The following is a 57,671-nucleotide window of genomic DNA, read 5'->3' on the forward strand; positions in this document are numbered from 1 at the left end:
TTTTTTAGGTTATTAAGCCGCTTTAACTCTGCTATAGAAAGGTTATATTTCTTGGCTATTTTTTCTAAGGTTTCGCCTTTTTTCACGATGTGGTAAACATACTCTTTAGAGGCCTTAGGAGTAGAAGAAGACCTGGTAGCCCCCTTTACTTGAGAAAATCCTCCTACCAAAAAAAGAAAAAAAGACCAGAAAAAAATTAACGTAATCCAGTTTTTTGGAGTTAACCTGAACTTTTTCATTTTAACTCTTTTTTAATCTCCCACAAAAAGTTTAAGGCTTCGATCGGGGTTATCTCTTCTATGTTTAAATTTCTTATCTTTTGAAGCACAGGATGTTCTCGGTCAAAAATAGACAACTGAGTAACCCTCTTTGAAGCTATCTTTGTTTCACTTGGTTCCTTAAGATTTTTTCTCTCTAATTTATAAAGTATTTCTTTAGCTCTGTCAACCACCTCTTGAGGAATTCCAGCCAACTTTGCCACCTCTATACCATGAGACTTGTTAGCTGCCCCTGGTAAAACCTTATACATAAAAATAATATCATCTTGCCATTCCTTAACAGCTACATGATAGTTTTTGATTCCTGTATAGATTTTACCAAGCTCGGTTAACTCAAAGTAATGGGTTGCAAGCAAGGTAAAAACCTTTTTTTCGTACAAATTTTCTGCTATAGCCCATGCAAGGGACATGCCATCATAGGTGCTGGTTCCTCTTCCCACTTCATCAAGAAGCACCAGGCTTTTGCTGGTTGCGTTTTTCAGGATATAGGCACATTCACTCATCTCTACCATAAAGGTACTTTTACCTCGAGCAAGTTCATCCCCAGCCCCTATCCTGGTAAAAACCTTATCAAAAACCCCAAGCCTTGCATACTTTGCAGGGACAAAGCTTCCCATCTGAGCCATGATGACGATAAGGGCTGTTTGCCTAAGATAAGTAGACTTTCCTCCCATGTTAGGACCGGTAATCACCAAAAGAACAGCCTCATCCTTTTTTAATTCTACAGAGTTAGGGATAAACCTTTCTTTCCCCTGGATCTTTTCTATAACCGGATGTCTTCCTTCTTCTATGTAAAGCCCTTCTTCTTCGGTAATCTCAGGGCAAACATAGTCATTTTCTACTGCCACTTTGGCTAAAGAAACAAGCACATCAAGGGTAGCAAGCCCCAGACTGGTTCTTTTTAAATCCTCTTTATACTGAGCTACCTCTTCCCTCAACCCTAAAAACAACTCATACTCTAAATTTTTAATTTTTTCCTCGGCGGTGATGATCTTTTGTTCCAGCTCTTTTAGCTCTGGGGTTACAAACCTTTCTACGTTGGTTAAAGTCTGTTTTCTCTCAAAATAAGGGGGAACAAGCCTAACATTCCCTTTAGATACCTCAAAATAATAACCAAAAACCCGGTTATACCCTATCCTTAAGTTAGGAATCCCTGTTTTTTCTCTCTCTTTTCTTTCTATGGCTGAAAGGTAGTCTACGGCATGATCTTTTAGGTCCCTCAGTTCATCTAAGGTGGGGTCTATCCCTCTTTTTATGATCCCACCGTCTTTTAAAGTATAAGGAGGGTTTTCTACCAAAACCTCACAAAGTCTTTGATATAACCCAGTAAACTCTCCTAACTGAGAGAGGATGTCTCTTAAAAGTCTTGGAAGTTGATCTATTTCAGAAAAGATCTCTTTTATCTCCGGAAGATACTTTAAACTATCCCTTAAAAGAGCCATCTCTTTAGGATTGATTAGCCTTAGACTACATTTGGTAGAAAGCCTTTCTAAATCAGGTAATTTTTTCAGAACCTCTCTAAGGGCATCTCTTAAGTCTGGTTTTTCTACCAAAAAACTTACAGCTTCTTGTCTAAGTTTGATCTGATTAATGTCTCTCAACGGATAAATTATCCATTCTTTGAGAAGTCTTGCCCCCATCGGGGTGACCGTAGCATCTAACACCCAAAAGAGAGAATATTTTTCAGACCCATCCCAGAGGTTTTTTACCAGTTCTAAGTTTCTTTTGGTGGCTTCATCCAAAAATAAAAACTCCTCTGGATAGTAAAAAACCGGGGCTTCTATCTTATCTAAAAGATGGGGCTGATAGTTCTGTAGATAAACTAAGATAGCGTTAGCTGCTTTTAGCCCTTCCTGGTAACGCTCGTAATAGGGAAGTTTAAGAAGGTCTTCTACCTGGGTTAAACCAAAAGCTCTTTTGTCTAAAAAACTTAGATGTACCTTAGGAAGACTACCTTTGATAAGAGAGATCCATTCAGACTCAGCAAACTCCTCTAAACAAAGGATTTCTCTTGGTTCACGTTTTAACAGTTCAGACAAAAAGGTTTCTCTGTTTACCTCGGTAAAGATAAACTCGCCGCAGGAAAGCTCTAAAAAGGCAAGTCCTGCTTTTTTATCTAAGTAGAGGCTTGCAAGATAGGTTTTACTTTTTTCTGGAAGTTCTAAGTCTACCATTAAACCAGGAGTATAGATCTTAACTACCTCTCTTTTGACAAGCCCTTTAGAGGTTGCAGGGTCTTCAACCTGTTCGCAGATAGCAACCTTAAAACCAAGGTCAACCAGCTTCTGGATGTAAAAAAGGGCTTTTTCTACAGGAACACCACACATCGGGGCAGTAAGCCCCTTTCCTGCCTCTCTTTTGGTTAAAACCAACCCTAAGAGAGGGGCCACTGTCTCTGCATCTTCAAAAAACATCTCATAAAAATCCCCAAGCCTGAAAAAAAGTACCGCATCAGGATACTGATGCTTTACCTCAAAATACTGTTTAAACATCGGGGTTATCTCAGCCTTAACAGAACCTCTCATCAAAAACCTCTTATCGATAAAGTTGATGCTCTAAAATATAGGTTAAAACCTCTTCAGGCACAAGGTACCTTACCGAACGACCATGTTTAACCAAAAAACGAACCATCGAACTTGAGATGTCTAACGGAGTAACCTCTAAAAGAAATACCCTTTCTTTAGAAAAGTCATCTTCCCAGAGTTGATTTAACTTTTGTAAAAAAGCCTCTTTTAAAGCCTCAGACCCTTTTAAACCCCTTGAAACCACCACCAGGTTAGTGTATTGCAAAAATTCCTGGTAATTCCACCAGGTTTCAAACTGATAAAAACTGTCCCAGCCTATTATCAGAAAAAATTCTACCTCAGGGTAAGAGGCATTTAATCTCTTTAGGGTTTTTAAGGTATAAGAAGGTTTAACGTGTTTTTCTATGTCTAAGGCCTTAAAAAAAGGATTGTCTTTTATCGCTAAGCTTACCATTTTAAACCTGTGGTCAAACGAAGAAAGGGTCTCTACTTTTTTATGAGGAGGATATCCTGCGGGGATAAACCATACTTCCTGTAAACCAAAGGCTTCTCTTACCTCTTCTGCAACCCTTAAATGGGCTAAATGAGGGGGGTCAAAGGTCCCCCCTAAAATACCGATTTTTTTAGGTTCTGATTTGACCATTACCAAAGGCTATAAACTTGGTGGTGGTTAGCTCTTCAAGCCCCATAGGACCATAGGCATGAATCTTGGTCGTAGAAATACCTATCTCTGCACCTAAACCAAGCTCTCCTCCGTCGTTAAACCTGGTAGAGGCATTCACCAAAACCAGGCTTGCATCCACCTCTTTGATAAACTTCATAGCCTTAGAATAGTTTTCTGTGACGATGGCTTCGGTATGATTACTTCCGTATTTAGAGATGTGTTCTATCGCCTCATCTATATCTTTTACCACTTTTATAGCCAAGATAAGGTCAAGGTACTCGGCATACCAATCTTCTTCAGTGGCTGGTTTAGCCCAGGGAATAAGTTTTAAGGTTTCAGGGCAACCTCTCAGCTCCACCCCGTATTTTTTGTATTCTTCTGCAAGGTCTGGTAAAAATTTAGAGGCTATCTTTTCGTGGACTAACAAAGTTTCCATCGCGTTACATACCCCTGGTCTCTGGCACTTAGCGTTGATGGCAATCGTTTTAGCCATTTCAAGGTTGGCCTCCTCGTCTACATACACATGACAAACCCCTTTATAGTGTTTGATAACAGGCATTCTGGCTTTTTCGGTGACAAACCGGATAAGCCCTTCTCCACCTCTGGGTATGACTAAATCTATATATTCCTCAAGCTCTAACATATACTCCATGGCAGTTCTGTCAGGGGTTGGAATAACCTGCACCGCATCCTCAGGAAGGTTAAACTCTTTTAAAGTTTGTCTAAAAAGGTCAGCCAGTGCCAAGTTAGAGTTTAGAGCCTCCTTTCCTCCCCTTAAGATTACGGCATTACCACTTTTGAAACAAAGCCCAGCTGCATCTATGGTAACGTTTGGTCTGCTTTCATAGATGATAGCTATCACCCCTAAAGGAATGCGCATCCTTCCTACCATAAGGCCATTAGGTCTTTTCCACATCTTTACCACTTCACCTACAGGGTCAGGAAGTTGGGCAACCTCTTCTAACCCCTTAGCCATGGCCTCTATTACCTTATCAGAAAGGGTTAACCTGTCTATAAAAGCCTTGGTATGCCCTTGCAAAAGGGCCTGGTTTACGTCTTTTTCGTTAACCTTTTTTAATTCTTCCCTGTTTTCTCTTATTTTCTGAGCTACTCGTTTTAGCACCTCGTTTTTCACCCCAGAAGAAAGAGAGGTAAGAGCTTTAGAGGCGGACTTCGCCTTCTTAGCTATTTCTAACACTACCTCTTTCAAATCTTTTTGTCCTTCCATCTTAAAACCTCCTTTATCCTCTTTTTTTTTGACGATCTTTTGGTAGTATACATTAGATATCATTTTATATTAAAAGCGCAAAAATGGGAGAGCTTGACAGACTATTAAAACTTACTAAAAAACCCTTTCCCCCTCTTCCCTCCATAGTCAAAGAAACCCTTGAAACCTTTTTATTAAAAGAAGAAAGGGAATTCTTAAATTTCCTCGAGGAAAGACAAGAACTTAAAAAGTTTATCATAGAGACCACCAACCTTCCTCAGTTTAGGAAAGACAACCCTCCTGTCTCAGATTTAAGGAAGGCAATCCTGATCTTAGGAGAGGACCTGGTTAAACTTTTGGTACTTTCTTTTTTATCTCACAAACTGAAAAAAACTACCTTTAACGAATTTAGTTTTGACCTTTTTTGGGCAAGGGCAATAGCTAACCTTGGCTTATCTAACCTTTTAACCTCTCATATAGAAAACTACCCAACCCATCTACACGTAGCCTCTTTTTTGATGGACTACGGAGTACTGGTTTTATATCAGGTCTATCCTGAAGGATACTTACAGGTCTTAAAACTTAAAAAATTAGGGAAAACTACCCTGGATGCCGAAAGAGAAGTTTTTGGGGTTGACCATGCAACCATAGGTGCAGAATACTTTGAAAACTATAATTTCCCAAGAAGGTTTGTGCTTGACCTCTATCATCATCACCGTATCACCGGCCTTCCCGAAGAAATTCCTCAGGATGTGCTTTATGACATAAAAATTTTAAACTTGATAGACTCAGGTATAGGGGCCTATTTTAGCACCAAAAAAGAACATAAATACCAAAAGTTTCAAGAGGTTTGCCAAGAAGTTTTAAACCTTTCTCAAACAGAGGCGACGGTTTTACTTGATTCCCTTCCTGGATTTATCAACCAGTTTTATGAAATCTTAGGGTATGAGACCTACAAACTTATCCCCTATACTGAATGGATTAAAAAAAAGGAAAAAAAAATCAAAGAACAACTTCAGAAGATCGAAGAACAAGAGAAGGAAGAAAAGAAACTGCTTGAGATTTATAAACAAGAATTAGCCAGAGTTTTACGAGAAAAGGAACTTTTACTCAAACAACTTGAAAAGACAGAAGAAGCCTTAAAAAAACAAACCTTTTTTGACCCTATAACCAAACTTTATAATGAAGAATACTTTCTTTTACGACTTAAAGAAGAGTTTTTAAGGGCCAAAAGATATCGACGAATTTTTAGCGTCCTTTTCTTTGAAATAGAAAAAGGCGAAGAAATTGCAGAGACTCAAAGTCTAAAAGAAGAAGAAAAGTTTATTAAATTAGTGGCTGAAAACTTAGCCAGCAGGTTAAGAAGGGTTGACGTGATAGCTAAACTTAAAAATCCATATCGTTTTGGGATTATCCTTCCTGAAACCCCACTCTCCGGTGCGATGGTGGTAGCAAGAAAACTCTTACAAACTCTGGAAAACCTCTCTTATAAAGCCTTTAACCTTAAAAAATCTGCTTTCATCGTAGCCATCACCTACGATCCTAAGCAAATAAACCCTAAAACCGATCCTAATGTAGAACTTATTCTTAGGGCTTTAGAAAAAGGGCTTGAGATACTCAAAGAAAAACAACAAAGAAGAATCCTTTCGATGGTGATCGATAAAGAAATTGAAACAGCATAAACTCAGAGCAGACAAACTCTTGGTAGAAAAAGGGCTTGCTGAGACCAGAGAAAAGGCTCAGGCCCTGATCATGGCAGGTAAAGTCTGGTGGTCAAAGGACGAAAAAAACTGGATCAGGGTAGAAAAACCAGGGCAAACCCTTTCATGTGAAGTATTTTTAAGAGTTGACGAACCTATACCTTATGTTTCTCGAGGAGGGCTAAAGCTTGAAGGAGCCCTTGAAGCCTTTCAGATAGATGTCACAGGGTTTGTATGCTTAGACATAGGTGCCTCAACTGGTGGGTTTACCCACTGCCTTTTACTAAAAGGAGCTAAAAAAGTATATACTGTAGACGTAGGTAAAGGCCAACTCCATCCTCTTTTAAGAAACGACCCAAGGGTTATACCTAAGGAAGAAATAAACGCCAGATATCTTACCCCGGAGATGTTTCCTGAAAAAATGGACCTGATTACCATAGACGTATCCTTTATTTCTCTAAAAAAAATCCTTCCGGTTACACCGCCCCTTCTTAAACCAGAAGGAAAGGTCTTAGCCCTGATTAAACCTCAATTTGAGGTAGGGCCTAAACTTCTTAAAAAAGGGGTGGTTAAAGACCCCTGGGTCCATAAAAAAGTGGTAGATGAAATCTGGGACTTTTCTATCTCTTTAGGATTTTTACCTTTAGGAGTAGCTCAAAGCCCTATCCTTGGACCTAAAGGAAACAAAGAGTTTTTTATTTTACTTGGTCTGCATACCTAAAACCTGTTTTTCTACTGTTGCACATCTTGGCTAAAAAGTATATAATGTTTGAGATATGAACCTCAGTTTTAAGACAAAGCTGCTATTTTTCGTTCTATTTTTAGGATTATTCGCAGGTGGGATTTTCTGGTACGTTAACAGGCAAAAGACCCCTCCAGGGGTTCTTATCTTACACGGAAGGGTTGAAGGAAAAGAGATCAACCTTGGCACAAAAATTCAAGGAAGGGTGATAAAGCTTTACAAAAGAGAAAGCGACCCGGTAAAAAAAGGAGAGCTTCTTGCAGAGCTTCGCCCTGATGAATACTTTGCCCAGCTTCAAGCAGCTCAAAACGAGGTTCGTTCAGCAGAAGAAACCATCCTTATGGCAGAAAACTATCTTGTTAAATCCCAATCCCGAGTTGAACAAGCCAAAAGAGACCTTGAACGATATAAAAAACTATACCAGGAAGGTTTGGTTTCTAAAAGAGACCTTGAGGTTGCAGAACTGGAGTACAAAACAGCCCTGTCAGAACTTAAGGTAAATCAACGTTACATCAACCAGGCCAAGGCTAAGTATCTGTCAGCCCTACAAAAAGTTAAGGAAATAGAAGTTGCTTACAAGGAAACCAAAATCTATGCCCCTTCAGACGGGGTTATCCTTTCAAGGGTAGCTGAAGAAGGAGAAGTCGTAAACCCAGGGCAAGTTATCTATACGATGGTAAACCTTCAAAACCTTTATATCAAGGTTTATATCCCTGAACCAGAGGTTGGGAAGGTAAAACTGGGCCAACCTGCAAGGGTGTATGTAGACGCCTATCCTAACCGCTATTTCAACGGAACTTTAACCAGGGTCTATGAAAAAGCCGAATTTACCCCTAAAAACGTAGAAACCAAGGAAGAAAGGGTAAAACTTGTTTTTGGAGCTGAGGTCTCGGTAGAAAACCCAGAAGGGCTTTTAAAACCTGGGATGCCGGCAGACGTGGTAATAAAAACAGACCCAAAGGCAGAATGGGTAAAACCTTAGACGAGCCTGTTCTTAAGGTTGAAAACCTCTCCAAGTTTTATAAGAAAGTTTTAGCCGTAGACAATGTTTCCTTTGAGGTAAAAAAAGGAGAAGTCTTTGGTCTGATAGGACCTGACGGAGCAGGAAAAACCACCATCGTCCAAATCCTTGCAGGAGTCTTAACTCCTTCCTCTGGTAAAGCCTACGTAAACGGTATAGACGTTACCAGAGACCCTGAAAAGGTAAAAAAATTTATCGGATATATGCCTCAGGGGCTTGGATTAAACCTTTATGACAACCTCACCATAGAAGAAAACATAAATTTTTTCCGCAACCTAAGGGAAATCCCAGAAGAGGTATTTCAAAAAAACAAAGAAATCCTTTTAGAGATTACCAGGCTTAAACCTTTTTTATCAAGACCGGCTAAAGCCCTTTCAGGGGGTATGCGACAAAAACTTGCGTTAGTCTGCACTTTACTACACCTGCCAGACATCATCTACCTTGACGAACCTACAACAGGAGTTGACCCACTTTCAAGACAGGACTTCTGGAAAATTCTGCAAACGTTGGTTCAGGAAAGAAACATTACCGTTCTTTTAACCACCTCTTACATGGATGAGGCAGAACGGTGCCAACGAATAGCCCTAATCCATCAGGGTAAAATCTTACTTCAAGGTAAACCCGAAGAGTTTTCAGATTTAGAGCAAACTTTCGTCTCTGTGATTTCAAAAGAACCTCCCAAGCCTTTACAAAAACCTTCTTTAAGCTTTACCTCAGAAGAGACCTTGCTTGTCTGTGATAAGGTGACCAAGGCTTTTGGAAAGTTTAAAGCGGTGGATAAGGTAAGCTTGGAGGTCAAAAAAGGTGAAATTTTAGGGCTTCTTGGTCCTAACGGTGCAGGGAAAACTACGTTAATCAAGATGATGTGCGGACTTTTAGAACCTACCGAAGGGGATATCTTTATCGCAGAGTATAATGTAAAAAGAGAAAGAGCTAAGGTGTGGCAGCTAATAGGATACATGTCTCAAAAATTCTCCCTTTACAGAGACCTGACGGTGATGGAAAATGTCAATCTTTATGCCGGGCTCTACGGAATAAAAGGACAAAATTTTACCGAGCTTTTAAATAAGCTTGGGCTTTCTTCCTGGGAAGAAAGACTTGTTAAAGATGTCCCTTTTGGGATAAGACAAAGGGTTGCCCTTATGTGTGCCATCTTGCATAACCCTGTGATCGTGTTTTTAGATGAACCAACCTCTGGAGTAGACCCTGTAGCAAGAAGATCCTTCTGGGAGATCATTTACTATCTTTCAAGAGAAAAAGGCATAACTGTTATCGTTTCTACCCATTATATGGATGAAGCAGAAAATTGCGACAGGATCGGGCTTATGAACCGAGGAAGGCTTATTGCAGTTGGCACTCCCGAAGAACTAAAAATCACCTCTGAAACCCTCGCAGGTAAACTCCTTAAAATAAAAACCCCAAGGTTTAAAGAAGCCTATACCCTGTTAAAAGACAAATTTCCTAATCTTTATTTTTACGGAAACAAACTTTTTTTAAGAACCTTTACCCCTGAAAAAGACCAACCAAGAATTTCCGAGGTTTTAAAAGCAGGAGGTATTGAGGAATATTCAGTTGAAATAAGTCTCCCTCCTTTACAAGAGGCTTTTGTAGACTTTATCTTAAAAGACCTGAAGGAAAACCCATAGAAGCGATGTTAAAAAGACTGATAGGAATAACCAAAAAGGAATTTACCGAGCTTATAAAAGACAAACTATACCTTACCTTTGTGTTTGTAGTCCCTGTGATAGTGATGTTTTTATTAGGATATGGGTTAAACCTGGATGTAAAAGGACTCCCTGTGGCCTTTCTTGATTATGATCGCAGTAAACTAAGCAGAGACTACATAGATAGTTTTGTGAACTCTGAGTACTTCAAGCTTTATACCCTGGCAGACAACTATCAAGAAGCTGAAGACCTGTTGAACTCTGCTAAGGTAAGAGCGGTAGTGATCATACCACCTGATTTCTCACAAAAACTTTATAAAAAAGAAAAAAACGAGGTACAGGTGCTTATCGACGGCACCTATCCAAGTAGAGCAGAGGTAGTAAAAGGTTATATGAGTACCATAAACACACTTTTTAACCAAAAACTCCTTGAAGACCGAAACTCCTTAAAATTTCCCATAGAGTTAGAAATAAGAGCCTGGTATAACCCTGCCCTTGAGAGCAAAAACTTTATCATGCCAGGGATGTTGGTAACCACCCTTTGTTTTTATCCGGTGCTCCTCAGTTGCTTGGTAGTAGTAAGAGAGAAAGAATTCGGAAGTATTTTTAACTATTACACCTCTCCTGCTAAAAGATGGGAAATCATATTTGGTAAAGCTATCCCCTATGTTTCCGTCTGTTTTCTTACCTACTTGATACTTTTTGCCATTACGGTTTTTATCTTCCAAACCAAATTTATCGGAAATTTTATCGTCCTTTCCTTAGCAAGTATCCTCTATCTTTTTTGCACCGTTGGTCTTGGACTTTTTATCTCTACCATTACCAAAACCCAAATTACCGCTATGCTTCTTGCCTTTATCACCACCGTAATTCCTACCTATCTTTATTCAGGATTTCTTTATCCTGTGAGTAGTATGGAGTTTAGCGGAAAACTTGTTAGCAGGGTGATTCCTGCAACCTATTTTTTAGACATCGTAAGAGGAATCTATCTAAAGGGACTGCCTTTTCATTATTTTATATCCAACATCCTGAGCCTTTTTTTGTATGCTTCTGTGGTCTATCTGGCTACCATCTTAAACTTTAAGAAAAAACTTTAGGATAACCTTTATGAGGCTTATAACGTTAATCAAAAAAGAATTTCTTCAGCTTTTCAGAGACAGGATTTTGTTAATCGTTTTAGTCTATGCCTTTACTGGGGTGGTTTATACAGGGGGTAAAGGGATAACGCTTGAGGTAAGAAACTTTGCAACCATCGTATTAGACCAAAGCAAAAGTCCTGAAAGTAGAGAATTCTTATCTAAGATAAGACCTCCCCATTTCAGGATAGTAGCGTATGTTAACTCTGACAAAGAGGTAGTAGAATGGCTGGATAAAGGTAAAGCCTCTATGGCTATAGTCATACCTCCTGAGTTTGAGACTGATGTCAAGCAAAAAAAGGGAAAAATCCAGGTTATCATTGATGGCACCATGTCGATGACCTCTACCATGGCTATTTCTTATGTATCAACCATAGCTCATGAATATTCTTTAGAGATCTTAGACTTTTCGGTTTATCAGAAAACCTTAAGGATACCTCAGGTAGAAGCAAAACTTCGCAGCTTTTTTAACCCTAACCATCTTAGTACCTGGTTTATGAGTCTCCTTGAACTTTTTAACATGACAACGATGGTTTCCCTTCTTATCAGTGCCTCAGCTTTGATAAGAGAAAAAGAATATGGTACCATCGAACAACTTTTGATAACCCCTGTAAAAACCTGGGAGGTTTTTTTAGCCAAGATTATTCCTACGGTAGCTGTAATCGGTGTTTTATCCTTGCTTAGTTTATTTATCATGGTAAAAGGCGTTTTTAAGGTCCCGATAAAAGGAAACATCGTTTTATTTTTTTCGGTCACCTGTCTTTATGTGTTTGCCATGTCTTCCCTTGGTATAGCCATTGCAACGCTGGTTAATAACCTCTCTCAAGCGATGATGGTAATTGTCGTGATTCTAGTTCCGATGCTGATGATTTCAGGAGCCTGGACTCCACCAGAGGCCATGCACCCTGCCATAAAAACTTTAAGTCTCCTTTCTCCGATGAGGTATTATTTAGAGTTTGGATACGGGGTTTTGCTTAAAGGGGTGGTGATAGAGTATCTCTGGAAAGACATCTTAGGGATCTCAGCCGTAGGAGGGGTAATCTTTCTTTTATCAGGCTTAAGATTTAGGAAAAGTTTTGCTAAATAAAGTTTTTAAATTTGATTAAAATAGTTTTTCGTGCTAAAATAATAAAAATCCTATCCTAAAGAGGAGGTAATTATGAAAATAGTGGTAGCTTACGACGGTTCAGCCGACGCTAAAGAAGGATTAAGGATGGCTCTTACTTTTCTAAAAGAGACCTTAGATGAAATTATTCTTTTAAACGTGGTAAGAAAAAGAGAAGAAATGTCTAAGGAAGAAGAGGCTAAAGCCGTAGAAAAGGCTAAAGCCTTGTTAGAAGAGGTAGCTAAAGAGGTAAAAAACGGCTATAAAGTGAGACAGGAAGTATTGGTTGATTTTTCCGTAGCTGAGGCTATCTTAAACTTTGTAGAACAAGAAGAACCTGACCTTTTGATAATGGGAGCAAGAGGGGTAAGACCTGACATCATCAGATATACCCTTGGTTCTACCGCTGCTAAGGTGGTTAACTTTGCTCCCTGTTCTATCTATATCGCTAAAAAAAAGTAATGCCGTTTAATGGGTGACCTACTTTTTGACCTGTATTTTTTGGTTTACTTTATTTCCTGGATAGGTTTTTATTTTTATTTTAAAACCCTTAAGAAAGAGGCGTTAAAATACGCCCAAATCGTCTTGGGGTTAGGGTTTTTTTTACACACCGTATTTTGGGGGATAAAGGCTTACGAGATAGCGGTTTTAAAGATCTTAACCTTCAAAGAAGTTTTAAACTTCTTAGCCTGGGGCCTTGTTTTAGTTTATTTTGGCTTTTCTTTTTTAAGCCAGGTAAAACTTTACACCGTAGGTTTTTTTATCCTCCCCTGGGTGATAGGATGTCTTCTTTTAAGCCTTTTTTTCTCTTCTGGCAAGGTTTCTCCCTTTTCCCCTTATTTTTATAACCTTTGGTTTCCTATACATGGATTCTCAGGACTAATCTCTCATGCCTTTTTACTTTTTGGTCTTACCACTTCGATCATGTATATTTTGCAAGAACGAGAGATCAAAAAAAAATCTTTAGGTCTTTTTTACAAAAAACTTCCTCCTTTAGAGTATTTAGACCGGGCGAGTGAAATCTCCCTTTATCTTGGGTTTCTTTTTCTTTCTATCTCGATAATCACCGGGGCTGTATGGAGCAACTTTGTTTTTGGGGACTACTGGAGATGGTCTTCAAAGGAGGTTTTTTCTCTGGTGTTGTGGTTGCTTTATGCGGTGCTTATCCATCAAAGGGTAGTCATAGGCTGGAGAGGAAAAAGGTCTGCTAAGATGTTTATTTTAGGGTTCGGGATTTGGTTTTTAAGCTTCTTTGTGATAAATTTGTTTACCAAGGGGTTTCACACCTATGGGTCTTGACCTTAAGATGACCATCCTTCTGGTAGGACTAAACCATAAAACCGCACCGGTAGAAATAAGGGAAAAACTTTCTTTTAAAGATAGCTCAGTCTTTCCCCTTGAAAAGCTAAAAAACGAGGGATTAAGCTTTAAAGAAGCCTATTTTCTTTCTACCTGTAACAGGGTTGAATTTTGTTTTGTGTTAGAAAACACACAAAAAGATCTGTTTTTATCTGAACTATTTTCTTTTTTTGAAAAAGAGGTAGGAGTCAAACAAGAGGAGATTAAAAAACACTTTTATCAGTTAGAAAACGACGAGGCAGTAAAGCATCTTTTTGAGGTAGCCTGTGGGCTTGATTCCCTTGTATTAGGAGAACCTCAAATTTTAGGACAGGTAAAAGAGGCGTATCAAAAAGCACTTTTCCATAAAACCTCAGGAATTGTGCTCAATCGTCTTTTGCACAGATGTTTTTTTGTTGCCAAAAGGGTTAGGACTGAAACTGGCATAGGAGGAGGAGCTGTCTCTATAAGCTATGCTGCCTGTGAGCTTGCTAAAAAAATCCTTGGGAGTCTCAAACAAAAGGTGGTTTTACTGGTAGGTGCAGGAGAGATGGCAGAACTTGCCTGTATGCATTTTATCTCAGCCGGGATAAAAAAGGTATTGATCGCCAACCGAACCATTTCTAAGGCTGTTGAGCTTGCTGACCGGTTTAAAGGAGAAGCTTATAGTTTGGAAGAACTGCCTTATGTACTTACCAAGGCAGACGTGGTTATTTCCTCTACAGGTGCCCCCTCTTTTGTAATTACCAAAAGGATGGTTGCTTCTATCTTAAAACCAAGAAAATTTCGACCCCTTTTTATCATAGATATAGCTGTTCCAAGAGATGTGGAACCTGAGGTTAATCAGTTGGAAAACGTCTATGTTTACAACATAGACGACCTAAAAGAGGTAGTAGAGGAAAACTTTCAAGAACGTAAAAAAGAAGCCTTAAGGGCAAAAGTTATCATCGAAGAAGAGGTTTTCAAGTTTAAAAAATGGCTCAAGCAAATGGAGTTGCATCCTACTATCAAAACCCTCAGTGAAAAGATGGAACAACTAAGACAAAACGAACTAGCAAAAACCCTAAAAAAACTTAAAAACCTCTCTGAGGAAGAAAAACAACATTTAGAAGTTTTAACCCAGTCTCTGGTCCAAAAAATCATTTACTACCCTATCAAGTATATCAAAAAAGACCATCACGAAAAAGGAAGCAAGGCTATAGGCATAATAAGACAGATGTTTGAACTCGACAACTTAGAGAATGAAATTGAAACTCAGTTTAAGCAACCAGAAAACTTAGAAATTTTAGACCAAACCAAAGAAGAATTATCCAAAAAGGAAGAAAAACAACAGATAGACCCTTCTCGTAAAAAAGTATTGTTTCAATAAATAAGACTAAAAGGGAATATCCTCTTCGTCGATCAAAGGTTCTTCTAAAGCATCGAGTTCTAAATCGGTAGCTTTTTTAGAGACTTTGGGAGAGGTTTCAACAGGATAGGATTTAGTAGCATCATCAGGGCTTTGGGACTTTTTATCTAAAATCTGCATGTTTTGAGCCACAATTTCTGTAACATATCTTTGCATACCCTGTTTATCTTCAAACTTGCGGGTTCTAAGTTTACCTTCTATGTAGACCTGAGACCCTTTGCTTAGATATTCTCCGCAGATCTCTGCCAGCCGACCAAAAGCAACCACTCTGTGCCATTCAGTAAGGACCTCTTTTTCTCCGTTCCTTACGATTACCTCGTTGGTAGCCAACCTAAAGCTGACCACAGGTTTACCATCAACCGTATACCTAATCTCAGGGTCAGCCCCTAACCTTCCTATTAAAATAACCTTATTTATACTCATAATTAAATATTAACCCCCTTTTCTCATTTTGCAACCTTATATATAATTTTTAATTATGAAAAATCAACAAAGCCAAGGAGCAAACCATGACAAAAGGTCCGTTTTATAAAATTCATCCTATCGTGGTTGGGACCAAGGTTTTCGATAAAGGAATGATGACCTATCAACATGATTATGGAAGGGAATATGTTATCCCGATCTATTGTTGGTTGATCGAAGGTTCAGACAAAGTTATCCTTATAGATACAGGTCTTCTTGAGGTAATACAATCTGATTTTAGAGAACAGGCTATCGGTGGAAAGATCTATAAATTTGAAGAAGGGCTTGCTAAATGGGGACTTTCTCCTAAAGATATAGACATGGTCATTCATACCCATCTTCATAACGATCATTGTGAAAACGATTTCAAATGTGTCAATGCAACCTTTTATGCCCATGAGTTAGAGTTTCAATCTGCCTACAATCCTCATCCTTTAGACTTTAGATACATGGCTGAGTTTATAGAAGAGATAGACCAGGCAGGCCAGATGGTCCATATAAAAGAAGAGGTGTTTGAGGTAGCCCCTGGAATTACCATGGTGCACACCCCTGCTCATACCAAAGGTGGTATGAGTGTTATCATCAACACAGAAAAAGGGCTTGTAGGAATAACCGGATTTTGTGTGATTCAGGAAAATTTTGAACCTCCAAGTAAAATAAAAGCCATGGGAATGGAGGTTATCCCTCCTGGCACCAACATAGACCCTTATTTAGCCTATGATCAGATGGTAAAATTTAAAAATACGGTAGATATTTTAATCCCGCTACATGAACCAAGGTTTTCCTCTTTAGAAACCATTCCTTAAAGGCTAAAGTAAAAATTTTAAATGTTTAAGCCTTAAATTTGGTACTGATCCCTTTATATCGCCTTTTTATAAGCTTTTCTATTTCTACAGCTATAAACACTATAGATGAGGCTCCAAAGGTAATGATTAACTCTCTTAAGGATAGGGGTTGGGTGTGGAAAAGTTTATTAAAAAGGGGACAGTAGATTATACCCAGTTGTAAAAAAACGCTAAAAACTATGGTATAAAAAAGCGGCTTATTAGAAAACAACCCTATCTTAAAAAGAGACTCCTTTTCAGACCTTATCGCAAGAGCATGTCCCAACTGGCTTAAGCACAAGACAGAAAACACCATGGTTTGCCAGTGTAAGTTGTATTTTATGGCTAACCCCTGAATAAAAAGACAAACTACTCCCATCAACCATCCCACCCAGACTATATGAATTCCAAGTCCATGGGCAAAAAGACTTTCTTTAGGATGTCTGGGAGGTCTTTGCATTACGTCTTTTTCCTCTCTTTCTCCTGATAAAGCAATCCCTGGAAGGCCATCTGTAATCAAATTTATCCAAAGTATATGAACCGGTAAAAGAGGTAAAGGAAGCCCTAAAAAGGGAGCTAATCCTACCGTCCAGATTTCTCCGGAGTTGCTGGTCATGGTGTATTTTACAAACTTTCTTATGTTATCATAGATTCTTCTTCCCTCTTTTACCGCTTGGGTAATGGTAGCAAAGTTATCATCAAGAAGTATCAAATCACTTGCCTCTTTAGCTACTTCTGTGCCACTTCCCATGGCAACCCCTATGTCTGCCTTTTTCAAAGCAGGAGCATCGTTTACTCCATCACCTGTCATGGCCACAAACTGCCCTTTGTCCTGCAATGCCTTTACAATCTTTAACTTTTGTTCAGGAGAAGTCCTTGCATAAACCTTTATCTTCTCTACCCTTTTTTCAAAATCTTCTAAAGACATCTCCTCTAATTCTTTCCCTGTAATCAGCGCACTATCTAAAGGATCATCTTTTTCAACGATGGTAAGTTCTTCAGCGATAGCCCAGGCAGTTACAGGATGGTCTCCTGTGATCATCACCACCTTTATTCCTGCAGACTTACAGAGAGCTATAGCCTCCTTTACCTCTTTTCTCGGTGGGTCGATCATTCCACAAAACCCAAGAAAAATAAGCTTGCTTTCCAGAGTTTCGGTTTCAAAAAGCTCAGGGATTTCCTTATATGAAAAGGCTAACACTCTCATACCTTTTTTAGCAAACTCTAAAGCCTTGCCAGAGATCTCTTTTTTTATTTCTTCTGTAAGAGGAACTACCTTGTCCTCAAACAGAATAAAAGCTGACTTTTCAAGGATAGTTTCTAAACTGCCTTTGGTGAAAACAAGATACCCGTTTTCTTTTTTATGAACCGTGGTCATAGCCTTTCTTTTTGGGTCAAAGGGAATTTCAAACACCCGAGGCAACTTTTTCTGAAGTTGGGCTTTTTCAAAATGATTCTCTTTCGCATATTCATAAAGGGCAATTTCTGTAGGGTCTCCGGTAGGCTTACCTTCCTCTGTAAGCCTGATATCGTTATTTAAAGCCATACATAAAAAAAGATAGTTGGTCTGTTTTTCAAACGAAAAAACCTCTCTTACTGTCATTTTATTTTGGGTTAAAGTGCCGGTTTTATCTGTACAGATAAAGGTTACCGAACCTAAGGTTTCTACTGCAGGCAAATTTCTTACAAGAGCATTTAGAGCAACCATTTTTTTGGCACCAAGGGCAAGGGTGATGGTAACTACCGCTGGCAAGGCCTCAGGAACAGCAGCCACAGCTAAAGCAACCGAGGTAAGAATCATCCTTAAGGGTTCTTCACCTCTTAAAACCCCAAGAATAAAAATAAGCAAACAAATAAAAAGGATGGCTACACCAAGTTTTTTTCCAAAATCAGCAAGCCTTTTCTGAAGCGGGGTCTTAGGGTCTTCCTGTTGAACCATCTTTGCAATTTTTCCAAGCTCAGTATTCATTCCCGTGGCAACCACCACTCCCTTTCCCCTTCCGCTGGTGACAAAAGTCCCTTTAAAAACCATGTTTTTCTGTTCAGATACAGGCAATTTTTCTCCTATAATTGGGTCAACCTGTTTTGAAACAGGGACAGATTCACCGGTAAGTAAAGATTCGTCAACCCTAAGTTGATAGACCTCTAAAAGCCTTAAGTCTGCTGGGATAACCTCTCCTGCCTCGATTAAAACTATATCCCCTGGGACAAGTTCCTCGGCAGGGATTTTTTTAATCTTTCCGTCTCTTATCACCACGGCATAAAGAGAAAGCATCTTTGAAAGGGCTTCCATTGCCTTTTCTGCTCTATAGGTCTGGATAAAGCCGATAAGACCGTTTATTAAAAGAATAACAATTATGGTAACCGTATCTATCAGCTCTCCTAAAAAACCAGAAATAAAGGCAGCTACCACAAGGATAAAAACAAGAAAATCTTTAAACTGACTCAAAAATAAATTTAAAGGAGATCTTTTCTTTTTCTTTTCCAAAACGTTTTTTCCATAAATCGCAAGCCTTTGGGTAGCTTCCCTTTCTGAAAGACCTGTTGGACCAGTGTTTAAAACTTCTAAAATCTCTTCTGCGGTTTTTTGATAAAACTCCATGAGAAAGATTGTAAAATTAAAGTTTAAAAATTTGAAGATTTTGAAGCTAAATTTTATACCTTTTTTAAAAAAAATTTTTATGGTATGATAAAAAAAAGCAAATAACTGGGGAGGGTATTTTATGGATGTTTCAGAAAAGAAAAAAGCGGTAGAGGCTGCTATTTCTCAAATAGAGAAGATGTTTGGTAAAGGTTCTATCATGAAACTCGGAGAAGGGACTCAAAAAATAGAAGTTTCTGCAATTCCTACCGGGTCCCTCAGTCTTGATATTGCTACAGGTATAGGAGGCATCCCCAGAGGAAGGATAACAGAAATCTACGGGGCTGAGGCTTCAGGTAAAACTACCTTAGCCCTTCACATGGTAGCTGAGGCTCAAAAACAGGGGGGAGTAGCTGCTTTTATCGACGCTGAGCATGCCTTAGACCTAAACTACGCCCAAAAGTTAGGGGTTAACATCGAAGACCTCCTTGTGTCTCAACCAGACACAGGAGAGCAAGCCTTAGAGATAGCAGAGGTATTAGCCAGAAGTGGGGCGGTAGATATCATAGTGATAGACTCAGTTGCAGCCCTTGTACCTAAGGCTGAGATAGAAGGCGAAATGGAGGACCAACAAGTGGGGCTGCAGGCTCGTCTTATGTCTAAAGCCATGCGAAAACTTACCTCTGCCATCTCTAAAAGTAATACCGCTGTAGTTTTTATTAACCAAACCAGAATGAAGATTGGGACTTTCAGCTACGGAGGTCCACCAGAAACCACCCCCGGGGGTATGGCCCTTAAGTTTTTTGCTTCGTTAAGACTTGAGATAAAGAAAATCGCCTCCATAAAAGAAGGACAAGAACCATTAGGACACAGGGTAAGAGTAAAAGTGGTAAAAAACAAATTGGCCCCTCCTTTTAAAGAGGTGGAATTTGACATCTATTTTGGAGAAGGAATCTCTAAGGAGGCTGAGCTGGTTGACCTTGGGGTCGCGATGGAAGTAATCGAAAAAAGCGGTTCCTGGTTCTCTTATCAGGGAGAAAGACTTGGGCAAGGCAAAGAAAACGTAAGAAAATTACTAAAAGAAAACAAACAACTTGCCTTAGAGATAGAAAATAGAATACGAGAAACAGCAGGATTGCCTTTGATTAAAACCCCCTCTGAAAAACCTGTCGAAAAGGCTCCAGAAAAATCTCAAAAGGGAAAATAAAGATAAAGTTTATTATTTAAACCATGAGAAAAGAAGAAACCTTTAACAGAAAGTTTATAAAAACCTTAGAAGAAAGGCTTGAGAAAGTTAAGGTTATCGTGGTAGGAGACTTGATTTTGGACTGTTACTTTTTAGGTGAAGTAAACCGTATTTCTCCAGAAGCTCCAGTGCCTGTTTTTGACCTGAGTTCTACTTATTATACCTTAGGAGGTGCAGCTAACGTTGCTGCTAACTTAAGAGGACTTAAAGTTCAGGTAGAGCTGATGGGGGTAGTAGGAAAGGACGATAAGGGAGAAACCTTAAGAAAGTTGGCCGTAAAACAAGGGATAGGAATTCAAGGGATAGTTGAAGACCCTAAAAGACCTACTACTGTTAAAACGAGAATTATAGCTCAATCCCAGCACCTTTTAAGGGTAGATTTTGAAAAAAGAGAACCCTTAGACCAGGAAACCATGAAAGTTTTAAAAGCCACCTATCAGAAGGTTTTACCAGAGGCAGATGCGGTGATCCTCTCTGATTATGCCAAAGGAGTTTTAAAGGTAGAAGATTTTTGTAAAGACCTGATAGAGGAAGCCAGAAAGGCAGGTAAAGCGGTCTTGGTTGACCCAAAGAGTATCAGCTGGGAGAAATACCAAAAGGCCACAGCCATCACCCCTAACCTTAAGGAATTTAAAGAAACAGCCCTTAAAGAAAATCTTTCTATAAAAGACTTGGAACAATCTGGGAGGGCCTTAATACAAAAGTTTGGGTTAGACTTTTTGGTGATCACCTTAGGTAAAGATGGGGTATTTCTGGTACAGCCAGAAAAGGGTGGGCTCCATCTTCCTGCCCAGGCTAAAGAAGTTTATGATGTGTCTGGGGCAGGAGATACGATGATTTCCTCTTTAACCGCTTTTTATGCCGCAGGAGTCCCGTTAGAAAAAGCCTTAGAACTGGCTAACATAACCGCAGGCATCGTAGTAGGTAAAGTAGGGACAAAACCTGTTTACTGGGAAGAAATTAAAGCTTTCTTGGACAAAAAACATTAGGAGGGCCTTCATGGGTAAAATAGCAACCATAAGAGCAAGAGAAATTCTTGATTCCAGAGGTAATCCTACCTTAGAGGTAGAAGTATGGTTAGACAGTGGTTTTTATGGAAGGGCTGCCGTTCCCTCTGGGGCTTCTACCGGAAAGTATGAAGCTCTTGAGCTTAGAGATGGAGAGAAAGAAAGATTTTTTGGGAAAGGTGTGCAAAAAGCGGTTTTCAACGTAAACGAAATCATCGCCCCTCAGTTAGAAGGATTAGACTCAGGAAGGCAAACAGAAATAGACAAACTGCTTTGTGAACTTGATGGAACAGAAAACAAATCTAACTTAGGGGCTAACGCTATCTTAGGGGTTTCTTTAGCCTGTGCCAGGGCTACTGCAGAGGAATTAGGAATGCCTCTTTTTACTTATATCGGAGGGATAAGAGCCCGCACCTTACCTGTACCTTTTATGAACGTCATAAACGGAGGGGTTCATGCAGACAACCCGTTAGATTTTCAAGAGTTCATGATAGCTCCTTGGGGGGCAAAATCCTTTGCCGAAGCTTTAAGGATGGGCGCTGAGGTTTACCATGCCTTAAAAAGTATCCTTAAACAGGAAGGTTTAAGCACCTCCATCGGAGATGAAGGAGGTTTTGCCCCTCAAATAAGACTTCCTGAAGAAGCTTTGGAGTATCTCATAAAAGCTATAGAAAAAGCCGGGTATACCCCAGGAGAAGATGTAGCCTTAGCGATGGATGTGGCTGCCTCTGAACTTTATCAGGACGGGGTTTACTTCCTAAAAGGTATCGACAAAAAACTATCTACAGAAGAAATGGTAGAATATTACGAAAGATTGGTAAAAAACTATCCTATCATATCGATAGAAGATCCTTTATCTGAAGAAGACCCTGAAGGATTTAAATTAATCACCCAAAAGATAGGGAATAAAGTTCAAATAGTGGGAGACGATATCTTTGTGACCAACCCTAAAAAGATAAAATTGGGTATAGAAAACAGGATGGCTAACGCGGTTCTTATAAAGCTTAATCAGATAGGAACCCTTACAGAAACCATAGAGGCAGTTGAACTTGCCTACAAACATAAATGGAATTGTATGATATCTCACAGGTCAGGAGAAACAGAAGATACCTTTATCGCAGACCTTGCGGTAGCTCTTAACACCGGTCTTATTAAGACTGGTGCTCCTGCCAGAGGAGAAAGAGTGGCAAAGTTTAACCAGCTTTTAAGGATCGAAGAATACTTAGGGGATGCTTCAATCTTTGCAGGAAAACAAATTTTATCTAATCTGTAAGAAGACCATGGATATAGAAGCCCTTATAAAATTTGTTGATAAGGATCCCGGTCTTGAATTCTGGATAGAAAAAGAAGAAGGTAGATCCTTAGAAAAAAAAGAGGGGAAAATTTTCTTAGCAGAGGAATACCACGACGAAAGCCTTACAGTTAGATATTTAAACCCAAACGGAAGAGCTGGGCTTTCTTATACCACCTCTTTAGATGAAACTAACGTTGAACTTGCGGTAAATAAAGCCAAAGTCCTTTCAGACAAAGGAATGCCTGCTTCTTTTCCAGAAGAGGTTCCTTCTAAGGTATCTTCCCCTAAAGTTTCGATCCCAGATGAGGACTTTAAAGCCTTTTTAGCTGAGCTTGAAGAAGCGGCCTTAAACTTTGACCACATCAAAAAAGTTGAAAAAATCAAACTTTCTTGGGGGAAGCATAAAATTGCCCTTTTAAGAAAGGGGGTTTTACTGGTCTGGGAAGAGCCTTTTTATACCTTTTTAATTTCAGTGATAGCAGGGGATAGAGAAAAAGAAGCCTCTTCTTATGAATGGTATGAAGGAAGAAGGTTAGACAAGGAAGAATTAAAACAAAGGGTAAAAGAGGCCTGTGTTCGAGGTTCACTCTTAAGTCAAAGTCAAAAGGGAGTTAATCTTAAAATTCCGGTGCTTTTTCCCTCTTTTATGGCTGTAGACCTGTTAGAGATTTTGGAGTTCTCATTTTTAGGAGAAGAAGTTATAAAAGGAAGATCCTTTCTAAAAGACAAGTTAGGAGAGAAGTTCTTTTCTGAAAACCTTACCCTGATAGATGACGGGTTAACCGAAGGGCTTATCGAAAGCCGACCTTTTGACGACGAAGGTGCCCCACAAACCACAAAAACCCTTTTAGAAAAGGGAGTAATAAAAGGTTATCTTTTTGATACCTACTGGAATAAACAGGCTGAAAATCTGGGATTGGGGCACTTTACCTCAGGAAATGCACGAAGGGATGATTTTAAAAGTAGTCCTAAAGTAAGTTCAACCAACCTTTACTTGAAAGAAGGACCTTATACTAAAGAAGAGCTACTTAGATTTTCTAATGAAGTTTTTGAGGTGTTAGAACTTTTAGGAAGTCACACGGCAGACCCTATCTCTGGTGAGTTTTCGGTAGGGGTTTCTGGGGTTTATTATAAAAACGGAGAGCCGGTAAAGGTTTTAAGTGAGATGGCTCTTTCAGGAAACATTTTTGAGATGTTTAAAAACATGGTGGCTGTGGGACAAGACCTTCGTTTTTATGGAAGTGTGGGTAGTCCAAGCCTTCTGATAGATAAGATGGATTTAGGAGGATAAAATGACCCTTAAAGAAGGGATTATAAAACTTAAACAAAATCAACATCTTACACAAGAAGAGGCATATCATATTTTTAAATCGTTAGCTACAGAAGACTTGTCTCCTGAAGAGGTAGAACTTTTTTTAGAACTCTTAAGACAAAAAGGAGAAACCTGGCAAGAGATTACCGGAGCGGCTTTAGCTTATAGAGAAGTGATGACTAAACTTCCGTTTAATACTCCTAAAGGAGCTATTTTGGTAGACACCTGTGGGACAGGAGGAGATGCTAAAAATAGTTTTAACTTTTCTACGGCTGTAGCCATCGCCCTTTCCTCAGTAGAGGGAGTGTATGTAGCCAAGCATGGGAACCGCTCTGTTTCCAGTCAATCAGGAAGTGCTGACCTTCTTGAGGCCTCAGGGATTCCCCTTGACCTATCCCCTGAAGCCTCAGCCCAGGCTTTAACAGACCTGAAATTTACTTTTCTGTTTGCTCCCTTATACCATCCAGCCTTTAAAAAAGTCATCCCCATCCGCCAAAAACTTGGTAGAACCATCTTTAACCTTTTAGGACCGCTTTTGAACCCTGCCTCTCCTACCCATCAGCTTATGGGGGTTTACAGCTATGTGATGACCGAAAAAATAGCTTATGTACTTGACGCTTTAAAGGTAAAACGAGCGCTTGTGGTCTTTGGAGAAGAAGGGTTTGACGAGGTTACCATCACTGGTTCAACTAAGATTTCAGAACTAAGAGACGAAAGGATTACCACCTACTTTTTAGACCCCGAAGACTTTGGTTTTGAAAGATGTGAAAACTTAGAAGAGCTACAGGTTAAAAGTCCACAACATAGCCTTGAAATATTAGAAAAACTTTTTAAAAATCAGCTTGAAGGTCCTGTAAAAGACATGTTTATTTTGAATTTAGGAGCAGCACTTTATCTTAGTGAAAAAGCAATAGACATAAGAGCCGGTGTAGAAAAAGCCAAAGAACTTGTAAGGTCTGGGCAAATCTGGGATAAGTGGCAGGAGATAAAAAACTATTATAGAAATCTGAAGAACTAAAAAGTTAAAAGCCGGCGGAGGGACTTGAACCCTCAACCCTGGGATTACAAATCCCATGCTCTGCCGATTGAGCTACGCCGGCAGAGAATTTATGTTGACTTATTTCCTCCTCAAAAACGGAGGAGGCGGGATTCGAACCCGCGGTACGGGTTTTAGCCCGTACACTCGCTTAGCAGGCGAGCGCCTTCGACCTCTCGGCCACTCCTCCAAAAAAATTTAAAAGTTCCGGGGCGTGGATTCGAACCACGATTCTGGGAGCCAAAGTCCCATGTCCTGCCAGTTAGACGACCCCGGAATTATTCCATATACCTTTTGTATAAAATATAACATATTTTCTGTTTTTGTAAAGTTAACCTGTTTTCTTGTTTACTTTAAAAGAAAAATATTTAATTTATAATTTACATTTATTCAAAAAAAGTCTTGCAAAATTATTTTTATAATTTATTCTAAGTAGTAAAATCAAACCTATACAGGAGAAAAAACTATGAACAACTTTGAAGGATGTTGGGTATGTTCTACTTCAAATTGTGGTTATATCTACAACCCCTCTAAAGGGGACCGAAAGGGTAAAATCCCTCCAGGTACACCTTTTGAGAAACTGCCTGAAGACTGGAAATGCCCAATCTGTGGAGCAAGCAAAAAAGCTTTTAGACCGATGGAACAATTAGAAGAAAAACCTTAAAAAAATTTGACAAGATTAAACTCTTATTTTATAATATTTATAATGTTAATCAACAATATACTTTAGCTTCTATGCTAAAGGAGGGGAGCCAACTATGAAAAACATCGTTTTAGTAAAATGTAAGATGATCTCTGAACAAAACTTGTGTCCAGGGGATGCCAAATGTTTTGTAGCTTTAAGTAGAAAAGAAGGAGAGTTCGCAAGATATCAAGAGGAGGGTGCTCAGATCGTAGGTATCGTAGACTGTGGAGGGTGTGAAGGAAACAAAAACAGGGTAATTTGCAGTTTACTTCTTTTAAAACTACAATTAAACGCCCTCAAGGAAAAGGTAGATGCTGTACATGTAGGCACCTGTATCATGAAGTTCTGCAAAAGAAAGGATGACCTAATTGCTGCCATCAAAGAAAAAGCCGGAGTAGAGGTGGTAGAAGGCACCCATCCTTATGCACCGCCAAGCATCTTTGGGGGTTAAACCTTTAACCAAACATCTTTAAAAATAGCCTGTAGAACACCAGTTCTGGGTTAAGGTAGCGGTCTAAGGCTTGTAAGGTTTCTTGGATTAAGAAAAAGGCTGGATAGGGCTCTTTGGGATAAATCTCTTCTGGGAAAGCTTCTGGATAGGGATAGTCGATCAATCTTTTTAGATAGGACCTCCATATCCAAATAAGGACTAAATAAAACGCCATCTCTAAATCTTGGTAGTTGAAGCTGGAAAACCTTTCTGCTACCCTAAACCTTAGGTATGGGCTGTTAGAAAACCCTGCCTTTACAAAGCTGTTAAGCTCTTCCAAAAAACCTTTTTCTGCGATGGTCAAGGCTCTTCCTAAGCTACCCTGAGAAATCTCTGCTAATGTTTGAGAAACCTGTCTTTCAAATCCATATTGTTCGGTTAAAACTCTATAAACTGTCGTTTTGGGTAAAGGATGAAACCTGACCACTTGTGACCTTGAAACCACCGTCGGTAAAAGCTGGGTAAAATTTTCTGTAAGAAGAATAAAGATCCCATAAGAAGGGGGTTCCTCTAAGGATTTTAAAAGAGCATTGGCTGCCTCAAGGTTCATCCTTTCGGCATTTTGAATTAAAACCACCTTATACTTTGCCTCGATAGGACGGTATCTTAAAAAATTAATAATCTCCCTTATCTGGTCTATCTTTATCTCTTTTTTTTCCGGACTAATTTTCAAGACATCAGGATGAGTTTCCTTGGATAACTTCTTACAGGCTATACAAACTCCGCAGGGAGAAAGGGGGTCTTTTTGACAAAAAAGATGAAAAACAAAGGCATAAGCTGTAGTTTCTTTTCCTACTCCCTTAGGACCTGTAAAAAGATAGGCATGTGACAAACGATCTGTAGATAGAGCCCTTTTCAGTAAGGTCACAGCAGGGTTTTGATTTAAAATTTGATCCAAAGTTATTACCTTCATAAGGTTTCAACTTCTATTTTTGCACCTAATCCTTTTAACTTTTCCACAAAATTTTCATACCCTCTCTCTATTAGCTCTATGTTATATACGGTGGTTGTGTTGTCGGCACAAAGGCCAGCTAAGACTAAAGCAGCCCCAGCTCTTAGGTCTGTAGCTTTTACCGGAGAGCCAAAAAGAGGGGTTATACCGTTAACGATCGCGGTCCTGTCCTCTAACTTGATGTTTGCTCCCATCCTGTTTAACTCGAAAACGTATAAAAACCGGTTTTCAAAAAGGTTTTCTACCACCAAAGACATGCCTTCAGCCTGGGTTAACAACACCGTAAAAACAGGCTGCAAGTCTGTCGGAAATCCAGGATAAGGGGCGGTAACTATTTTGGTAGCCTTTAAACTCTTCTCCCTTTTAACCAAGCAAGACCTTTTACCTATTTTTTCTACATAAACCCCTATTTCTCGAAGCTTAGAAACAGGAACCTCTAAGTAAGATAGATTTATGTTTTTTATCTCTAACTCGTTTTCTTCTAAAAGACCTCCTAAGACCAAAAATGTACCAGCCTCTATCCGGTCAGGGATAATTTCTATGTTTGCAGGTTTTAACTTTTTTTTACCCTTAACATAGATGGTATCCTCTCCTTCCCCTCTTATATGTGCTCCCATACTTTTTAAAACCTCAGCTAAAAATACTACCTCTGGCTCTTTTGCTGCGTTTTTGATAACCGTCTCTCCTTCTGCTACAGAAGCTGCCATAAGTAAATTTTCAGTAGCGGTTACTGATGGGAAATCAAGCACTATCTCGCATCCCGTTAGGTTTAAAGCCTTTACCCTCAGGTTTCCATGATACAAAGATATCTCTGCCCCTAATTTTTCCATCCCCTTCAAATGAAGGTCTATCGGCCTTTTACCGATAGCACACCCTCCTGGAAGAGGGACCTCAGCCTCTCCTTTAGCCCCCAAAAGGGCCCCCAAAAACAACACCGAAGCCCTTATTTGAGTAGCCAGTTCATAAGGAACTGAAGTTTTGTTTATACCTGAGGTATTTACTATAAGTGCGTCCTTTTCAAAAGACCAGGTAGCCCCTAAAAACTCTAAAATCTTTAGCATGCAAAAAACATCCCTTACCTTAGGAACCCTCTTTAACCGATACTCTCCTGGTGCAAGCAAAGTAGCAGCAATCGCAGGCAAGGCAGCATTTTTAGCTCCGCTAACCTCTACCCCCCCTTTCAAAGGGTATCCACCTTTTATCACATACCTTCTTTCGCTTACTCTTTCCATAACACCACTACCCTCTCATATCCTCTTAAGTCACGATAAAACTTAGCTTCCCAGTTATGTTTTTTAGCCAACTCTCTAACTTTTTCTCCCTGATTATATCCTATTTCTAAAATTAAAAAACCTCCCCTTTTTAGGTAATAAGGAGCCTCTTGCATCAACCTTTCGTGAAACTCTGTTCCTTTTGGACCTGCAACCAAAGCCTCCTTAGGTTCAAAAACACGGACTTCCTCTTCCAGGTTTTCCCATTCTTCTAAACTGAGATAGGGCGGGTTAGAAAAAATCACGTCAAAAAATTCAAACTTTTTAAAAGGAGTTAAGCCATCTCCTCTTAACAAAAACAACCTTTCTTCTACCTGGTAGAACCGAGCGTTTTTATCAGTTAAGGCAAGAGCCTTGGGATTTATATCTACCCCTACACCTTTTAGCCCTGACTTTTCTAAAAGTAAGGTAATCACTATCACCCCTGACCCTACCCCTAACTCTAAAACCCATCCTTGTTCTATATTTAAATCAAGAAAAGCCTCAACTAAAGTTTCAGTATCTTGCCGTGGAATCAGCACCCCCTCTTCTACCTTAAATTTTCTACCCCAAAAATAGGCCTCTTTAAGGATATAAGCTAAAGGCTTTCGTTTTAACCTCTCTTCGAGAATCTCCCAGAATTTTTCCTCTGAAATCTCCTCATCAAAATAAAGATACACTGAAAGAGGTTTTACCTTTAAAATATGAGAAAGGATTAACAGAACTTCCCAAGTAGCATACTCAGGGTCTTCAATCTGAGAAAGAAGTGTTCTTCCTTGACTAAAGGCCTGAGAAACCTTCATTAATTCTTTTTAAAAACAAGCTTATTTAGGATAACCTCCTGGGTACCTTCTTTTTCTTTTAGTTTTCTTATGCTGGTTAACACCTCAAAATGTTCTTGAGCTTTATACAGAAAAGGTACTAACAGTCTTTTTCTATCGCCGCTATGAGCAAGAATTACCTCCCCTTGGTCTACCAGTAGATTTTTAAAAAGTTCTAAAAGAGGGTCAAAAAGGCTTTTTCGAAAAACTATCTCAGCCCCTAATATCACATCAAATTTTTCTTTAAGGTTTACTGTTCTCCAGTCTAACACCTGAGTTCTTATAGAAAGGCCATTTTCTTTAGCAGAAAGTTCTAAAAATTTTAAAGGGAGTTCATCATAATCTGTGGCTAACACCTCATGCCCGACACCTGCAGCTACCAGGCTAACCACCCCAAGCCCAGCCCCAAGCTCTAAAATTTTTTTAGAGGGACTTACCCCTGACACATAATCTGCCAACACTAAGCTTGCTTCCCATACCTTAAACCAGAGAGGAAACTTTTCTACCTCTAAAAATGGGTCACCCTTAAAAATTTCTTCAAGTTTGGCTGGTCTTATTATTTTAAACGTCTTGTCTCTAACCGTGATTTTCTCAGTTTCTAAGGTAAGAGTATCAATTTGCATGGTTGATCTCCTTTATCCAAAATAATATTAGAGATAACGCTTTTTTCTAAAAAAAAGAAATAACAGAAACATGATAAAAAGAGTTATTAAATTCACAAACAGAAAGGCATAAGAGGTACCTTTAAAAGGTGGAAGCTCTTGGAAAGGAAGGGGTATATTCATTCCATACATGCTGTAGATGGTAGTAGGGATAGAAATGATGATAGCCATGCTGGCTAAAAACTTCATGATAAGGTTAAGGTTGTTGTTGATGATAGAAGTATAAGCATCCATCGTGCCTGAAACGATGTTTAAAAAGACTTTGGTCATCTCTATAGCTTGTCTGTTTTCTATTTGAAGGTCTTCTAAAACCTCTTGGTCTTCTTCAGTTAACCTTAGATACCTTCCGCTCTGTATCTTAGTAAGCACTGTGTCGTTTCCTTGTAAAGAGGTGTTAAAGTAAGTTAAGGTTTTTTCTATGCTAAGCATCTTGATGATTTCCTCGTTTTCTATAGCCTTAAAAATCTCCTCTTCATATTCTTCAAGGGTCCTGTCTATGATCCTCAAAAGTTTAATATAAAGAGAGGTAGCACTTAGCATAAAATTAAGCAAAAAATTAACAGGATTTCTAAGGTCAAACGTCTTACTTTTATTGGCAAAGGTGATAAAGTCTTCAAAAATAGGATGGTCTTTAAGACAAACCGTAATGATATAATCGTCTGTCAGTATTATCCCTATAGGGATGGTTTCATATCTTACGAAGATCCCTTTAGAAATAATGTCAGGTATCCGTAAAATGATAAGAACCTGTTGTTCCTCTTTTTCAATCCTTGGTCTTTCTTCTTCATCAAGAGGATATCTAAGAAACTCCGGGAAAATATGACATTTTTTCTCTAAGTAAGCTATCTCCTCCTCTAAGGGATTAAAAAGACAGATCCAGGTATGAGGGCTAATAGACTCAGCCGGTAATAAAATACCGTTTTCTGACTTATAAACTCTAAACATAGTTCTCCCTTGATAAAACTACTACCGCATTCCACCGATAACTTCACCAAGCTTAAAGATAGGTAGATAAAGAGCTACCAGAATACCACCTACTATCACACCTAAGATTACGATCAAAATAGGCTCTATCAAGGTAGAAAGGGTGTTTACCATCCTATCTACTTCTTCTTCAAAAAATCCTGCCACTTTATTAAGCATTTCTTCGAGTTTGCCGGACATTTCTCCTACCCTTACCATTTCTACCATGAAGAAAGGAAAAACCCCGGTTGCCATCATCGGGTCTGCGATAGACTGACCTGCAGAAACGTTAATCCTTACCTCTTCCATAGCCTTTTCTATAATTTTATTACCTGAAGTTTCACCAGCTATCGTAAGAGCAGGAAGCAGCTGAACCCCTCCCCCCACCAGGTTAGCTAAAGTTCTTGCAGTTCTCGCAACTGACGCTTTCAAAAACAACTCCCCTAATAACGGTAACTTTAACAAAAACTTATCGGTAACATATCTTCCTTGCTCGGATCTCCTGTAAACTTTTATACCTAAGCTTAAACCTACCCCTAAAAGGATTAAAAAAATCAGTATCTTCCCGAAGTTTTTGCTGATGTTAATAACTAGCTGAGTAGGCCATGGTAAAGCTTGGCCTGCACTTTCATATATCTCTGCAAACTTAGGGATGACAAAAAGCATGATAACAGAGATCACTATAATGGTCACTGCAACAACCACAGAGGGATAAATCATCGCATGTTTAACCTTGCTTTTTATCCCTACTATCTTCTCTATATAATCAGCCAGACGATTTAAAATCATGTCTAAGTTACCGCTTGATTCTCCAGACCTTATCATCTGAATGTAAAGATTGTCAAAAATCTTAGGGTAGTGAGCCATCGCCTCACTCAAAGCAGCTCCTGTTTCTACTTTATACTTGATATCTCTTATAACCTCTTTAAAATACTTATTTCTTTGTTGTTCAGCCAAGATTTCAAGACATTTTACTATAGGAAGTCCTGCCTCTAAGACAACTGCAAACTGTCTGGTAAAGCTTGCTAATTCCTTATCAGAAACTGATTTAAGTTTAAAAAATCTAAAGGAAGTTTGTCTTTTTTCGGTGATTTTTATCGGAGTAAGGTTGAGACGTCTTAGGTAAACCTCTACCAGTTGAGGATTGGCAGCTTCTAAAACCCCCTTTCTTATCTCTCCGGTAACCGACCTTCCCTCCCATTCATATAAAGGCATCGTTTGCCTCTCTTAATGCATTAAAAACCTATTTACCTATCCAGTAATTTGGAGCTTCTCTTAATATCGTTACATCGTGTACATGGCTTTCTCTATAACCTGCAGGGGTTATTTTGATAAATTTAGCCTTTTTTCTAAGTTCTTCGATGGTTCTACATCCACAGTATCCCATACCTGAACGAATACCACCTACCAACTGATAGATCATGTTAGACACAGGACCACGATAAGGCACCTTACCCTCTATTCCTTCAGGGACAAGCTTAGATAGGTCTTCTCCTTCCTGTCCATAACGTTCACTTCCACCTCTTTTAGCCATAGCAGAAAGAGAACCCATTCCCCTGTAGACCTTATAGGTTCTACCTTCATAAAGGATGGTTTCTCCTGGGGCTTCTTCTGTTCCGGCAAAAAGATTACCTATCATCACTGCATGAGCACCAGCAGCCAGTGCTTTAACGATATCTCCTGAAAACCGAATACCTCCGTCAGCTATCACAGGGATACCATATTTTTCTGCTACAACCGCACAGTTGTGAATAGCGGTAAGCTGAGGAACTCCAGCTCCGGCTACAATCCTGGTAGTACAGATAGACCCAGGTCCTATACCTACTTTTATCCCGTCTGCCCCAGCTTTTATCAAAGCCTCAGCCCCTTCAGCAGTAGCCACATTACCTGCTATCAACTGACAATCAGGGAAATGATACTTTATTTCCTTTATGGTCTCTATCACATTCTTAGAATGTCCATGAGCTGAATCTATAAACAAAACGTCTGCTCCAGCCTTAAGTAATCTTTCTGCTTGCTCTAACCTATTAGCCCCAACCCCTATAGCTGCTCCAACCCTCAACCTTCCAAGTTCATCTTTACAGGCATTAGGATATTTCTTAAGTTTTTCTATATCTTTTATGGTAATCAATCCCTTAAGACAAAAATCATCATCTACGATAAGAAGCTTTTCGATCCTATGCTCGTGTAAGATCTTAATCGCCTCTTCTAAGCTGATGCCTGGTTTAGCAGTAACTAAATTTTCCTTTGTCATCAACTCTCTAACCGGGCGCTCAAAGTTGGTTTCAAACCTTAAATCCCTGTTGGTGATAATCCCTACCAGTTTTTTTCTCGGGCCTTCAACCACAGGAATACCGGAAATCTTAAACTCTTCCATCAGTTTGAGAACTTCTTTTATCGGAGTATCCGGAGAAACAGTTACAGGATCATAAATCATCCCGCTCTCTGATTTTTTCACCTTTTCCACTTCTCTTACCTGTTCATCAAGGCTCATGTTACGATGAATAACCCCTAAGCCACCCTCTCGAGCCATACTTATTGCCATTCGACTTTCAGTAACCGTATCCATCGCCGCAGAAATAAGAGGAATATTTAGCTTTATCTTTGAAGTGATATAGGTAGAAACATCTACATCCTTAGGCAAAACCTCTGAATATGCAGGTACTAAAAGCAGGTCATCAAAGGTATAGGCTTCGTATAAGATATCTAACATACACCCGAACCCCTTTTAGGAGATAAAAATTTTTACTAATTATACCTCTCTATTAAAGAAAGTAAAGCGCCCTCTAAAATTCCATATACACTTAAGATAAGAAAATCCTTCTTAAAATATTCTAACACAGACCAGCAAATAAGAGCCCCTGGAAGGGCGATGTCTTCCCTTCCTTTTTCCATCCCTTTTATCTTGGAAATCCTCTCAAGGTCACAATTAGCTAATTTTTTAACTATTATTTCTATGCGATCTTTAGAAATTTTATGACCGTTTAACGGATAAGGAGAATAGGTCTTTAGCTTTAAATCCAGAGCTCCTAAAAGACTCGCAGTCCCTCCGGTAAAAATTACGTAATCTACCTCTTCCTTAGGTAAATCAACCAATTTATCCGAAAGATATTCCATGATAGACTTAAAAACCTTAGAATTTACCGGATACCTTAGTTGAAAAAGGTCCTTTAACCAAACCGCCCCTATGTCTAAACTTTTAATCCATTTAGGCGTTCCTTTTTCACTTAAAACAAACTCAGTAGAACCTCCCCCTATGTCTACCACCAAGAATTTCTTGTCAACCAACCCTTGAGATTGTAATCCATACAGCACCCCTTTTAAAGAAAGTAAAACCTCTTCCTCTGGAGATATCACCTCTATGTCTATACCTATTTTTTTAGCTTCTGCTAAAAACTCCTGAGCATTCTTAGCTTTTCTAAAAATTGCCGTACCTACAGCCCTATAATCTTTTACCTCATAGGTTTCCATCAACTCTTTAAAATTTCTCAGGGTCTCAATCCCCTTTTTGAAAGCTTCTTCTGTAATTTCCTGGTTAACCAAACCTTCTCCAAGCCTTACGTTTTCTCGGTTTCTTATCAAGAAATATGTCTGATCTTGTATTTTCTTTCCTAAACAAATCCTAAAGGTTTGAGTTCCCAGGTCTAAAGCCGCAAAAAACGGAAGGTTTAACCTTTCTTTAAACTCTTTTCCCAGTTTAAAAATTACCCTCAGTTTATTTTTAACATAATAGCTTTGTTGGTTTTTAGGATTTTTAAAAATAAGTCCCTTATTTTTTTTAAGTTCAAAAACTCCAAAATCCCTAAACTCTATCCGGTTACCCTTTTTTAGCTCTTCTTTTAAAGTTTCAAAAAAAAGCTCAACTATTACTTTTAAGTCTTCTTTTTCCAATTCTAAATCTGCAAGTTTTAAGTTTAAACTTTCTATCAGATCACTTCGGTTCATAGTCTCCACCCTTAATAAGGAAAAAACCAGGGTTTAAAATAAAAAGACTCTGCTAATCCAGAGGCTTTCTCCTCTAACAACTTCCAAAAACTAACCTTTTTCTCAGGAAGATAAATCAGTTTGGCTTCTTTTATTCGGGCAAGCCTTTTTACTTCTTCTACAGCATCCCAAAAACTACCAAGTTTATCTATCAAACCCAACTTTAAAGCCTCTTCTCCGGTAAAAATCCTTCCGTCAGCTAACTCTCTAACCTTGGCCTCAGAAAGTTTTCGTTCTTTGGCTATAGCTTTTATAAACTGCTCGTGAATAACCTTTATTTTTTCCTGGAGATAAACCTTTTCCTTAGGGCTTAATGGCCTGTAAAAAGACCCGGTATCTTTATATTCTCCACTTTTTATCACCTCTGCCTCAACCCCAAGCTTTTTTAACAGTTTTTCCAGGTTAGGCACCTGAAGCACCACCCCAATACTTCCTGTAAGGGTCCCAGGAAGGGCAAAAGTTTGGTTGCCTCCAAGAGACACATAAAAACCACCAGAAGCTGCGATGTTGCCCATAGAAACTACCACAGGCTTTATGGTCCTAAGTTTTTTCAGCTCTTCAAAGATCTCTTGAGAAGCTCCTACAGAACCACCTGGGGAGTCTATACGAACCACCACCCCTCTTATACTTTCCTTCTCTTTTAAAAACCTTATAGCCCTAAGAAGTTCCTCTGGATCTGCAATGACCCCTTTTATTTCTAAAACCCCTATCTGGGGTTTCCCAAAATCTATATCCTTAAGCTTTATCAAAAAAGAAAGAATAAAACTCAAAACAAACAAAAATACTACCAATCCACCCACAAAAGCCAGTCCATAAACCAACCAAGGACGTTTCATCAAAATCCCCTTAAGCTCTCTTTAATTTTTGAGCCAATAAATCCCCTAACCTTACCCCTATTCCTTCTCTTTGAAAGGATTCTTTGTAGGCCTCTAACTCTTGGTTTTCAAGCTCCTCTAAATACTTCAAACAAGAAAGATGAAGTTTTCTGTTTTCAGGGTCTAACACCACTATTTTACCTTTTAACCGGTCTCCTGGTTTATATTTTTCAGCTATCTTTTCTGACTTAGGAAGGTGCCTTCCTTTAAATTCTTCAGAAAGTTCTTTAAAAGGAATTAAACCTTCTATCCCCTGGAAAACTTCAACAATAACCCCTGTTGAAACCATCCGTTTTATCACCCCTTCTACCACATCTCCTATCTTATGAGAAGCCACAAAGTTTTCCCAAGGGTCTGGGGTTAGATGTTTAACACTTAAACTAAGCTTTCTTTTTTCAGGATTTATCTCAAGAACCTTGGCCATGACTTCTTGTCCAGGACTAAACTTCTCTTTTAAATTTTCTATCCTTTCCCAAGAAAGGTTGGACACATGGATAAAACCTTCAACCCCCTCTCTTACCTCAACTAGCAACCCATGATTCAATACCTGTTTTATTTTCCCTTTTACTACAGCACCTACCTCTACCTCTTTTACGAACTTTTCCCAAGGACTTGGTTCAAGACGCCTTAAACTAAGCACCATTTTCCTTTCAGAAGGTCTTATTTCAAGAATTACAGCCTCTACCAAATCCCCTAAACCCAAAAGCTCCTTAGGTTTTAAGTTTTTATTCCATCCTATCTCACTTCTTGGGACCAACCCTTCTACTCCAGGTTCTATCTCTAAAAAAGCCCCGAAATCAAAAATTCCTACTACCTTCCCCTTAACCTGCTGACCTTCTTGATAACGATTGGCTACCCCTTCCCAAGGGTCAGTCTCTAAGGCTTTTAAACTAACCTTAAGTCGTTCCTTAGAAGGATCAAAGGAAAGTACCTTAACCTTTATTTTATCTCCTATCTTTAAGAAAGTCTCTGGGTCTGTTATCCTAAACCAAGAAAGTTCTTTGTCAGGAAGAAAACCCTTTAACACCCCATCAAAATCTATCAAGAAACCTCCTTCCACCCTTTTAAAAACCTCTCCTTCTAATACACCTTCTTTTATCTTATCTAAAACCTCTTTTTTCTTTAGTTCATATTCTCTTTCAAGCAAAGCCCTTCTTGAAACCACCAGGTTCTCTTTGTCAAATTTAACCACCAAAGCCTCAAACTCCTTTCCGATAAGAGCCTCAGGAGAATCAAGTCTTTCTCTAAAATAGGCCTGGGAAAAGGGAAGAAACCCTGGAACAAAGCCCTCAACCTTAACCGTGTATCCTCCTTTTATCAAAGAGACTATTTTTATCTGCACAGGAAGTCCTTTTTCAAAACTATCTTTTATCTTTTCCTTAACCTTCTTTTCTCTGATTTTTTGATAGGAAAGCAAGTATCCACCTAAGGGAGCTCTTCCTATCACCAAGAATTCTCCTTCCTCTCCTTCACTAAACTGAAATCCCCCTTTTTCGTCTTTTATCTCATCAACAGGCAAAAGGGCCTCCCCTTTTAACCCCACATCCACAAAGACATACTCTTTGCCTATCTTCACCACCCTTCCTTTAACTACCTCTCCAACAGCAATCTCTTGAAACGACTTACTTAAATACTCTTCGAACTCCTTTCCCCAATCTGTCATACCAACCTCGCAAGCTACGATTGTTTTATTTCAAGTATACATAGAGTTATAAAGTTTATCAAGCTTTATAAGACTATTTTATTTTTACCAGACCTTTTTGCCTGATACAACCTTTCGTCTACTTTTTTGAGAAGAGTAGAAAGGGTCATACCTTCTTGATATTCTACCACCCCACCGCTTATGGTAACTTTTTCTACTTCCTCAAAAGGGTAGGCTGCTATACTCTGTCTGATTCTTTCAGCTATAACCAAGGCTTCTTCTTTAGTAGTATTAGGGCAAAGGATTACAAACTCCTCTCCTCCCCATCGAGCTGGCACATCAGTTTGCCTGATGTTTTCTTTTATCAAACGGGAAACCTCTTTTAGTACATAATCTCCCCTATCATGCCCATAAGTATCGTTAATCACCTTAAAATTATCGATATCAAAAAGAATCAAAGAAAAAGGAGTCTTATAACGATTATAACGGTTGATCTCCTTCTTAAGTTCCTCTATAAACTTAAACCGGTTAAAAAGTTGGGTCAAAAAATCCCTTTCGGCAAGCACCTTAAGACGCTCAGTCAATTTTTCTAACTCAACTTTTCTCTTAAAAAGCTCGGTTGAAGCAAGTTTTTCTATCTCTTTAGCAATGGCACCTATCTCATTTTTAGGATAGTTTCTAAACTCCTCGGGAATTTCAATCCCCTGAGAAATACTTAAAAGATTTTCTTTAAGAAGGTTAATCGGTGAGGTAATGTGCTTAGTCAGCCAATAACTTACAAACCACCCCAAACCAAAAGCAATAGCACCTATTATCATCACAGACATCCCTATGATAACCAAAACAGGCATTAAAAGTTCAGCTTTGTCTACCACCGTTATAAACACCCAATTTGAATTTTCCAACCTTTTATAATAGGCTATCTTGGTTAAACCATCTTGAACAAACTCTACCTTCCCTTCAGGATTAGACAGAAACTCTCTTAAAGGTAGATTTTCCATCTTTTTACCTAAAAGTTTCTCATCTGGATGGATAAGAACCGTTCCATCCTTTTTAATCACAAAGCTATAGGCTGTCTCATAAATCCCTATTTTTTCTCTAAAAACCTTTAATAAATTTTCTAAAGAGGTATCTATGGCTACAACCCCTACAATCTTGTGGTTTTCATCAACCAGAGCCTTACCTAAGGCTACCAACCATTCTTTAGTCCCAAACTCTTGATATACCACTCCCTCGCTAATCTTAGAAGAATACCTTACAGCCTCTTTATACCAAGGCCTCTCAGTTGACTTGTATCCCTCAGGTGTATCATAGTTATATATCAAAAGAGAATCATCTTCATACCCAGCATAGATATATTTAATGGTAGGGTCTATTTGATTAAAAGTATAAAAATGTTTTAATACCTCAATTTTATCTTTTTCAGAAAGTTTATAAGCCTTAATCACCTTAGGATCTTTACTCAGGTATTCTATCATCACGATAAACTTAGAAAAAAAACCCTCTATGTAATTGGCTAACACATGTGTTCTTTGCTGAAGAAAAATATCTCCCTTAGAAAATTCGTACTTATAAAATACAGGACTGCTAAGGAGAACAAAAGTTAACATAATAAAAAAACTCACTCCCAAACTAAAATAAAAAATTTGCCTCTGTAAACCTTTCATAAAATCCTCTATTTATAATTTTATTTATTATCGGATTTTTGTGAAGTAATATTAAACAAGAACTGAGTAGCTTTTGAAATAACACTTAATTCAAACAAAAATCCTCAACTAATTACAACCTTTTTCGATAAGACAGGCCTCTCCTTTACCCTCTTTATCTCCCACTTTGGGAGGTAAGAAAGGTAAAGAAGAAGGTTTTTGAGGAGATGTGGCGTTTTCTGTAGAGGATTTTTCTGTAGAAACCTTTTCTGTAGAGACTACTTTTTCCTTTTTAACAGGCTCTTTTTTATCTTGAGGTTTTTCTGTAGAGGCATTAACGGTGAAATCTTTTTCCTTCAAGTTTTTAGAAAATTCTCTCCCCTGAGAGGGCTCCAACATCGGATAATTTTCTTTTAGCCAGTTGAGAATGGTATTTTTACCTACTAAAACCAAAAGAGAATTATCTTCTCTATAAAGAAGGGCAGGGACTTCTCGAATTCCTGCTATCCTCATCAAGGCATAAACCTTAGATACCTCATAAAATCTTACAGGAATTTTATTATTTATAACATACTCCTCGACCACCTTACAGTTAGGACAATTTTGTTGATAGACCACCACAGGATAATCTAAAGATATAGGCTTAAGGCTTATGTTAACCAAAAAAACTGCTGTAGAAAGGGCTAAAAACCCTGAAAAACCTAAGAAACCCCAGCTAAAGGCCTTCTGAGAAAATACGTCTAACACAAAGGCTAAAAAAATGGTCAAGGCTACCACCAAACAAAACTGACAATATTCCTGAAGAAAAAAGGCCTGAAACCCGATAAAATATCCCTCAACCAACAAACAGAGACCTAAGATAAAAAGTCTTAACCTTTTCAGGACATAAGATTTTATCTTTAAATCAAGAAGGGTTAACCCTAACACCACAGCAAACACCAAAACCCCTAAGTAGTTGAGGATCCCTAATCTATCGAAAAGATGTATCATTAAACAGGCGTCCGTTTTACATAAAGAACTGTTTTTAAATTGCAGATAAACTTCATATACATTGAGAACAAAACCAAAAAGAACCACAACCAGCAAAAGATATTGGCTAAAAGAAGTAAGTTGATAATAACCTTTTCTTTCTCCTATAATCAACCTCACTTTTAGCCTTCCCCTCCTTTGATTTTAAGTAGGTTGAAGGCATGTTCAAAGACCTTTATAGCACAGTAGGGGCCACACATCGTACAAGCCTGACTTTTAGAAACCCCTCCTTCGAGCCTATACCGCCTTGCCTTTTCCTGGTCTATAGAAAGGGAAATCTGTTTTTCCCAGTCAAGCTCAGCCCTGGCTTTAGCCATAGCCAAATCCCATTCCCATGCACCTTTTATTCCCTTAGCCAGGTCTGCTACATGAGCAGCGATTTTTGAGGCTATCAAACCTTCTTTTACATCCTCTAACGTAGGAAGCCTTAGATGTTCTGCAGGGGTAAGATAACAAAGAAAATCTGCCCCATAATAAGCAGCCAGTGCCCCTCCTATAGCCCCTACCAGATGGTCATAACCAGGGGCTACGTCTGTGGGAAGAGGGCCAAGCACATAAAAAGGAGCACCATGACAAAGCCTTTTTTGTAGTTTTATGTTGGTCTCTATCTGGTCTAAAGGCACATGTCCAGGGCCTTCTATCATTACCTGAACACCCTTTTCCCAAGCCCTTAAAGTTAACTCCCCTAAAATCATCAACTCATGGATTTGAGCTCCATCTGTAGCGTCTGCGATACAACCAGGTCTTAGTCCATCCCCTAAAGACAGAGTAATATCATACTCAAAGGCTATTTCAAGAAGTTTATCAAAATGCTCATAAAAGGGATTCTCCTTTTGGTTATAGATCATCCATTCTACTAAAAAAGAACCTCCTCTGGATACCACCCCAAGCACCCTGGGTTTAATTTTTAACCTTTCTATACCCGCCTTGGTAAGACCACAGTGGATGGTCATAAAATCTACACCATCTTCTGCCTGTTTTTCTATCACCTTAAACATCTCATCAACCGTCATGTCAACGATCGACTTATGATGCTTTTCTACCGCCTCTATCGCCGCCTGATAAATAGGGACTGTACCTAAAGGAACAGGAGAGTGAGCTCTTATAACCTTTCTTATCTCGTCTAAATCTCCTCCTGTAGAAAGGTCCATCACAGTATCTGCACCATACTTTAAAGCTATCTCAAGTTTTTTTAACTCTTCTTCTACATAAGGCCTATCCTTAGAAGTACCGATGTTTACGTTTACCTTAGTTCTAAGTCCCTTACCAATAGCACAGGGTCTTTCTATCTTAGACTTTTTGTTTTTACAAACAACTATCTCACCCCTAAGAATACCTTCTTTGAGAAATTTTTCGCTAACCCCTTCCACCTGTGCACAAATTTTAACCTCTTCTGTAATCACACCTTTACTAATCAGGGTTTTGATCGTCATATCTTTAAAAGACCTCCCTGTTTTTTACAGAAATTTTAACATAAAATTTCTTTTGATGACAAAAGAAAAGAAAATTTTCACAAATCCAGAAACTATTCATAGATTTCTAAAACGATCTTATCTTTTCCATGAGTCTCAAGAAGATATACAGATACATATTCGTTATACTGGATGTTTTTTATGGTAAGGGCTTTGTAAGTTGGCTCTATAGGGAAATCTCTACCACCACGGTCTACCAAAACAGCAAGTTCTATTTTCTTTGGTCTACCTATGTCTATTAAAGCATCCATCGCCGCTCTGATGGTTCTTCCAGTATAGATCACATCATCTACCAGGATAACGATCTTATCTTCAATTGAAAAAGGGATCTCTGTCTTTTTTACCTCAGGATAGTTGGTAATCCTGGTCCAATCGTCTCGGTAAAGGGTTATATCTAAATAACCTACAGGAAGTTCTATGTTGGTCTTTTCTAAGATAATATTTTTCAACCTGTTTGCTAAAGGGGCTCCCCCTGTCTGAATACCGATAAGAACTACTTTTTCTAATAAGGGTTGTTTTTTTATGATTTGGTCAGCAAGCTTTTCGACAAGTTTTTGAATTTTCTTAGGCCCTGCTATTACTTTTTTAATTTTTTGAGATAAAATGGCAGTATTCATAAAATTTAAAATAACTCTTATTATCTATTTTGCAAGAGGTAAGAGATGGTAAGCGAAATAACCTATAGGGTAATCTATGGGGACACAGACAGTGGAAAGGTTATGTATTATGGCAACTATCTAAGGGTGATGGAAATAGCAAGAACAGAGTTTATCAGAAATAACGCAGGTATTAGTTATAAAGAGATAGAAGAAAAATACAAACTTTTACTTCCTGTAGTAGAAGTATATGTTAGGTATAAACATCCTGCTTTTTATGACGACCTTTTGGTTATAAAAACTCAGATCAAAGAACTAAAACTGCATAAAATTACCTTCGAATACACCATTAAGAAGGAACACCTATTAGTAGCTGAAGGTTATACAGTTCATGTTCCCATCAACCATCAAGGTAAGCTTATAAAATTTCCAGAAGAGCTTTTCAACCTGCTTAAAAATTTAGTATAAAAAACTGTAAAGAGGGGGCAAGGTTTCAGATGAAGATGAACATAGGTATAGTGGGATTGCCTAACGTAGGGAAGTCTACCATTTTTAATGCCTTGGCTCAAACAGCAAAAGCTGAGGTTGCTAACTATCCTTTTTGCACCATAGACCCTAACGTGGGGATAGTTAATGTGCCTGACCCAAGGCTATATGAGATAGCTCGGTTAGAAAAAAGCAAAAAAATCACCCCTGCTACCATAGAGTTTGTAGACATAGCAGGGCTGGTAAAAGGAGCCTCAAAAGGGGAAGGACTTGGCAACCAGTTTTTATCTCATATAAGACAGGTCTCGGCTATAGCTCATGTAGTCAGATGTTTTGAAGACCTTGACATCGTACATGTAGAGGGTTCTATAGACCCTGTAAGAGACGCAGAAATCATAGAGTTAGAGCTTATTCTTGCAGACTTGCAAACCATAGAAAGACGGTTAGAAAAAACTGCGAAGCTTGCTAAAAATGATCCAAAAGCTAAGGCTGAGCTTGAAACCTTAGAAAAGGCTAAAACCCTCTTAGAAAACTTTAAAACTATAAGGCCTAACCTAAACCTTTTTTCTCCGGAAGAAAAAATCTTTTTAGAAAAGGCACTCTGTCTTTTAACGGTTAAACCTTTGATGTACATCGCTAACGTCTCAGAAGAATTTCTCCCAGAAGGAGAAGGAAACAGTTATGTAGCTAAGCTAAGAGAAAAGGCCCAAAAAGAAGGAACTCCTTTGATAGTCATCTGTGGGAAGATAGAACAAGAGCTCGTCGAACTTTCTGAAGAAGAAAAAAAAGAATTTTTAGAGGCCTTAGGTCTAAACGAACCAGGGCTTCACAAACTAATAAGAGCAGGCTATAAACTTTTAAACCTTATCACCTTTTTTACCGCAGGACCTAAGGAAGCCAGAGCCTGGACCATAGCCAAGGGGACTAAAGCTAAAGAAGCTGCCGGAGAAATTCACTCTGACATAGAAAGAGGTTTTATCGCGGCTGAAGTCATTAACTATACAAAATACATAGAAATAGGTTCCTTCCAGAAAGCCAAAGAGTTAGGAGCTGTTAGATTAGAAGGAAAGGACTATGTTATAGAAGATGGAGACATCGTATACTTTCGCTTTAATGTTTAATTTTAATATTTATCGTATTTTTAACTTGATTTTTTATTGTCTTGTGATTATTTTGTAAAAAAATGTAATTATCATGTGATGTTAACAGAACTTTTTGAAAGGTTTACTCCTTATGAATGGATAGTTTCTAATCAAAAAGGGGGGTATGCGTTAGGTTCTGCCTTTTTAGTTAATCTGAGAAAGTATCATGGACTTCTGATCGCAGGTTATGAAAAAGGAAAAAGAATTCATCTGGTTAGTTCAGCTGAAGAACAGGTCTTTTTCCCTTCTGGACTAAGTTATTTTCTCGATACTAACTTTTACCGAGATACCATTTTTCCAGAGGGATTCAGGCTAATAAAAGCCTTTTTCTTTAGACCTTTCCCTCAATTTTATTTTTTCTGTCCAGAAAGTAAGGACTTTTTCTTGAAAAAAGAAATCAAAATGCATCCTCTTAAAAACCTGGTAGTTATCTCTTATGAAAACATAAGCTCCTATCCTTTTCGAATAGTAATAAGACCTAAGTTTAGTTTTAGAGACCATCACAGGGTTACCAACAAAACCGAATGGGAAAAGGAATTTGTAGAGGTAGACGATAACCCAGGTATGGTGGTAAAAGAGCCCTTCTCTCTTTTTGTCTATCTTTCTAACGGTAGTTTAACCAGAGAAGACCTTTTCTATTATCAAGTGTTTTATCCTATAGAAGAAATCAGAGGTTATGAGGCTACTGAAGACCTTTATGCCCCTTTTAAGATAGAAGCAGAACTAAAAACTAAAGAAAGTTTTAAAATCGTGTTTTCTGATGAACCTATAAAGGATTTTGAAATGATTTTGACAGAGGTTGAAAGAAGATACCAAGGACTACCTGTCCTCATCCCTAACAAAAAAGAGTCTTTTTCGCGAAAGGAATACCTAAGGATTTTAAAAAAAATGGTGGAAGATTTTCTGCTTGAAGAGGACATAATCGCCGGATTTCCTTGGTTTTATTGCTGGGGAAGAGACACCTTCATAGGTCTTCCTGCGGTTTTTTATTTAAAAGGAGGTAAAGAGAAGGCTTTAAAGATTTTTAAAAAATATGCCAAAAGGATGGTTAACGGGCTTATCCCTAACGTGGTAGGAGATGAACAGGAAACCAACTATAATTCAGTTGATGCCTCTCTGTGGTTTGGGTTAAGGATTTTTCAGTTTTTAGAAACCTTTCCTGAGGTTTTAAAATCCTCTGAAGGAGAAACGTTGCTTTTAGCCGTAAAAGAAGTGATTAAAAACTTCTGCACCAACCCAGATCTCCCGTTTTTACTGGACCATAAGGATGGATTTATCGAAATCTTACCTCAAACCAACAAAGCCTTAACCTGGATGGATGTGGTGTTAGACGGAGTACCTGTAACCCCTCGGTATGGGAAACCCATAGAAATACAGGGTTTATGGTATAACCTTTTAAAGTTTGCAGAAAAATACTTAGAAAAGTCTTTTTTAGAAAAATTTAGGGTCTCAGAACTGATCAGTTTACAGGAAAAAAACTTTATCAGATTTTTTGATGGTAAGGTCTGGGCAGACAGGTTGTTTAACGATGAACCTGTTTTTGAAATCAGGCCTAACTATATTATCGCCCTTTCGTTGCCTTTTGACATCACAGACAAGCCATCTCTTCTTAAAGGAGTTGAACTGGCTAAACAAGAATTAGTGACTCCTTTTGGGTTAAGGAGTCTCTTACCCAAAGATCCTTCGTTTAGGAGAAAATACTTTGGAACTCAAAGGATGAGGGACCTTGCCTACCATAATGGGACAGTCTGGGTGTGGCTCATCTATCCTTATGCTGAAGTGTTAAAAAAGGCTTATAAAGAAGACAAAGAAGGGCTTAAAAGGGAGCTTGAAGGATTGGTGAGAGTTTTTAGAGAAGGAATATGTAGAGGTAAAATGGGAAGTATTCCTGAGTTGTATGATGGCGAAAATCCTAAATATCCTAAGGGTGCCCATGCTCAATTTTGGTCTGTAGCAGCTGTTTTTTTGGTAGAACAGATGATAGAGGGGCTTAAAGTTTAGCTTTAAAAAACTTTAAGAAGGAGCCTGAACAATGAAAGTTTTGATGTTAACCTGGGAATATCCTCCGTTTATAGTAGGTGGGCTTGGGATGGCCTGTTACGGGCTTTTTAAAGCTTTAGCTGAAAAGGGAGTAAAAATCTACATGATTCTCCCTACCAAAGAAAAAGTGTTTTTTGAGATCTCTTCTGGCTGGGAGGCAGACTTTCCGGTAGCTAAGAGCCATTACCAAAAACAACTAAAGCCTTTGCCTTTGAAGTTTTATCAAATAGGTTATTTAGCCCCCGAAGGGGCTTACTTAGACACCTTAAGACTGTTTTCTTATCAACCTGAAAACACCATAAACTTTTTAGAAGAAAAAAAGCCGTTAACTCCGATTTTTGAGGAAGTTTTAAAAAGGATAGAAAATCTACTTAATAAGAAGAATCACACGTTATCCCGGGTTCAAAGATATCTGCAAAACGTGTTAGAGGTTGCCAAACATTTAGAGGTTGACTTAATCCATGCTCATGATTGGATGACCTACCCTGCAGGACTCTTTCTTAAACACCTTCTCCAAAAACCTCTGGTTGCTCATGTGCATGCTACGGAGTTTGACAGAGCGATCGGATACGGACATCCGGTAGTCCATGAGATAGAATACTTAGGGTTAAATTTGGCAGACCGAGTAATCGCGGTTTCTAACTACACAGCTCAGGTGATAAAAGAACATTACAAAGTACCTGAAGAAAAGATTCGGGTGTTATACAATGCTTTTACCGTTTATACCAAAGAACCCAAAAAGACAAAAAAATTTAAAAGTCCGGTGATTTTGTTTTTAGGAAGATTAACCCCTCAGAAGGGTCCCAAGATTTTTTTAGAAATAGCCAAAAAAATCCTTAGGCAATATCCTAAGAAAGTAAGGTTTTTGATCGCTGGTGCAGGAGAAATGGAAAGAGAACTTATGTTTGAAGCTGCAAGCGAAGGTTTTGGCACCCAAGTTTTGTTTACCGGTTTCCTTACCAGACAAGAGGTAGAAGAAGCCTTAAGTTTAGCAGACATAGTGGTTATGCCCTCGGTTTCTGAGCCCTTTGGGATCGTAGCCTTAGAAGCCATGTATTTTGGCTGTGCCCTTATCATCTCCAAACAATCAGGGGCTTCAGAAATCTTAGAAAACGCTTATAAGGTCGATTTTTGGGATGTTGACAAAATCGTAAACATCATCGTAGACCTCTTAAAACATCCAGAAAAACTAAAAAACCTTCAACAAAAAACTAAAGAAGAAGTCAAAACGATTACCTGGGATATAAGAGCCGAAGAACTGATAAAAATCTATGACGAACTTTTGATAAACTAAGTATGCTTTATATTATATTTTACTTTCAGGTGCATCAGCCCTTTAGGGTCAAAAATTTTAATGTTTTAAAAACAAAATCAACAGTCGAGTATTTTGACGATAGCCTTAACGCAGCCATATTTAACAAGGTAGCAGAAAAGTGTTATCTTCCTGCCAACGCCCTTTTTAAAGAACTGATAGAAAGGTCTGACGGAAGATTTAAGGTCTCTTATAGTCTGACAGGCACGTTTATAGAACAAGCTAAAAAATTCCGTCCTGAGGTTTTACATTCCTTTTTAGACCTGGTAAAAACCGGGGCGGTAGAGCTTCTTAACGAAACTTACTATCATTCTCTTAGCAGCATCTTTGATTTAGACGAATTTATAGAGGAGATAGAAGAACACGCGGAGATCATCAAAAAAGAATTTGGGATGCTACCTACTACCTTTCGTAATACCGAGTTAATCTATTTTGACAAAATTTCAGACTTACTTTTTGCTACCATGCCTCAGATAAAAACCATCCTTATAGAAGGGGCTGACAAGATTTTAAAAGGAGAATCTCCTCTTTATCCCAGGGTCTCTGCCAATCATGCCCATCTTTTGCTACTAAAACATTATAAACTTTCAGACGACATTGCCTTTAGGTTTAGTGATAAAAGTTGGGATGAATATCCCCTTACCCCTAAAAAGTATTTGTCCTGGATAAAAGACTTGATGCTAATAGAAAAAACAGGAAAGAATCTCTATTTAAACCTTTTTATGGATTATGAAACCTTTGGAGAACATCAATGGGCTGAAACAGGAATTTTTGATTTTATAAAAGAGTTTGTACTTTTAGCTTTAAAGGAAAAAAATTTACAGTTTCTATGGCCTTCTGAGGTAAAAGATACCTTAAACTATACTCCTACCCCTATCTCTGTTCCTAACCCAACTTCCTGGGCAGACACCGAAAGAGACCTTTCTGCCTGGCTTTCTAACCCTCTTCAATGGAATGCCATAAAAACTTGCTATGAGCTAATCAAAAAAGCCAAAGACCAGAAACGGTATGATCTCCTCTCTATTCTTAAAAAACTTTCTACCTCAGACCATTTTTACTATATGTGCATCAAATATTTTCAAGACGGAGATGTGCATAAATATTTTTCTCCCTACTCTTCTCCAGAAGAAATTTATCGGTATTATATGAATATATTAGCAGAAATAGAAACCCAGTTGGAGGGATAAAAATGCCTTTCAAAAAATTTTTTGTTTATCCTTCTATACCGAAGGAACTTGAGAAACTTTCAAAAATTTCTAAAAATCTCTGGTTTTCCTGGAACTATGATGTTCTTTCTTTTTTTTATAAAATAGACCGAGACCTTTTTAGACAAGTTGAACATAATCCCTTTAAACTTATCTACTACCTTCCTAACATAAGGTTAAAAGCGTTGGCCCAAGACCAGACCTTTCTTATGGATTTAGAGGACCTCTGGGAAGCATTTCAAGAACATAAAGAATATGTACATCCAGAAGTCAAAAAACATCGTATAGATCCAGAAGACAAAATAGTTTATTTCTGTACCGAGTTTGGGCTTCATCCTACTTTGCCTTTTTATGCAGGAGGATTAGGGGTTTTAGCCGGGGATTTTTTGATGGCTGCTTCAGACTTAGGACTTCCGATGATAGGGGTAGGTCTTGCATATCAACATGGCTATCTAAAACAAACCATAGACCCTAACCAAAAAACACAAACAGAAAATCCAGAAATTTTAGACCTGTTTTTAAACTTTTTAGAGGAGGTAAAAAACCCAGATGGAACCCCTATGATGTTATCGATAAGCCTTATGGGGGTAGAGGCTAAGCTTAGGGTATTTAAGTTAGAAGTAGGTAAAGTAGTTGGTTATTTTTTGGATACCACCCATCCTGAGAATCCTGAAGAAATAAAAGAAATACTTAGATATCTCTACCCAGGGGAAATAGAAAAAAGGATCCAACAAGAGATTATCCTTGGTATCGGAGGATATAAATTACTGAAAGCATTAAACCTTAACCCCAAGATATATCATCTTAATGAAGGTCATTCTGCGTTTGTCCTTTTAGCAAGATTAAAAGATTTATTGTCTCAAGGATTTTCCTTAGATGAAGCCATCATGCTTATCAAAGAGACTACTGTTTTTACTACTCATACACCTGTTATTGCAGGTAATGAGCATTTTCCTAAAGAGTTGGTTAAAAAATATCTTTGGGAAGAGTTAGAAGAGTTGGTTGAACTAGCCAAAAATGAAAATATTATTCTGGAATTCTATAAACAAGGCACCCTAAAGGAAAATCCTGAAATTTTCTGGTTACCTGCTTTAGCCATCAACTATTCCTCTAACGTAAACGCTGTTTCTAAACTTCATCAAAAAACCACCAAAAAGATGTGGCATCCCCTTTTTCCCGAACTACCAGAGGAAGAAGTTCCCATAGAGTATGTAACCAACGGTGTTCACTGGAGATGGTTAAGCGAACCTTTCTATCAACTTTTTAAAAAGTATCTTGGAGCCAATTTTATCTATATGTCTCCTGAAGATTCAACCTGGGAGGAAATATTAAAAATCCCAGACGAAGAAATATGGGAAGCCCACAAAAAAAACAAGTACAGACTTTTAAACCTTATCAAAACCCAGTTAAAAGAGGAATCTTTTAAGCTAAACCTCTCAGAAGAAAAACCAAACTATCAACCTCCTAAAGCCCAAGACCTTATCATAGGTTGTGCTCGAAGGATGACTGGTTATAAGAGAAACTCTCTCATCCTATATCATAAAGACCAGATACTAAACCTTTTAAAAGAAAAAGACATTGTGCTGGTGTTTGCAGGTAAAGCCCATCCTAAGGATGTAGAAGGTAAAAACATAATCCGTGAGATTTTAGAGTTTAGAGAGACTTATAAGCTTTATCATAAGATCATCTTTTTAGAAAACTATAACCTTCATTTAGCCAGATATCTTATTTGGGGGTCAGATGTTTGGTTAAATACCCCTTTAAGGCCTATGGAGGCTTGCGGGACTTCAGGGATGAAGGCTGCCATGAACGGGGTTTTAAACTTAAGCGTTCTTGACGGATGGTGGCCAGAAGGATACAACAGGCTTAACGGTTGGGCTATAATCCCTAAGGAAGGATTGCCACTTTATAACCACTACGAAGCTAATCAAATATATACTCTTTTAGAAAAAGAAATCTATCCTCTCTTTACTGAAAGAGACGAAGACGGGATCTCAAGAGATTGGGTAAAGATGATGAAACAAAGCATGTACATAACTTGTAAACAGTTTTCTACCAACCGTATGCTCCTTGAATACATAGATAAATTTTATTCACCCATCCTAGAAAGACTAAAACATCTTTCTCAAAAAGATTTCTCCCTTCTTAAGGCTTTAGCAGAAGAAAAAAGAATTTTGACTGAAAATTGGGAAAACATAAAATTTATAGAGGTAAAAGAAAATTTAGAAAAAACCTTCCTACAGGATGGCCAAGAAGTAAGTGTATCTGCCAAAGTCTTTTTAGGTAGCCTAAACCCTGAGTTAATAGAAGTACAGTTGGTACTCATAGAGGAAATAGCTTGTGTATGCAACTTAGGGGAAGAAGAAGAGAAAGAAAGGTATGTAAGATGCTTTCCCCTTAAGCTGATAGAGTTTAAAGAAGGGGTTGGGGTCTATCAAAAATCTTTTCCTCTTTATGGACCTGGACTTAAAGCTTATAACTTTAGGGTAGTTCCTAAAAACTTTTATCTTAGAAAATATTATCCCAACTTGATTAAGTGGACTTTTTAATTTTTATGATTATAATTTTATTTTAAATAGCCTTTTAGGGAGGGGTTATGGAAACCCTATTGTATCTTTTGATTCTTTTCGTAGGCGTTTTAGTAGGTATAGCTATTTATATCTTTTTTAAGGTTAATCAAACTTTAGACCGTGTAAACCTAAGGTTAGAAGAACTATCTCCTGTTTTAAAAAATCTTAAAGAAACCACCGAAAAAACCTCAGAGACCTTAGACACAGCTAAACAAACTATCTCTAACCTAAACGAACTTATAACCGGGCTTAAAATCATTCCCAACATCCTTAAGGAATTAGGAGAAAGTATTAAAGATTTCGAGACCTTTTTGAAAAACCAGACAGAGATTGTTACAGATGAAGTAAAAGAAATTTCCAATAAGTTAAAAATTAACTTAGAAATTGCAAAAAACAACTTAGACAACATAAAAGAGGTGACCTCTCAGGCAAAAGAGGTGACAGAAAAGGTTAGCCATAGTTTAAGCCCTATGTTTAACTCTCTTGCTGAGTTTAGTCAAACCTCTAAACTCGTTTTAGACCAGATAAACCACCAGATTAAAAAGGTCTATGTAGAGGGGAGTTCTCTAATTTATGGAGCTAAAGAGCTAATACAACAGATAAAAAAGATAATTCCTCTTCCTAATTTAAAAAAATAAACCCTTTAGGGTTAATATTTAAAAATTTTACAAAAAGGAGGTGGATTATGGAAGGGAAAAAAACTACGGTTTTATTAGCTTTTCTTGGTGGGGTGGTAGTAGGGGGGATTGCAGCCCTTCTTTTGGCACCAGCCAGTGGTTCTGAGGTTAGGAAAAAGATAAAGGAAGAGATGGACGAAGCCTTAGATAAAGTTAAAACTGAAGCTGAAGCTTTAAAATCCAAGGCAGAGGAAATCACTTCCAAAGGAAAAGAAATCATCGAAAGTAAAAAAGAAGAGCTTAAAGAAGCCGTAGAAAAAAGCAAAGAAACCTTAAAAGAAAAGAAAGAAGAATTAGCCTCTAAACTCTTAAAAAAAGAAGAGGTTTAAAAGACTTTTTTACCAATTAAACTTAGACTTTAAAATTTTTAGATAATTTTTCTCTGGTAAGGTAAGAATTCTAAGAGGTTTTGGGGCTTTTTTAAAACGAAGAGGTTGATCTTCCTGCACTACTAAGTTAATCTGTCCGTCGATGAGAAGATGAACTTCTTCGTTCTCCCCTTTCCCTTTTTTGTTTAAGATTACCACGGTTTCAAAGTTATCTGGAATAACAAAGGGACGTAGGTTTATTTTAAAAGCACAGATCGGTGTGCAGACAAAAACCTGTGCCTCTGGATGGATAACCGGGCCTCCGGCTGAAAGGTTATAAGCAGTAGATCCGGTTGGGGTAGAGATGATCAACCCATCACCAGGGATGGTAGTAAGATGATAGCCCTCAACCTGCAGGCTCAAATATATCACCTTACCCAAAGGACCTTTCATGATAGCCCCTTCGTTTAGAGCAACAAAGGTCTCATTCTGATAGGTAATCTCAAGAAGCGTTCTTTTTTGAATTTTAGCCTCTCCTTCTTTGATTAGCCTTAAAAGATATGGTAATTCTTCTAAAGAAACCTCGGTTAAAAAACCAAAATTTCCCAGATTAACCCCTATCAAAGGAAGGTCGTAAGTATAGGCAAAGGGCACAGCCCTTAGGAAGGTGCCATCACCTCCTAACACCAGGATAGCATCAAAGGTTAGGACCTCTTCTTTAGAAAGTTCTGAGATTCTTTCTAAAGGAAGCAGAAAAAACTCTTTTGAGTTAATCTTCTCAAAGATTTGCGGAAGTTTTTGCGGGTCTTTTAGTAGATAAAAGAATTTGGACATGATATAATTTTATTCTTAAACCTTGAGAAAAGCAATAACCTTGATTAAGGTTTATAAACCTCAAAAAACCTTAAAAAAACCCTTAGAAACCCAATCAAACAAAAATTTTCCTTAACCTCTTGACATTTTTTAAAGATTTTTTATTATAGTGTTTAAACTTAAATAGGTTATTCTTGTCTTTTTAATCGGGACGTAGCGCAGCTTGGAAGCGCACCCGCTTGGGGTGTGGGGGGTCGGCGGTTCAAATCCGCCCGTCCCGATTTTTTTTATTGGGATACTGAAAAACTAAAAAACCGGGCACCTTGCCTGGGAGGAGGTGAAATATGAGTGCAGTACAAACCGTTTGTCAGGTTGAAAGGTTGAATAGCTGCCCTACCCAGCAAGGTGCACTCAAACGATGTGTTTGGTCCTATCATATCATCGCTGAGTTTTGGGGCTCCCCTTTTGAACTTTTGGCTGAAGCTCCGGTGGTAGAACAAGCTCTAAAAGAAGCCATAGCTACCAACGGTGCGTTAAAAGAAATTTCTGCGGTAAGTTACCAGTTCCAGCCTTTTGGGGTTTCTGCTCAGGTTAATTTAGGTTGTTCTCATATCTATATCCACACCTGGCCAGAAAGAGGATATTCTGCCTTAGACATCTTAGCAGAAAATAAAGAAGAAGCCCACAGGATATTGTCTAAGCTTCAGCGTAATCTTCGTCCTCAAAACGTCTATATCGCTGAGTTTGCAAGAGGACTTTCTCAGGATACTTTATCAGAGGGAGGAGAAACTTGACTGGAAGTTTTTGGTGGAGAGAGAAAATCTTTAAAGACTTCGGACATTCCTACAAAGTTGAATTAGTCTTTGAAGAAAAAGGGTTACAAGAAATACAAATCTTTAAAAATCCCTCTTGGGGCTATCTTTTTGTTTTAGATGGAATCGTTCAATTTACAGAAAAAGACGAATTTATATACCATGAGACCATAACCTATCTTCCTATAAGCCTCCTCCCCACCCCCCCTGAAGAGGTTATAATAGTTGGAGGGGGGGACGGAGGAGTTCTAAGAGAACTTCAAAAAATCCCTACCCTTAAAAAGATCATTCAGTTTGAAATAGATACCCTGGTGTTTGACTTATGCCAAAAATACTTTTTTAAAATTTCTGGAGATTATGCCGACCCAAGGGTCAACTTAGTGATCAAAGACGGCTATTTAGGGCTAAAAGAGAGTCCTTCAGAAGGATTTGATTTGGTAATCGTTGATTGTACTGACCCTGTTGGACCTGCTAAAACTTTATATACTGTTGAGTTTTATCAAGAGGCTTCAAGGGTACTTAAACCTCACGGGTTTTTTATCCAGCAAGCTAGTCTACCGATTTATTTCCCTCACATCATAAAAGAAGCCTATCCCAAAATTTCTCAAGTTTTTCCCTATGTAAAGATAGTGCGTTGCTATGTTCCTTGCTACGGAGAAGAGATTGCCTTTTTCTTGGCTACAAAAGAGCCAAAAGACTGGTTTAACCCTAAACAACTAATTTCTGGTAAATACTATCATCCTGGGTTGAATCCCTATTATTTTTCTTTACCTCAGACTTGGTTAGAACTTCTAAAATAAAGGGCCCTTTAGTTTGAAAATCACCGGAGGCTATTTAAAAGGGCAAAAGCTTTTTCTTCCTCCACCTAAGGACTTAAGCATTCGCCCTTTAAGAAGTAGGATCAGGAAGTCTCTTTTTGACCTTTTAGGACAAGACCTTTCTGGGTCTAAAGTGTTAGACCTGTTTTCAGGGACAGGAGCTCTTGGAATAGAAGCCCTTTCAAGAGGGGCGGATCTGGTTTTTTTTGTAGACTTTAGCGACTTAAGCCTTTCTCTGATCCGTAAAAACTTAGAAAAACTTAAACTTACAGAAAAGGCCTTGGTTTTAAAACTTAAACTACCAGAAGGTCTATCTAAGCTTAGCCAAGCCTATCTTAACATTAAATTTGACTTAGTCTTTATTACCCCACCTTATAAAACGGGGCTGAGCCTTAAAACCCTTAAGGCCTTACCTACAGAAATTTTAGACCAAGAAGCCATAATAATGGTAGAAGAAGCTACAGGAATACCCCTACCAGAAAAAACCGACCAATTTGTCTTGATCAAAGTCAAAACCTACGGAGAAACCACTCTGTATTTTTATCAGCCTGTTATTCCAAACACAGAGGAGGACTCTTAGGGCCTGGAATCTGAGTGCCTCGAAAATTCAAAAAACTCCTTATTCGGTAGCAGGTCTTCCTAACGTCTGATAGTTTTTCAAAAAACTCTTCTTTTCTCACATAAAAGCTCTCAACCTTAGAGCCAGAAGTTTTTTCTACCTCATAAGAGAGAGGATAATCTATAGAAAGGCCTTCTATGTCTTTTTCTGGCTTTTTCCAGGTTAAAAGCACCACGTTTTCTGGTAAAACCTGAAAAGAAATGTTCTCAGGGAAAAGAGGAGGGTTATGCCAGTATAAATATCCAGGAAAATCAAACCAATCGGTCTTAACTAAAAAATCTTTTTTTATTTTAATCCTGTATTTATATCTATGACGATGTTTAACCTGATAGTCATGATACACGTATAAATTCCCTGCAGAATGAAGTTTAGGGGAAAGTTTGATTTCATAAATTTTAGGTTTAGCCTTAGGAGAATCTAAAGATATCTCTTCTTTTTCTATGATAAGAGAACTAATTTTTACCAACGGATAACCTCCCTTGGTTTCTGTAGGGAGATAAACTATCAGGTCAAAACCTGCTTCTGTAGGTTTTACCTCAAAAGAAAACTCTTTAGGAATACTTTTAGAGGGAGGTAGAGGAGGATTTTTTTTCCCGCAACCAGCTAAAAAAAATACCAAAAAGATAAAAACCATCCAGAAATACTTTTTCATGTTTACTCCTTTTATAAAAACTTTATTTTTGCTATACGATAGGCATGACATTGAAGGTTTACAGCTACCGGAAGACTGGCAATATGACAAGGATAAGTCTCTATATGAACGGCTAAGGCGGTAGTTTTACCTTTTAAACCCAAAGGGCCAATCATAAGAGAATTTATCTCAGATAAGAGCTCCTTTTCAAAATTAGCTATCTCTTCTTCAGGATGAGAAGCTCCAAGGGGTCTAAAAAGTGCCTTTTTGGCTAAAATGGCTGCCTTTTCAAAGGTACCTCCTATACCTACCCCTACGGTTACAGGAGGGCAAGGATTAGGACCGGCTTTTTTTACAGTTTCTACTACAAATCTTTTTATTCCCTCTATACCTGCTGAAGGAGGTAACATAGCAAGGGCACTCATGTTTTCGCTGCCACATCCCTTAGGAAGGAGATCTATTTCCAGAACCTTACCTGGGACTATTTCATAATGGATTACCGCCGGGGTATTGGTTCCGGTGTTTTTTCTGGTAAGCACTTCACATACCGAAGCCCTAAGCAATCCTTCTTTGTATGCTAAAAAAAGACCTTCGTTGATAGCCTTTTCTAAATTTTTTATATACACCTCCTCTCCGATTTTAACCCAAACAACCGGAATACCTGTGTCTTGGCAGATAGGAAGATTCTCTTTTTTAGCGATTTCTGCGTTTTCTATCAACACCTCTAACACCGCTTTAGCCAAAGGTTCGGTCTCTTCGTCTAAGGCTTTGGTTAAAGCCTCTAAAACCTCTGAGGGGAGGCTTTTGCAAGCTCTTATGTAGGCCTCTTTTACCTGATTGACTATCTCTTGGTAGCTAATCTCTTCACTCATAAATCCACCCCTTAACCCTATCTAACACATAAAGACTTTCAGAAATCCTTTCTCGTAGAGTTGGGCTTTTTTCTATCTCGGTTTTAATCTCAAACAGATAGTAAGATAGCTCTTTAAAATCTCCACAAAATATAAGAAGGTTGTGTCCACTTGCCAAACTTAAGATAATCCTTTCAGAAAGTTCCCACTTTCCTAAGGCTCCCATGTTTAAATCATCGGTGATGATACAGCCTTTAAACCCAAGGTTATCCCTTAACAGCTTTATTGTTTTTAAAGAAAAGGTAGCTGGTAAAACGTCTAAGCTTTTTACTATCAGGTGGGTAGTCATAAAAAAAGGAACTCCCTTTTCAGCAAAAAACCGGAAAACTTCAAGGGAAAAAGAATTAGTCTTCTCTTTTTCAGGGAGATCTTTATGAGGGTCTATGGTAACCTCATCTAACCCTGGAAAATGTTTAACACAGCAGAAACACCCCTGTTTTTTATGTTCTGAGATGAAAATCTCTCCTAAAAATTTAACCAGCTTAGGGTCGTTTCCCAAAGTACGAGACCTTAAAAACTCTGGGGCCTCCTCTTCTGCTAAATCTACTACAGGAGCAAGGTTAAGGTTAAGCCCTTTTTCAACCACTGCTTTCGCAAGACTTTGAGCCCAATTTTTTACCAACGATAGATTTTTATTTTTTTGATAGTTTAGACTGATCTCCAGAGGAGAAGGGAATTCTCCAGGTATACGATAAACCTTTCCCCCTTCTTGGTCTACAGCTAAAAAGTTAAAACCATCTACCGAAGTTTTTAATCTATTTAAATACTCTGAAAAATCTTCCTGAAAATGTTCTTTAAAAAAAATAAAATTGATAAACTGTAGGTCTCGATAAAGTTCCTTTTCTTCGGCAGAAAGGCTACCTGGTTTTACTAAAAAAACCTGACCTATGGTTTTAAACATGGCGATTTTTTAACCTAAATAATCCTGAACAATTTTTATAACCCTTTCTATGTCTTCGAGGTTAGTATATCTACCTAAGGAAAACCGGATGGTGCCTTGAGCTATTTCTTCAGGCACTTTTAAAGCAATCAAAGTATTTGAACCTTTTCGGTCATGGCAGGCAGACCCGGTAGAAGCACACACCTCTGGGAGGTCTTCCAAGATTTTACTCCCTATTTTACCTACGAAAGAAACAGTTAAGGTATTGGGAAGAGTTTTCTCAGGAATCCCGTAGCGGTAAATTTTTGGATAAACCTCTTTAAGACCCTCATAAAGGGTTTCTCTTAAGTAGATAAGTCTTTCTGCCTCAAAACTTACGTCTTTTTTAGCTATCTCTGCTGCTTTTGCAAGAGCAGCTATAAGTCCTACCGGTTCTGTCCCAGGTCTTATCCCTTTTTCTTGTCCTCCCCCTAAAAAGAGAGGGGATAGAAAAACTCCCTTTTTTATAAACAACCCTCCTATTCCCTTAGGTGCATACATCTTGTGACCTGCAAAGGATAGAAGATCACACCCTATTTTTTTAACATCTACCGGTATCTTACCTACAGCTTGACAGGCATCGGTATGAAATATTATTTCCCTTTCTTGACAAATCTTAGCAATTTCTTCAACCGGTTGGATGGTACCTATTTCATTGTTGGCTAACATCACAGAAACTAAAAAGGTATTTTTCTTAATTCTTTTTTGAACTTCTTCAGGGTCTACATAACCTTGGGGATTCACAGGCAAAAAATCTACCTCAAATCCCATTTCTAACAGCCTTACTGCTG

General features: G+C 38.4%; 53 protein-coding genes and 4 tRNA genes (1 of these 57 running past the window's edge). 29 read left to right on the forward strand and 28 right to left on the reverse strand.

Annotation, left to right across the window (positions count from 1 at the left end):
* The 4 genes from H529_RS09995 to H529_RS0103560 form a co-directional block, all read right to left on the reverse strand.
* Positions 1-239, reverse strand: a 239-nt coding sequence (locus tag H529_RS09995) for a LysM peptidoglycan-binding domain-containing protein (protein WP_033396784.1), incomplete at its 3' end; no start/stop codon positions are given.
* On the reverse strand, positions 236-2,803 hold the full coding sequence (gene mutS / locus H529_RS0103550) for a DNA mismatch repair protein MutS (protein WP_022855182.1): 2,568 nt from the start codon (positions 2,801-2,803) through the stop codon (positions 236-238). The genes mutS and H529_RS09995, both read right to left, overlap by 4 nt.
* 10 nt (positions 2,804-2,813) lie before the next feature.
* Positions 2,814-3,446 (reverse strand): nicotinate-nucleotide adenylyltransferase, encoded by a 633-nt coding sequence (gene nadD / locus H529_RS0103555; protein WP_022855183.1) that lies wholly within the window; start codon positions 3,444-3,446, stop codon positions 2,814-2,816.
* Positions 3,427-4,695, reverse strand: coding sequence for a glutamate-5-semialdehyde dehydrogenase (locus H529_RS0103560; protein ID WP_022855184.1), 1,269 nt, complete (start codon positions 4,693-4,695; stop codon positions 3,427-3,429). Before H529_RS0103560 ends, nadD begins: the two co-directional genes overlap by 20 nt.
* An 83-nt stretch (positions 4,696-4,778) precedes the next feature.
* Between H529_RS0103560 and H529_RS0103565 the strand changes: the two genes are divergently transcribed.
* The 9 genes from H529_RS0103565 (at position 4,779) to hemA (ending at position 14,749) form a co-directional block, all read left to right on the forward strand.
* On the forward strand, positions 4,779-6,356 hold the full coding sequence (locus tag H529_RS0103565) for a sensor domain-containing diguanylate cyclase (protein WP_022855185.1): 1,578 nt from the start codon (positions 4,779-4,781) through the stop codon (positions 6,354-6,356).
* Positions 6,343-7,095: a TlyA family RNA methyltransferase gene (locus H529_RS0103570; protein ID WP_022855186.1), complete on the forward strand. Its 753-nt coding sequence runs from the start codon at positions 6,343-6,345 to the stop codon at positions 7,093-7,095. Before H529_RS0103565 ends, H529_RS0103570 begins: the two co-directional genes overlap by 14 nt.
* A 55-nt stretch (positions 7,096-7,150) precedes the next feature.
* Positions 7,151-8,098 (forward strand): HlyD family secretion protein, encoded by a 948-nt coding sequence (locus tag H529_RS0103575; protein WP_022855187.1) that lies wholly within the window; start codon positions 7,151-7,153, stop codon positions 8,096-8,098.
* On the forward strand, positions 8,083-9,783 hold the full coding sequence (locus H529_RS0103580) for an ATP-binding cassette domain-containing protein (RefSeq protein ID WP_022855188.1): 1,701 nt from the start codon (positions 8,083-8,085) through the stop codon (positions 9,781-9,783). Before H529_RS0103575 ends, H529_RS0103580 begins: the two co-directional genes overlap by 16 nt.
* Before the next feature lie 5 nt (positions 9,784-9,788).
* The gene (locus tag H529_RS0103585) at positions 9,789-10,898 is read left to right on the forward strand and encodes an ABC transporter permease (RefSeq protein WP_022855189.1); all 1,110 of its coding nucleotides are present in this window, start codon (positions 9,789-9,791) and stop codon (positions 10,896-10,898) included.
* Positions 10,899-10,908: 10 nt separating this feature from the next.
* Positions 10,909-12,024: an ABC transporter permease gene (locus tag H529_RS0103590; RefSeq protein ID WP_022855190.1), complete on the forward strand. Its 1,116-nt coding sequence runs from the start codon at positions 10,909-10,911 to the stop codon at positions 12,022-12,024.
* Between the two features lie 72 nt (positions 12,025-12,096).
* Positions 12,097-12,504: a universal stress protein gene (locus tag H529_RS0103595; RefSeq protein ID WP_022855191.1), complete on the forward strand. Its 408-nt coding sequence runs from the start codon at positions 12,097-12,099 to the stop codon at positions 12,502-12,504.
* Between the two features lie 9 nt (positions 12,505-12,513).
* On the forward strand, positions 12,514-13,341 hold the full coding sequence (locus tag H529_RS11170) for a cytochrome C assembly family protein (protein ID WP_022855192.1): 828 nt from the start codon (positions 12,514-12,516) through the stop codon (positions 13,339-13,341).
* Positions 13,331-14,749 (forward strand): glutamyl-tRNA reductase, encoded by a 1,419-nt coding sequence (gene hemA / locus H529_RS0103605; protein WP_022855193.1) that lies wholly within the window; start codon positions 13,331-13,333, stop codon positions 14,747-14,749. Before H529_RS11170 ends, hemA begins: the two co-directional genes overlap by 11 nt.
* Before the next feature lie 6 nt (positions 14,750-14,755).
* Here the strand turns inward: hemA and H529_RS12075 are convergent, their stop codons facing one another.
* Positions 14,756-15,211: a single-stranded DNA-binding protein gene (locus H529_RS12075; protein WP_022855194.1), complete on the reverse strand. Its 456-nt coding sequence runs from the start codon at positions 15,209-15,211 to the stop codon at positions 14,756-14,758.
* An 86-nt stretch (positions 15,212-15,297) separates the two neighbouring features.
* On the opposite strand from H529_RS12075, the gene H529_RS0103615 reads away from it, so the two are divergent.
* On the forward strand, positions 15,298-16,056 hold the full coding sequence (locus H529_RS0103615) for an N-acyl homoserine lactonase family protein (RefSeq protein ID WP_022855195.1): 759 nt from the start codon (positions 15,298-15,300) through the stop codon (positions 16,054-16,056).
* A gap of 25 nt (positions 16,057-16,081) precedes the next feature.
* Here the strand turns inward: H529_RS0103615 and H529_RS0103620 are convergent, their stop codons facing one another.
* The gene (locus H529_RS0103620; RefSeq protein ID WP_022855196.1) at positions 16,082-18,676 is read right to left on the reverse strand and encodes a calcium-translocating P-type ATPase, PMCA-type; all 2,595 of its coding nucleotides are present in this window, start codon (positions 18,674-18,676) and stop codon (positions 16,082-16,084) included.
* 121 nt (positions 18,677-18,797) lie between these two features.
* Between H529_RS0103620 and recA the strand changes: the two genes are divergently transcribed.
* Genes recA through trpD form a run of 5 tightly spaced genes read left to right on the forward strand, consistent with a single transcriptional unit; the run spans position 18,798 to position 24,532 of the window.
* Entirely contained in the window at positions 18,798-19,862 is a 1,065-nt protein-coding gene (gene recA, locus H529_RS0103630) for a recombinase RecA (RefSeq protein ID WP_022855197.1), read from the forward strand.
* 23 nt (positions 19,863-19,885) lie between these two features.
* Complete coding sequence (rfaE1, locus tag H529_RS10005) at positions 19,886-20,890, forward strand: D-glycero-beta-D-manno-heptose-7-phosphate kinase (protein WP_022855198.1); 1,005 nt, start codon at positions 19,886-19,888, stop codon at positions 20,888-20,890.
* Positions 20,891-20,900: 10 nt separating this feature from the next.
* Positions 20,901-22,181 (forward strand): phosphopyruvate hydratase, encoded by a 1,281-nt coding sequence (gene eno / locus H529_RS0103640; protein WP_022855199.1) that lies wholly within the window; start codon positions 20,901-20,903, stop codon positions 22,179-22,181.
* On the forward strand, positions 22,138-23,493 hold the full coding sequence (locus tag H529_RS0103645; protein WP_022855200.1) for a TldD/PmbA family protein: 1,356 nt from the start codon (positions 22,138-22,140) through the stop codon (positions 23,491-23,493). The genes eno and H529_RS0103645 overlap by 44 nt, the downstream gene beginning before the upstream one ends.
* 1 nt (position 23,494) lies before the next feature.
* On the forward strand, positions 23,495-24,532 hold the full coding sequence (trpD, locus tag H529_RS0103650; RefSeq protein WP_022855201.1) for an anthranilate phosphoribosyltransferase: 1,038 nt from the start codon (positions 23,495-23,497) through the stop codon (positions 24,530-24,532).
* 9 nt (positions 24,533-24,541) lie between these two features.
* On the opposite strand, the gene H529_RS0103655 is transcribed toward trpD, so the two are convergent.
* The 3 genes from H529_RS0103655 to H529_RS0103665 form a co-directional block, all read right to left on the reverse strand.
* A tRNA-Thr gene (locus H529_RS0103655) sits at positions 24,542-24,614 on the reverse strand.
* A 35-nt stretch (positions 24,615-24,649) separates the two neighbouring features.
* Positions 24,650-24,740: transfer RNA gene (locus tag H529_RS0103660), tRNA-Ser, on the reverse strand.
* A gap of 15 nt (positions 24,741-24,755) precedes the next feature.
* A tRNA-Gln gene (locus H529_RS0103665) sits at positions 24,756-24,827 on the reverse strand.
* A 189-nt stretch (positions 24,828-25,016) separates the two neighbouring features.
* On the opposite strand from H529_RS0103665, the gene H529_RS0103670 reads away from it, so the two are divergent.
* Entirely contained in the window at positions 25,017-25,214 is a 198-nt protein-coding gene (locus H529_RS0103670; protein WP_022855202.1) for a rubredoxin, read from the forward strand.
* Positions 25,215-25,308: 94 nt separating this feature from the next.
* Complete coding sequence (locus H529_RS0103675; protein ID WP_022855203.1) at positions 25,309-25,686, forward strand: CGGC domain-containing protein; 378 nt, start codon at positions 25,309-25,311, stop codon at positions 25,684-25,686.
* Between the two features lie 4 nt (positions 25,687-25,690).
* Here H529_RS0103675 and holB read toward each other — a convergent pair whose 3' ends face one another.
* The 14 genes from holB to pyrR all read right to left on the reverse strand — a co-directional run bounded on the left by holB (position 25,691) and on the right by pyrR (position 41,638).
* Positions 25,691-26,638 carry a DNA polymerase III subunit delta' gene (gene holB / locus H529_RS10010; RefSeq protein WP_022855204.1) on the reverse strand — a complete coding sequence of 316 codons (948 nt, stop codon included), beginning with the start codon at positions 26,636-26,638 and terminating at the stop codon, positions 25,691-25,693.
* Positions 26,635-27,909 carry a UDP-N-acetylglucosamine 1-carboxyvinyltransferase gene (gene murA, locus H529_RS0103685; protein WP_022855205.1) on the reverse strand — a complete coding sequence of 425 codons (1,275 nt, stop codon included), beginning with the start codon at positions 27,907-27,909 and terminating at the stop codon, positions 26,635-26,637. Before murA ends, holB begins: the two co-directional genes overlap by 4 nt.
* Positions 27,897-28,730 carry a peptide chain release factor N(5)-glutamine methyltransferase gene (gene prmC / locus H529_RS0103690; protein ID WP_022855206.1) on the reverse strand — a complete coding sequence of 278 codons (834 nt, stop codon included), beginning with the start codon at positions 28,728-28,730 and terminating at the stop codon, positions 27,897-27,899. Before prmC ends, murA begins: the two co-directional genes overlap by 13 nt.
* Positions 28,730-29,371 (reverse strand): class I SAM-dependent methyltransferase, encoded by a 642-nt coding sequence (locus H529_RS10015; RefSeq protein ID WP_022855207.1) that lies wholly within the window; start codon positions 29,369-29,371, stop codon positions 28,730-28,732. The genes prmC and H529_RS10015 overlap by 1 nt, the downstream gene beginning before the upstream one ends.
* 27 nt (positions 29,372-29,398) lie before the next feature.
* Positions 29,399-30,355 carry a magnesium transporter CorA family protein gene (locus tag H529_RS0103700; RefSeq protein WP_022855208.1) on the reverse strand — a complete coding sequence of 319 codons (957 nt, stop codon included), beginning with the start codon at positions 30,353-30,355 and terminating at the stop codon, positions 29,399-29,401.
* A 21-nt stretch (positions 30,356-30,376) separates the two neighbouring features.
* Complete coding sequence (locus H529_RS0103705; protein WP_022855209.1) at positions 30,377-31,588, reverse strand: type II secretion system F family protein; 1,212 nt, start codon at positions 31,586-31,588, stop codon at positions 30,377-30,379.
* Between the two features lie 28 nt (positions 31,589-31,616).
* Positions 31,617-33,086, reverse strand: a complete 1,470-nt coding sequence (guaB, locus tag H529_RS0103710) for an IMP dehydrogenase (RefSeq protein ID WP_022855210.1) — start codon at positions 33,084-33,086, stop codon at positions 31,617-31,619.
* A 35-nt stretch (positions 33,087-33,121) separates the two neighbouring features.
* Positions 33,122-34,318, reverse strand: coding sequence for a Ppx/GppA phosphatase family protein (locus H529_RS0103715; RefSeq protein ID WP_022855211.1), 1,197 nt, complete (start codon positions 34,316-34,318; stop codon positions 33,122-33,124).
* A gap of 11 nt (positions 34,319-34,329) precedes the next feature.
* On the reverse strand, positions 34,330-35,193 hold the full coding sequence (gene sppA, locus H529_RS0103720; protein ID WP_022855212.1) for a signal peptide peptidase SppA: 864 nt from the start codon (positions 35,191-35,193) through the stop codon (positions 34,330-34,332).
* 10 nt (positions 35,194-35,203) lie between these two features.
* The gene (locus H529_RS0103725; RefSeq protein WP_022855213.1) at positions 35,204-36,895 is read right to left on the reverse strand and encodes a S1 RNA-binding domain-containing protein; all 1,692 of its coding nucleotides are present in this window, start codon (positions 36,893-36,895) and stop codon (positions 35,204-35,206) included.
* Between the two features lie 65 nt (positions 36,896-36,960).
* Entirely contained in the window at positions 36,961-38,484 is a 1,524-nt protein-coding gene (locus H529_RS11175) for a diguanylate cyclase (RefSeq protein WP_162138226.1), read from the reverse strand.
* Positions 38,485-38,649: 165 nt separating this feature from the next.
* Positions 38,650-39,669 (reverse strand): hypothetical protein, encoded by a 1,020-nt coding sequence (locus H529_RS0103735; protein ID WP_022855215.1) that lies wholly within the window; start codon positions 39,667-39,669, stop codon positions 38,650-38,652.
* 2 nt (positions 39,670-39,671) lie between these two features.
* On the reverse strand, positions 39,672-40,982 hold the full coding sequence (gene thiC, locus H529_RS0103740) for a phosphomethylpyrimidine synthase ThiC (protein ID WP_022855216.1): 1,311 nt from the start codon (positions 40,980-40,982) through the stop codon (positions 39,672-39,674).
* A 92-nt stretch (positions 40,983-41,074) separates the two neighbouring features.
* Positions 41,075-41,638, reverse strand: coding sequence for a bifunctional pyr operon transcriptional regulator/uracil phosphoribosyltransferase PyrR (pyrR, locus tag H529_RS0103745; protein WP_022855217.1), 564 nt, complete (start codon positions 41,636-41,638; stop codon positions 41,075-41,077).
* 45 nt (positions 41,639-41,683) lie between these two features.
* Here pyrR and H529_RS0103750 point away from each other — a divergent pair, with 45 nt between their 5' ends.
* The 8 genes from H529_RS0103750 (at position 41,684) to H529_RS0103785 (ending at position 51,378) form a co-directional block, all read left to right on the forward strand.
* Positions 41,684-42,085: an acyl-CoA thioesterase gene (locus tag H529_RS0103750; protein WP_022855218.1), complete on the forward strand. Its 402-nt coding sequence runs from the start codon at positions 41,684-41,686 to the stop codon at positions 42,083-42,085.
* A gap of 35 nt (positions 42,086-42,120) precedes the next feature.
* Entirely contained in the window at positions 42,121-43,224 is a 1,104-nt protein-coding gene (ychF, locus tag H529_RS0103755) for a redox-regulated ATPase YchF (RefSeq protein WP_022855219.1), read from the forward strand.
* A gap of 78 nt (positions 43,225-43,302) precedes the next feature.
* Positions 43,303-45,246, forward strand: coding sequence for an amylo-alpha-1,6-glucosidase (locus tag H529_RS0103760; RefSeq protein WP_022855220.1), 1,944 nt, complete (start codon positions 43,303-43,305; stop codon positions 45,244-45,246).
* A 31-nt stretch (positions 45,247-45,277) separates the two neighbouring features.
* Positions 45,278-46,579 (forward strand): glycosyltransferase family 4 protein, encoded by a 1,302-nt coding sequence (locus H529_RS0103765; protein ID WP_022855221.1) that lies wholly within the window; start codon positions 45,278-45,280, stop codon positions 46,577-46,579.
* A gap of 2 nt (positions 46,580-46,581) precedes the next feature.
* Positions 46,582-47,784, forward strand: a complete 1,203-nt coding sequence (locus tag H529_RS0103770) for a glycoside hydrolase family 57 protein (RefSeq protein WP_022855222.1) — start codon at positions 46,582-46,584, stop codon at positions 47,782-47,784.
* A gap of 2 nt (positions 47,785-47,786) precedes the next feature.
* Positions 47,787-50,351, forward strand: coding sequence for an alpha-glucan family phosphorylase (gene glgP / locus H529_RS0103775; protein WP_022855223.1), 2,565 nt, complete (start codon positions 47,787-47,789; stop codon positions 50,349-50,351).
* Between the two features lie 47 nt (positions 50,352-50,398).
* Entirely contained in the window at positions 50,399-51,010 is a 612-nt protein-coding gene (locus tag H529_RS0103780; protein WP_022855224.1) for a hypothetical protein, read from the forward strand.
* Between the two features lie 47 nt (positions 51,011-51,057).
* The gene (locus tag H529_RS0103785; RefSeq protein ID WP_022855225.1) at positions 51,058-51,378 is read left to right on the forward strand and encodes a YtxH domain-containing protein; all 321 of its coding nucleotides are present in this window, start codon (positions 51,058-51,060) and stop codon (positions 51,376-51,378) included.
* 9 nt (positions 51,379-51,387) lie between these two features.
* On the opposite strand, the gene H529_RS10025 is transcribed toward H529_RS0103785, so the two are convergent.
* Positions 51,388-52,191 carry an NAD(+)/NADH kinase gene (locus H529_RS10025; RefSeq protein ID WP_051132405.1) on the reverse strand — a complete coding sequence of 268 codons (804 nt, stop codon included), beginning with the start codon at positions 52,189-52,191 and terminating at the stop codon, positions 51,388-51,390.
* A 186-nt stretch (positions 52,192-52,377) separates the two neighbouring features.
* Between H529_RS10025 and H529_RS0103800 the strand changes: the two genes are divergently transcribed.
* From H529_RS0103800 to rsmD, 4 genes are all read left to right on the forward strand, one after another.
* Positions 52,378-52,451, forward strand: a tRNA-Pro gene (locus H529_RS0103800).
* 63 nt (positions 52,452-52,514) lie between these two features.
* On the forward strand, positions 52,515-52,964 hold the full coding sequence (speD, locus tag H529_RS10030) for an adenosylmethionine decarboxylase (RefSeq protein WP_022855227.1): 450 nt from the start codon (positions 52,515-52,517) through the stop codon (positions 52,962-52,964).
* Complete coding sequence (locus tag H529_RS0103810) at positions 52,961-53,782, forward strand: spermine/spermidine synthase domain-containing protein (RefSeq protein ID WP_022855228.1); 822 nt, start codon at positions 52,961-52,963, stop codon at positions 53,780-53,782. The genes speD and H529_RS0103810 overlap by 4 nt, the downstream gene beginning before the upstream one ends.
* Positions 53,783-53,795: 13 nt before the next feature.
* Positions 53,796-54,380: a 16S rRNA (guanine(966)-N(2))-methyltransferase RsmD gene (rsmD, locus tag H529_RS0103815; protein WP_022855229.1), complete on the forward strand. Its 585-nt coding sequence runs from the start codon at positions 53,796-53,798 to the stop codon at positions 54,378-54,380.
* Here the strand turns inward: rsmD and H529_RS0103820 are convergent.
* The 4 genes in view from H529_RS0103820 to H529_RS0103835 are tightly spaced (at most 11 nt apart) and all read right to left on the reverse strand, a layout consistent with a single transcriptional unit that may run on beyond the window.
* On the reverse strand, positions 54,352-55,071 hold the full coding sequence (locus H529_RS0103820; protein ID WP_022855230.1) for an LptM family lipoprotein: 720 nt from the start codon (positions 55,069-55,071) through the stop codon (positions 54,352-54,354). The two genes, rsmD and H529_RS0103820, sit on opposite strands and share 29 nt — an antisense overlap.
* Positions 55,072-55,082: 11 nt before the next feature.
* The gene (locus H529_RS0103825) at positions 55,083-55,922 is read right to left on the reverse strand and encodes a fumarate hydratase (RefSeq protein ID WP_022855231.1); all 840 of its coding nucleotides are present in this window, start codon (positions 55,920-55,922) and stop codon (positions 55,083-55,085) included.
* Complete coding sequence (locus tag H529_RS0103830; RefSeq protein ID WP_022855232.1) at positions 55,915-56,862, reverse strand: glycoside hydrolase family 3 N-terminal domain-containing protein; 948 nt, start codon at positions 56,860-56,862, stop codon at positions 55,915-55,917. The genes H529_RS0103825 and H529_RS0103830 overlap by 8 nt, the downstream gene beginning before the upstream one ends.
* Before the next feature lie 9 nt (positions 56,863-56,871).
* A protein-coding gene (locus tag H529_RS0103835; RefSeq protein ID WP_022855233.1) for a cysteine desulfurase family protein crosses the window boundary here: on the reverse strand, positions 56,872-57,671 show its 3' portion. The gene runs 319 nt beyond the window's last position; the window shows 800 of its 1,119 coding nt (coding positions 320-1,119); its start codon lies beyond the right edge, outside the window; the stop codon is at positions 56,872-56,874.

This window comes from Thermodesulfobacterium thermophilum DSM 1276 (assembly GCF_000421605.1).
Lineage (GTDB): Bacteria > Desulfobacterota > Thermodesulfobacteria > Thermodesulfobacteriales > Thermodesulfobacteriaceae > Thermodesulfobacterium > Thermodesulfobacterium thermophilum.

Bases quoted from the DNA above. Each gene is read 5' to 3' on its own strand.
- mutS (WP_022855182.1), bottom strand. From the start codon at position 2,803: ATGAGAGGTTCTGTTAAGGCTGAGATAACCCCGATGTTTAAACAGTAT.
- nadD (WP_022855183.1), bottom strand. From the start codon at position 3,446: ATGGTCAAATCAGAACCTAAAAAAATCGGTATTTTAGGGGGGACCTTT.
- H529_RS0103560 (WP_022855184.1), bottom strand. From the start codon at position 4,695: ATGGAAGGACAAAAAGATTTGAAAGAGGTAGTGTTAGAAATAGCTAAG.
- H529_RS0103565 (WP_022855185.1), top strand. From the start codon at position 4,779: ATGGGAGAGCTTGACAGACTATTAAAACTTACTAAAAAACCCTTTCCC.
- H529_RS0103575 (WP_022855187.1), top strand. From the start codon at position 7,151: ATGAACCTCAGTTTTAAGACAAAGCTGCTATTTTTCGTTCTATTTTTA.
- H529_RS0103580 (WP_022855188.1), top strand. From the start codon at position 8,083: ATGGGTAAAACCTTAGACGAGCCTGTTCTTAAGGTTGAAAACCTCTCC.
- H529_RS0103585 (WP_022855189.1), top strand. From the start codon at position 9,789: ATGTTAAAAAGACTGATAGGAATAACCAAAAAGGAATTTACCGAGCTT.
- H529_RS0103590 (WP_022855190.1), top strand. From the start codon at position 10,909: ATGAGGCTTATAACGTTAATCAAAAAAGAATTTCTTCAGCTTTTCAGA.
- H529_RS0103595 (WP_022855191.1), top strand. From the start codon at position 12,097: ATGAAAATAGTGGTAGCTTACGACGGTTCAGCCGACGCTAAAGAAGGA.
- H529_RS11170 (WP_022855192.1), top strand. From the start codon at position 12,514: ATGGGTGACCTACTTTTTGACCTGTATTTTTTGGTTTACTTTATTTCC.
- hemA (WP_022855193.1), top strand. From the start codon at position 13,331: ATGGGTCTTGACCTTAAGATGACCATCCTTCTGGTAGGACTAAACCAT.
- H529_RS12075 (WP_022855194.1), bottom strand. From the start codon at position 15,211: ATGAGTATAAATAAGGTTATTTTAATAGGAAGGTTAGGGGCTGACCCT.
- H529_RS0103615 (WP_022855195.1), top strand. From the start codon at position 15,298: ATGACAAAAGGTCCGTTTTATAAAATTCATCCTATCGTGGTTGGGACC.
- H529_RS0103620 (WP_022855196.1), bottom strand. From the start codon at position 18,676: ATGGAGTTTTATCAAAAAACCGCAGAAGAGATTTTAGAAGTTTTAAAC.
- recA (WP_022855197.1), top strand. From the start codon at position 18,798: ATGGATGTTTCAGAAAAGAAAAAAGCGGTAGAGGCTGCTATTTCTCAA.
- rfaE1 (WP_022855198.1), top strand. From the start codon at position 19,886: ATGAGAAAAGAAGAAACCTTTAACAGAAAGTTTATAAAAACCTTAGAA.
- eno (WP_022855199.1), top strand. From the start codon at position 20,901: ATGGGTAAAATAGCAACCATAAGAGCAAGAGAAATTCTTGATTCCAGA.
- H529_RS0103645 (WP_022855200.1), top strand. From the start codon at position 22,138: ATGCTTCAATCTTTGCAGGAAAACAAATTTTATCTAATCTGTAAGAAG.
- trpD (WP_022855201.1), top strand. From the start codon at position 23,495: ATGACCCTTAAAGAAGGGATTATAAAACTTAAACAAAATCAACATCTT.
- H529_RS0103670 (WP_022855202.1), top strand. From the start codon at position 25,017: ATGAACAACTTTGAAGGATGTTGGGTATGTTCTACTTCAAATTGTGGT.
- H529_RS0103675 (WP_022855203.1), top strand. From the start codon at position 25,309: ATGAAAAACATCGTTTTAGTAAAATGTAAGATGATCTCTGAACAAAAC.
- holB (WP_022855204.1), bottom strand. From the start codon at position 26,638: ATGAAGGTAATAACTTTGGATCAAATTTTAAATCAAAACCCTGCTGTG.
- murA (WP_022855205.1), bottom strand. From the start codon at position 27,909: ATGGAAAGAGTAAGCGAAAGAAGGTATGTGATAAAAGGTGGATACCCT.
- prmC (WP_022855206.1), bottom strand. From the start codon at position 28,730: ATGAAGGTTTCTCAGGCCTTTAGTCAAGGAAGAACACTTCTTTCTCAG.
- H529_RS10015 (WP_022855207.1), bottom strand. From the start codon at position 29,371: ATGCAAATTGATACTCTTACCTTAGAAACTGAGAAAATCACGGTTAGA.
- H529_RS0103700 (WP_022855208.1), bottom strand. From the start codon at position 30,355: ATGTTTAGAGTTTATAAGTCAGAAAACGGTATTTTATTACCGGCTGAG.
- H529_RS0103705 (WP_022855209.1), bottom strand. From the start codon at position 31,588: ATGCCTTTATATGAATGGGAGGGAAGGTCGGTTACCGGAGAGATAAGA.
- guaB (WP_022855210.1), bottom strand. From the start codon at position 33,086: ATGTTAGATATCTTATACGAAGCCTATACCTTTGATGACCTGCTTTTA.
- H529_RS0103715 (WP_022855211.1), bottom strand. From the start codon at position 34,318: ATGAACCGAAGTGATCTGATAGAAAGTTTAAACTTAAAACTTGCAGAT.
- sppA (WP_022855212.1), bottom strand. From the start codon at position 35,193: ATGAAACGTCCTTGGTTGGTTTATGGACTGGCTTTTGTGGGTGGATTG.
- H529_RS0103725 (WP_022855213.1), bottom strand. From the start codon at position 36,895: ATGACAGATTGGGGAAAGGAGTTCGAAGAGTATTTAAGTAAGTCGTTT.
- H529_RS11175 (WP_162138226.1), bottom strand. From the start codon at position 38,484: ATGTTAACTTTTGTTCTCCTTAGCAGTCCTGTATTTTATAAGTACGAA.
- thiC (WP_022855216.1), bottom strand. From the start codon at position 40,982: ATGACGATCAAAACCCTGATTAGTAAAGGTGTGATTACAGAAGAGGTT.
- pyrR (WP_022855217.1), bottom strand. From the start codon at position 41,638: ATGAATACTGCCATTTTATCTCAAAAAATTAAAAAAGTAATAGCAGGG.
- H529_RS0103750 (WP_022855218.1), top strand. From the start codon at position 41,684: ATGGTAAGCGAAATAACCTATAGGGTAATCTATGGGGACACAGACAGT.
- ychF (WP_022855219.1), top strand. From the start codon at position 42,121: ATGAACATAGGTATAGTGGGATTGCCTAACGTAGGGAAGTCTACCATT.
- H529_RS0103760 (WP_022855220.1), top strand. From the start codon at position 43,303: ATGTTAACAGAACTTTTTGAAAGGTTTACTCCTTATGAATGGATAGTT.
- H529_RS0103765 (WP_022855221.1), top strand. From the start codon at position 45,278: ATGAAAGTTTTGATGTTAACCTGGGAATATCCTCCGTTTATAGTAGGT.
- H529_RS0103770 (WP_022855222.1), top strand. From the start codon at position 46,582: ATGCTTTATATTATATTTTACTTTCAGGTGCATCAGCCCTTTAGGGTC.
- glgP (WP_022855223.1), top strand. From the start codon at position 47,787: ATGCCTTTCAAAAAATTTTTTGTTTATCCTTCTATACCGAAGGAACTT.
- H529_RS0103780 (WP_022855224.1), top strand. From the start codon at position 50,399: ATGGAAACCCTATTGTATCTTTTGATTCTTTTCGTAGGCGTTTTAGTA.
- H529_RS0103785 (WP_022855225.1), top strand. From the start codon at position 51,058: ATGGAAGGGAAAAAAACTACGGTTTTATTAGCTTTTCTTGGTGGGGTG.
- H529_RS10025 (WP_051132405.1), bottom strand. From the start codon at position 52,191: ATGTCCAAATTCTTTTATCTACTAAAAGACCCGCAAAAACTTCCGCAA.
- speD (WP_022855227.1), top strand. From the start codon at position 52,515: ATGAGTGCAGTACAAACCGTTTGTCAGGTTGAAAGGTTGAATAGCTGC.
- H529_RS0103820 (WP_022855230.1), bottom strand. From the start codon at position 55,071: ATGAAAAAGTATTTCTGGATGGTTTTTATCTTTTTGGTATTTTTTTTA.
- H529_RS0103825 (WP_022855231.1), bottom strand. From the start codon at position 55,922: ATGAGTGAAGAGATTAGCTACCAAGAGATAGTCAATCAGGTAAAAGAG.
- H529_RS0103830 (WP_022855232.1), bottom strand. From the start codon at position 56,862: ATGTTTAAAACCATAGGTCAGGTTTTTTTAGTAAAACCAGGTAGCCTT.